The organism is Nostoc edaphicum CCNP1411 (assembly GCF_014023275.1).
Lineage (GTDB): Bacteria > Cyanobacteriota > Cyanobacteriia > Cyanobacteriales > Nostocaceae > Nostoc > Nostoc edaphicum_A.
Genome location: NZ_CP054698.1, coordinates 4,554,310 through 4,611,980, shown reverse-complemented (window position 1 = coordinate 4,611,980; position 57,671 = coordinate 4,554,310). Strand labels below are relative to the sequence as shown.

44 protein-coding genes, 3 tRNA genes and 4 pseudogenes (2 of these 51 only partly in view) are annotated in these 57,671 nt (G+C 41.8%); 27 read left to right on the top strand and 24 right to left on the bottom strand.

Going from position 1 to position 57,671, the window contains the following annotated elements:
* From HUN01_RS21925 to hmpF, 3 genes are all read right to left on the bottom strand, one after another.
* Positions 1-404, bottom strand: the start of a protein-coding gene (locus HUN01_RS21925) for a M16 family metallopeptidase (protein WP_181927972.1). 2,410 nt of this gene lie to the left of the window's left edge; 404 of the gene's 2,814 nt are visible here — the first part of the coding sequence; the start codon lies at positions 402-404; its stop codon lies off the left edge, out of view.
* A 291-nt stretch (positions 405-695) separates the two neighbouring features.
* A complete protein-coding gene (locus HUN01_RS36220; protein WP_257797995.1) occupies positions 696-830 on the bottom strand; it encodes a hypothetical protein in 135 nt (44 codons plus the stop codon).
* 97 nt (positions 831-927) lie between these two features.
* The gene (hmpF, locus tag HUN01_RS21920) at positions 928-2,688 is read right to left on the bottom strand and encodes a pilus motility taxis protein HmpF (protein ID WP_181927971.1); all 1,761 of its coding nucleotides are present in this window, start codon (positions 2,686-2,688) and stop codon (positions 928-930) included.
* Between the two features lie 384 nt (positions 2,689-3,072).
* On the opposite strand from hmpF, the gene HUN01_RS21915 reads away from it, so the two are divergent.
* The 5 genes from HUN01_RS21915 (at position 3,073) to HUN01_RS21895 (ending at position 14,384) form a co-directional block, all read left to right on the top strand.
* Positions 3,073-4,257 (top strand): response regulator, encoded by a 1,185-nt coding sequence (locus HUN01_RS21915; protein WP_181927970.1) that lies wholly within the window; start codon positions 3,073-3,075, stop codon positions 4,255-4,257.
* 244 nt (positions 4,258-4,501) lie between these two features.
* Positions 4,502-4,867, top strand: coding sequence for a response regulator transcription factor (locus tag HUN01_RS21910; RefSeq protein WP_069073698.1), 366 nt, complete (start codon positions 4,502-4,504; stop codon positions 4,865-4,867).
* A 13-nt stretch (positions 4,868-4,880) separates the two neighbouring features.
* Positions 4,881-5,411, top strand: coding sequence for a chemotaxis protein CheW (locus HUN01_RS21905; RefSeq protein WP_181927969.1), 531 nt, complete (start codon positions 4,881-4,883; stop codon positions 5,409-5,411).
* A 14-nt stretch (positions 5,412-5,425) separates the two neighbouring features.
* Positions 5,426-8,368, top strand: coding sequence for a methyl-accepting chemotaxis protein (locus HUN01_RS21900; protein WP_181927968.1), 2,943 nt, complete (start codon positions 5,426-5,428; stop codon positions 8,366-8,368).
* Positions 8,369-8,459: 91 nt separating this feature from the next.
* Positions 8,460-14,384: a hybrid sensor histidine kinase/response regulator gene (locus tag HUN01_RS21895; protein ID WP_181927967.1), complete on the top strand. Its 5,925-nt coding sequence runs from the start codon at positions 8,460-8,462 to the stop codon at positions 14,382-14,384.
* Between the two features lie 337 nt (positions 14,385-14,721).
* Here HUN01_RS21895 and HUN01_RS21890 read toward each other — a convergent pair whose 3' ends face one another.
* Positions 14,722-15,999: a vanadium-dependent haloperoxidase gene (locus HUN01_RS21890; RefSeq protein WP_181927966.1), complete on the bottom strand. Its 1,278-nt coding sequence runs from the start codon at positions 15,997-15,999 to the stop codon at positions 14,722-14,724.
* 313 nt (positions 16,000-16,312) lie between these two features.
* On the opposite strand from HUN01_RS21890, the gene HUN01_RS21885 reads away from it, so the two are divergent.
* A complete protein-coding gene (locus HUN01_RS21885; RefSeq protein WP_181927965.1) occupies positions 16,313-18,406 on the top strand; it encodes a prolyl oligopeptidase family serine peptidase in 2,094 nt (697 codons plus the stop codon).
* 140 nt (positions 18,407-18,546) lie between these two features.
* Here the strand turns inward: HUN01_RS21885 and tilS are convergent, their stop codons facing one another.
* Together tilS and HUN01_RS21875 are read right to left on the bottom strand one after the other, a co-directional pair.
* Positions 18,547-19,542: a tRNA lysidine(34) synthetase TilS gene (tilS, locus tag HUN01_RS21880; protein ID WP_181927964.1), complete on the bottom strand. Its 996-nt coding sequence runs from the start codon at positions 19,540-19,542 to the stop codon at positions 18,547-18,549.
* Between the two features lie 67 nt (positions 19,543-19,609).
* On the bottom strand, positions 19,610-19,945 hold the full coding sequence (locus HUN01_RS21875; RefSeq protein ID WP_181927963.1) for a KGK domain-containing protein: 336 nt from the start codon (positions 19,943-19,945) through the stop codon (positions 19,610-19,612).
* A 135-nt stretch (positions 19,946-20,080) separates the two neighbouring features.
* On the opposite strand from HUN01_RS21875, the gene HUN01_RS36215 reads away from it, so the two are divergent.
* The 8 genes and pseudogenes from HUN01_RS36215 (at position 20,081) to HUN01_RS21840 (ending at position 28,633) form a co-directional block, all read left to right on the top strand.
* Positions 20,081-20,206 (top strand): hypothetical protein, encoded by a 126-nt coding sequence (locus HUN01_RS36215; RefSeq protein ID WP_257797994.1) that lies wholly within the window; start codon positions 20,081-20,083, stop codon positions 20,204-20,206.
* A gap of 148 nt (positions 20,207-20,354) precedes the next feature.
* Positions 20,355-20,480 carry a hypothetical protein gene (locus HUN01_RS36210; RefSeq protein WP_257797993.1) on the top strand — a complete coding sequence of 42 codons (126 nt, stop codon included), beginning with the start codon at positions 20,355-20,357 and terminating at the stop codon, positions 20,478-20,480.
* Between the two features lie 182 nt (positions 20,481-20,662).
* Entirely contained in the window at positions 20,663-22,015 is a 1,353-nt protein-coding gene (locus HUN01_RS21870; RefSeq protein WP_181927962.1) for a P-loop NTPase fold protein, read from the top strand.
* Positions 21,972-23,654 (top strand): annotated as a pseudogene (locus HUN01_RS35565) (tetratricopeptide repeat protein). The gene HUN01_RS21870 and the pseudogene HUN01_RS35565 overlap by 44 nt, the downstream one beginning before the upstream one ends.
* A gap of 201 nt (positions 23,655-23,855) precedes the next feature.
* Positions 23,856-24,191 (top strand): hypothetical protein, encoded by a 336-nt coding sequence (locus HUN01_RS21855; protein WP_181932956.1) that lies wholly within the window; start codon positions 23,856-23,858, stop codon positions 24,189-24,191.
* 275 nt (positions 24,192-24,466) lie between these two features.
* A complete protein-coding gene (locus HUN01_RS21850; RefSeq protein WP_203219493.1) occupies positions 24,467-26,881 on the top strand; it encodes an LAGLIDADG family homing endonuclease in 2,415 nt (804 codons plus the stop codon).
* 282 nt (positions 26,882-27,163) lie between these two features.
* A pseudogene (nrdJ, locus tag HUN01_RS21845) lies at positions 27,164-28,237 on the top strand (ribonucleoside-triphosphate reductase, adenosylcobalamin-dependent); the annotation flags it as partial.
* Positions 28,238-28,414: 177 nt separating this feature from the next.
* Complete coding sequence (locus tag HUN01_RS21840) at positions 28,415-28,633, top strand: ssl0294 family protein (RefSeq protein WP_181927961.1); 219 nt, start codon at positions 28,415-28,417, stop codon at positions 28,631-28,633.
* 200 nt (positions 28,634-28,833) lie between these two features.
* Here HUN01_RS21840 and HUN01_RS21835 read toward each other — a convergent pair whose 3' ends face one another.
* Positions 28,834-29,349 carry a hypothetical protein gene (locus HUN01_RS21835; protein WP_181927960.1) on the bottom strand — a complete coding sequence of 172 codons (516 nt, stop codon included), beginning with the start codon at positions 29,347-29,349 and terminating at the stop codon, positions 28,834-28,836.
* A 552-nt stretch (positions 29,350-29,901) separates the two neighbouring features.
* Between HUN01_RS21835 and HUN01_RS21830 the strand changes: the two genes are divergently transcribed.
* The 5 genes and pseudogenes from HUN01_RS21830 to HUN01_RS21810 all read left to right on the top strand — a co-directional run bounded on the left by HUN01_RS21830 (position 29,902) and on the right by HUN01_RS21810 (position 34,754).
* Positions 29,902-30,207 carry an RNA recognition motif domain-containing protein gene (locus tag HUN01_RS21830; protein WP_181927959.1) on the top strand — a complete coding sequence of 102 codons (306 nt, stop codon included), beginning with the start codon at positions 29,902-29,904 and terminating at the stop codon, positions 30,205-30,207.
* A 51-nt stretch (positions 30,208-30,258) separates the two neighbouring features.
* Positions 30,259-31,287: pseudogene (locus tag HUN01_RS21825) on the top strand (IS701 family transposase).
* A 207-nt stretch (positions 31,288-31,494) separates the two neighbouring features.
* Positions 31,495-32,664 (top strand): pyridoxal phosphate-dependent aminotransferase, encoded by a 1,170-nt coding sequence (locus tag HUN01_RS21820; RefSeq protein WP_181927958.1) that lies wholly within the window; start codon positions 31,495-31,497, stop codon positions 32,662-32,664.
* A gap of 291 nt (positions 32,665-32,955) precedes the next feature.
* A complete protein-coding gene (locus HUN01_RS21815) occupies positions 32,956-33,393 on the top strand; it encodes a secondary thiamine-phosphate synthase enzyme YjbQ (protein ID WP_181927957.1) in 438 nt (145 codons plus the stop codon).
* A gap of 284 nt (positions 33,394-33,677) precedes the next feature.
* Positions 33,678-34,754, top strand: coding sequence for an aromatic ring-hydroxylating oxygenase subunit alpha (locus HUN01_RS21810; RefSeq protein ID WP_181927956.1), 1,077 nt, complete (start codon positions 33,678-33,680; stop codon positions 34,752-34,754).
* Between the two features lies 1 nt (position 34,755).
* Here HUN01_RS21810 and HUN01_RS21805 read toward each other — a convergent pair whose 3' ends face one another.
* The 4 genes from HUN01_RS21805 to HUN01_RS21790 all read right to left on the bottom strand — a co-directional run bounded on the left by HUN01_RS21805 (position 34,756) and on the right by HUN01_RS21790 (position 40,439).
* A complete protein-coding gene (locus tag HUN01_RS21805) occupies positions 34,756-35,433 on the bottom strand; it encodes an SDR family oxidoreductase (protein WP_181927955.1) in 678 nt (225 codons plus the stop codon).
* A 404-nt stretch (positions 35,434-35,837) separates the two neighbouring features.
* Positions 35,838-38,540 (bottom strand): type I secretion system permease/ATPase, encoded by a 2,703-nt coding sequence (locus HUN01_RS21800; protein WP_181927954.1) that lies wholly within the window; start codon positions 38,538-38,540, stop codon positions 35,838-35,840.
* Positions 38,489-39,271 carry a peptidylprolyl isomerase gene (locus HUN01_RS21795; RefSeq protein WP_069072102.1) on the bottom strand — a complete coding sequence of 261 codons (783 nt, stop codon included), beginning with the start codon at positions 39,269-39,271 and terminating at the stop codon, positions 38,489-38,491. The genes HUN01_RS21800 and HUN01_RS21795 overlap by 52 nt, the downstream gene beginning before the upstream one ends.
* 370 nt (positions 39,272-39,641) lie before the next feature.
* Positions 39,642-40,439 carry a TIGR00297 family protein gene (locus HUN01_RS21790; protein WP_181927953.1) on the bottom strand — a complete coding sequence of 266 codons (798 nt, stop codon included), beginning with the start codon at positions 40,437-40,439 and terminating at the stop codon, positions 39,642-39,644.
* Positions 40,440-41,033: 594 nt separating this feature from the next.
* Between HUN01_RS21790 and HUN01_RS21785 the strand changes: the two genes are divergently transcribed.
* Positions 41,034-41,465 (top strand): VOC family protein, encoded by a 432-nt coding sequence (locus HUN01_RS21785; RefSeq protein ID WP_181927952.1) that lies wholly within the window; start codon positions 41,034-41,036, stop codon positions 41,463-41,465.
* A gap of 49 nt (positions 41,466-41,514) precedes the next feature.
* Here HUN01_RS21785 and HUN01_RS21780 read toward each other — a convergent pair whose 3' ends face one another.
* Entirely contained in the window at positions 41,515-42,150 is a 636-nt protein-coding gene (locus tag HUN01_RS21780) for an esterase/lipase family protein (RefSeq protein ID WP_181927951.1), read from the bottom strand.
* 505 nt (positions 42,151-42,655) lie between these two features.
* On the opposite strand from HUN01_RS21780, the gene HUN01_RS21775 reads away from it, so the two are divergent.
* Positions 42,656-43,180, top strand: a complete 525-nt coding sequence (locus HUN01_RS21775; RefSeq protein ID WP_181927950.1) for a hypothetical protein — start codon at positions 42,656-42,658, stop codon at positions 43,178-43,180.
* A gap of 148 nt (positions 43,181-43,328) precedes the next feature.
* Here the strand turns inward: HUN01_RS21775 and HUN01_RS21770 are convergent, their stop codons facing one another.
* From HUN01_RS21770 to HUN01_RS21755, 4 genes are all read right to left on the bottom strand, one after another.
* Complete coding sequence (locus HUN01_RS21770) at positions 43,329-44,402, bottom strand: tetratricopeptide repeat protein (protein WP_181927949.1); 1,074 nt, start codon at positions 44,400-44,402, stop codon at positions 43,329-43,331.
* A gap of 64 nt (positions 44,403-44,466) precedes the next feature.
* Complete coding sequence (locus HUN01_RS21765; protein WP_181927948.1) at positions 44,467-45,216, bottom strand: 16S rRNA (uracil(1498)-N(3))-methyltransferase; 750 nt, start codon at positions 45,214-45,216, stop codon at positions 44,467-44,469.
* 88 nt (positions 45,217-45,304) lie between these two features.
* The gene (gene sir, locus HUN01_RS21760; protein ID WP_181927947.1) at positions 45,305-47,221 is read right to left on the bottom strand and encodes a sulfite reductase, ferredoxin dependent; all 1,917 of its coding nucleotides are present in this window, start codon (positions 47,219-47,221) and stop codon (positions 45,305-45,307) included.
* A gap of 239 nt (positions 47,222-47,460) precedes the next feature.
* A complete protein-coding gene (locus HUN01_RS21755) occupies positions 47,461-48,000 on the bottom strand; it encodes a porin family protein (RefSeq protein WP_181927946.1) in 540 nt (179 codons plus the stop codon).
* A 394-nt stretch (positions 48,001-48,394) separates the two neighbouring features.
* Here HUN01_RS21755 and HUN01_RS21750 point away from each other — a divergent pair, with 394 nt between their 5' ends.
* Positions 48,395-49,336 (top strand): ADP-ribosylglycohydrolase family protein, encoded by a 942-nt coding sequence (locus HUN01_RS21750; RefSeq protein ID WP_181927945.1) that lies wholly within the window; start codon positions 48,395-48,397, stop codon positions 49,334-49,336.
* 91 nt (positions 49,337-49,427) lie between these two features.
* On the opposite strand, the gene HUN01_RS21745 is transcribed toward HUN01_RS21750, so the two are convergent.
* From HUN01_RS21745 to HUN01_RS21735, 3 genes are all read right to left on the bottom strand, one after another.
* On the bottom strand, positions 49,428-50,429 hold the full coding sequence (locus HUN01_RS21745; protein WP_181927944.1) for a helix-turn-helix domain-containing protein: 1,002 nt from the start codon (positions 50,427-50,429) through the stop codon (positions 49,428-49,430).
* Between the two features lie 21 nt (positions 50,430-50,450).
* Positions 50,451-51,302: a hypothetical protein gene (locus HUN01_RS21740; protein WP_181927943.1), complete on the bottom strand. Its 852-nt coding sequence runs from the start codon at positions 51,300-51,302 to the stop codon at positions 50,451-50,453.
* Between the two features lie 141 nt (positions 51,303-51,443).
* Positions 51,444-52,103: an Npun_F0813 family protein gene (locus HUN01_RS21735; RefSeq protein WP_181927942.1), complete on the bottom strand. Its 660-nt coding sequence runs from the start codon at positions 52,101-52,103 to the stop codon at positions 51,444-51,446.
* Positions 52,104-52,461: 358 nt separating this feature from the next.
* On the opposite strand from HUN01_RS21735, the gene HUN01_RS21730 reads away from it, so the two are divergent.
* The 3 genes from HUN01_RS21730 (at position 52,462) to HUN01_RS21720 (ending at position 53,720) form a co-directional block, all read left to right on the top strand.
* Positions 52,462-52,534: transfer RNA gene (locus HUN01_RS21730), tRNA-Arg, on the top strand.
* Positions 52,535-52,600: 66 nt separating this feature from the next.
* Positions 52,601-53,299 (top strand): group I intron-associated PD-(D/E)XK endonuclease, encoded by a 699-nt coding sequence (locus tag HUN01_RS21725; protein WP_181927941.1) that lies wholly within the window; start codon positions 52,601-52,603, stop codon positions 53,297-53,299.
* A gap of 187 nt (positions 53,300-53,486) precedes the next feature.
* Positions 53,487-53,720, top strand: a complete 234-nt coding sequence (locus HUN01_RS21720) for a hypothetical protein (protein ID WP_181927940.1) — start codon at positions 53,487-53,489, stop codon at positions 53,718-53,720.
* On the opposite strand, the pseudogene HUN01_RS21715 reads toward HUN01_RS21720, so the two are convergent.
* Positions 53,680-54,706, bottom strand: a pseudogene (locus tag HUN01_RS21715) (IS4 family transposase). The gene HUN01_RS21720 and the pseudogene HUN01_RS21715 sit on opposite strands and share 41 nt — an antisense overlap.
* A 229-nt stretch (positions 54,707-54,935) precedes the next feature.
* Here HUN01_RS21715 and HUN01_RS21710 point away from each other — a divergent pair.
* The gene (locus tag HUN01_RS21710; protein ID WP_181927939.1) at positions 54,936-55,214 is read left to right on the top strand and encodes a phospholipase D-like domain-containing protein; all 279 of its coding nucleotides are present in this window, start codon (positions 54,936-54,938) and stop codon (positions 55,212-55,214) included.
* Between the two features lie 310 nt (positions 55,215-55,524).
* Here the strand turns inward: HUN01_RS21710 and HUN01_RS21705 are convergent.
* The 4 genes from HUN01_RS21705 to HUN01_RS21690 form a co-directional block, all read right to left on the bottom strand.
* Positions 55,525-55,596 (bottom strand) — tRNA-Thr (locus HUN01_RS21705).
* Between the two features lie 86 nt (positions 55,597-55,682).
* Positions 55,683-55,768 (bottom strand) — tRNA-Tyr (locus HUN01_RS21700).
* A 123-nt stretch (positions 55,769-55,891) separates the two neighbouring features.
* Positions 55,892-56,866 (bottom strand): quinolinate synthase NadA, encoded by a 975-nt coding sequence (gene nadA, locus HUN01_RS21695; RefSeq protein WP_181927938.1) that lies wholly within the window; start codon positions 56,864-56,866, stop codon positions 55,892-55,894.
* Between the two features lie 14 nt (positions 56,867-56,880).
* Positions 56,881-57,036 carry a hypothetical protein gene (locus tag HUN01_RS21690; protein WP_181927937.1) on the bottom strand — a complete coding sequence of 52 codons (156 nt, stop codon included), beginning with the start codon at positions 57,034-57,036 and terminating at the stop codon, positions 56,881-56,883.
* On the opposite strand from HUN01_RS21690, the gene HUN01_RS21685 reads away from it, so the two are divergent.
* On the top strand, positions 57,016-57,671 hold the 5' portion of the coding sequence (locus tag HUN01_RS21685) for a TIGR04168 family protein (protein ID WP_181927936.1). It continues 265 nt past the right edge of the window; the window shows 656 of its 921 coding nt (coding positions 1-656); it begins with the start codon at positions 57,016-57,018; the stop codon falls past the right edge of the window. The genes HUN01_RS21690 and HUN01_RS21685 overlap by 21 nt on opposite strands.

The following is a 57,671-nucleotide window of genomic DNA, read 5'->3' as shown; positions in this document are numbered from 1 at the left end:
TCTCGCTGCACAGTGCCAAAGTAAGCTGTTTCGTCATAACTAGTAAAAGCATTGAACTGGCTACCCAAGGCACTAAACAACCGTCCAAACTGTACTGGACGGTCATTTGTCCCTTTGAACATCAAATGTTCTAGCTGGTGAGAAATGCCACTCTCTCCCTTAACCTCGTTGCGTGAACCAACTTTATACCAAACTTGCACACTTACCACTGGAGCAGTATGGACTTCCTTAGTTAATACTGTTAAACCGTTGTCCAATACCGTTTTTTGTACCCCTTGGGTGAATGAGGATACAGGTGCAACTGCTGTTGGTGTTGCAGCATTGGTAAAATTGCCTGACAAAGGCACGATAGTTAGGAGAAGGCTGAGAAAAAATCCTATAAGCATGTATGGTCGCCGTTTCATAAGCAATGCAAAATTTCCAATTTTTAAATAAAACCCCAAAGGGTATTTCAAAATTTAAATCTAACTCAAGTTGCTAGTTATGGAGGGAAGAAGACAAAATTCCAAAGCAAGCTTGCAGCACAGATTAAAAGTGAATTTTGGTTTGGTGCGTCTTCATGTCAAATTGGTATCACTTTTGAGTAGTTGAATTAGCGATCGCCTTTGTAGACTTGTAATTCTTGCTAAATCATGTCTCCAGTTCCCATCAGACTGGAAACATCACAGTTAGTGCTATATACTTTGATGAAAATTTTAGATCACAAAGATTCGATAATTTATCACAAAGACGCGATAAATCGCCGTCTCTACAATAATCGGTCTTTTGTAGAGACGGCGATTCATCGCGTCTTTTGCCTTAATCGAACCGTATTGAGACTTGAAGGACACCAGACACCTGGTGAAAATAAATTAGGGACAATTCATGAATTGTCCCTAGCAAGGATTTCGAGCAACGCAGAATTAATTTTCACCAGATGTCTACTTCTTAAGAGGCTAACAATTCTGGCTGAGGCATTAAACCCTGGAGGATATGGCGCAACTGTGCGATCGCTTGGACTTGAGAATCACCAGTTTCCTGAAATTTATCCAAAGATTCTCCAATTCCTTGTAGCTTTTGCCGTAATCCATCTAGAGAATCCTGAATTGGTTGTAGTGCTTCTTGATAAAGATTTACTCGACCACAACATTCAGCAGTTGTTCTTCGTAGAGATAGCAAATTTTCCTCGATCGCTTTCAGTTCTTGGCGCTTTTCATTTAGATCGTGAGTTTGATTGTCAATCATTCCCTGATTTAGCTCAACACCAGAACGAATCTGGTCAATCTCACGTTCCAGCTTTTGAATTTCTTGTGAATATTGTTGTCGCTGGGTTTCAATTTGTAACAGAATTGGTTCTAAATTAATTTTGTCGTTACTTTCTTCTTCAGTAACAGTATGTCCTTGGCGTCGCAGCATTACAGCTTGGTGTTGCTTGAGAAACTTCTGATGCTGTAGCATATTGCGGCGTTGTCCCACCAAACTGGAGTTGAGCATCTGATAAAGGTCTTTTTCATCAGTTAGTTCTAGTTCCAAATTGATGTGATCATGGTCAGATGCGTTATTTAATTTAGTTTGGAGTTCTTCTATAGCTTCTTGTTTATATATCAGTTCTTGTTCTTGATCGTGAACAAAGCTAGCGTCTATTTCTAACTTATGCTGCAAGTCTTGTACTATCTTTTGTAGTTCTTCTAAAGGCATTTTCTCCAAAGATTCTACATCAGCTTGTTGTCCGAGAACTACATCACCAGATGTTGCAGCTAAAGAATGCATCTGTTGATATAACTCTTCGGCGCTTCGTAACTGCTCTTTGATTATTCGAGCATACTCTTGCTTGCTCGTAAGGTCTGCTGTATTTATTTGTAATTGGGCTGTTTGCTGAACTAGAGAATTTTGTGCCTCTTGCAATGCATTTTGGCGATCGCTAAAGGTTTGTGACAAGCGCTCAACTTCTTCTTGCTGTTGTGCGATCGCACTTTTTTGCTCCTCCAGTTTTTGCCAGTGGGGGGTAAGAGTAGCTTGCTGCTTTTCCACCAATTCAAAGGCCAGATGCAGGTGTTCTCTTACTGTTTCCGTGGGAGCAACACGACTAGACAAGCGATCGAGTAACTCACTCATTACCCGACTTTGCTCCTCATCCAAAACCGTCCCTGGTTGAAAATCCGCTTGACGTTCCTCTAAGCGACGCTGCTCACCGCGTAAATGCTCCCAAGCACCTTCCAACTCTTGGCGGTTGCGCTCAACTTCTGCTTGCAACCGTTCAATTTCCTGGCGCGAGGTGTCAACTTCCTGTTTTTGCTCCTCTAGTTGTTGTACCTCATCCTCCAATTGTTGCAACTGTTCCGAGCGCACCTCCATGTCCATTTCACGGCGATTCAACTCTTGCGCCTGAAACGTTAACGACTGTTTCCACTGATCAATCTCATCTTCCTTGAGCTTAAATTTCTCTAACTGGCGGGAAAAATTCTGCAAAATGTTGACTAGTGGCCGCCCTGCTTCTTGAATCCTCTGCACTTGACGATTCGGATTCAGTTCAGCCAGTACCAAAGCACCATCATTTAATTTGCTTGCGTCTTCAGCGGCAATCACTTCTTCCGACACAGTACTCCAATTCTGGTCAGTTCGCTGACAAGCTAGCAGTTTCAGTTCGGTTTTAGCACCGCCACTGAGTAAACCACCTTTCTGTTTTTGTACTTCTGCTAAATACAGCACACCGTTAGTCCTTTATTGATGCACTTCAAGTTCGTGTTTTGGGATATACCTTAAATAATTCTGTTAACTTGTCTCACTGAACCGGAGTTTAGGAGCACAAGACAGACAAAACTATAGACGCGAGATATTACGTCTTGATACTTATAGAAGCGACCTAGTCGCGCCTTTATATTTTGTACTGATGACAGTGATGATGACTTCCGTGTTAACACTAGCTTTGTCAAAGTGTATTACGAAAGATGAAGGTTCTTAGCTGAATGTATTCCCTAAAGACAATCAGAACAGAGTAAAAATCTTTTCAATACTCCATAATCAATACTGAAAGAAGAAGTCAGAATTCAGCATTCAGAATTCAGCAATACTTAAGGAGTAATTTTTAGATAAATGCAGGGAAATTTAAATGAAATTGATATTTGCAGTATCCTGCAATTGATTGAATTGGGACAGCGAACTGGGCAACTATGGGTGGAAGCTTATAGCTCTCACCATAACAACAAACTGGGTGGAGAGGGAGCAAGTATTTATCGCTCTAAACAACAGTCTTGGTTCGTCTTTTTCTTAAATGGTCAAATTATCTATTGCCAAGAAGGCGAGAGTAGTTTATCCAGAATTAGCGATTATTTACGTCATTATCGGGTTGAGACGCGACTCACCAACAAACAAATTGCCTCCCTACCACCAACTGACGCGCCAGAGTATGCCTATCTTTGGGCACTCTTGGAGCGGAATATTATCAACCCAAAGATCGCTGGTAGTATCATTCAGGGCTTGGTGCATGAAACTCTCTTTGACCTGCTGAGTTTACGCCAAGGTAACTTTATTTTCCATCAGGGTGTGGCACTTGCCCCGCAATTAAACACTTTTGAGATTGCCCCATTTGTTACAAAAATTACGAAGCAGGTGCAAGAGTGGAAGCAACTCTATCCACATATTCAGTCTCCAGAACAATTGCCAGTGCTATCTGACAAAGTTCAGCTACAATCTTCCCTACCAGAAGCAACCGTAAATAAGCTACAACATTGGGCTGATGGTAAAACATCCTTGCGACAACTGGCTCGCCATCTCAACCGAGACATTTTGACAGTCGCTAAGGCAATATATCCATACGTGCAACAGGGTTGGCTACAACTAGTATATTCAGCCACTGTTAAACCAGATATTCACACGGATAGCTGGGAATTGAAGGAAAAACAAAAGGGGCGGATAGTATGTATTGACGATGCGATCGCCATCGGTGAGACTATAAATTCCATCTTAGAACCACAAGGTTATGAAGCGATCGCGCTCACCAATCCTTTAGAGGCACTTAGTCTGGTGTTTCAACTCAAACCAGATTTAATTTTATGCGACATTGCCATGTCGGAATTGGAGGGGTACGAGGTTTGCGCCATGCTGCGACATTCAACAGTATTTCGGCTCACACCGATTATCATGCTTACTGGGAAAGATGGGTTTATCGATCGAGTCAAAGCTAGGATGGTCGGGGCTACAGATTATTTAACAAAACCATTTACAGACACAGAGTTACTCATGCTCGTGGATAAATATATCAACAAGCAAGGAAAATAGGGCATTGGGCATGGGGCATTGATTATTTATTCCTCATCTATGGGACATATAAATAGATCGAAGATTTGTTGATCTACTAAAAGATGAGTTAAAAGATGTTATCACAGAGTCAGCCAACTTCGTGAAACGTCAATCTCCGGGAAAATAGTGAAAACATAGAATTAATTTATACAGTTAATACTTGCGGAGGAATCAGGGAATGTTCCAAATAGGAACGTCTACATCAGGAGGTAAATAGACACTTATGAGCACAGTTCTGATTGTGGAAGATAGTATCGCGCAAAGGGAGATGATTACAGACCTCCTGAAAGCAACTGGCCTAACAGTTACTCATGCCAGTGACGGATTAGAAGCATTGGAGGCAATTCAAATAGCACCTCCAGATTTAGTGGTATTGGATATTGTCATGCCCCGGATGAACGGCTACGAAGTTTGTCGGCGGTTAAAATCCGATCCAAAAACCCAAAATGTCCCAGTGGTTATGTGTTCTTCCAAAGGCGAAGAATTTGATCGCTACTGGGGGATGAAACAGGGTGCAGATGCCTACATAGCCAAACCATTTCAACCAACCGAGTTGGTAGGAACAGTCAAACAACTGCTGCGAGGATAAGGATAAAAACAACATGGTCAGCAAACCGGACTTTTTAAGTGGCAGCGGTCAAGACCACTTCCGACCAGAATTACAAGTAGAAAGTCCTGAAGGTGAGTTACATTTGAGGTTTTACATTCCCTCGCATCAGGAGTTTGCACTACAAGCAACTGGCATCCGGGAGGTAATTGAACTAAGTCCTGATAGAATCACCCCGATTCCTAATGCTTCTCCTTTACTTTTGGGTACTCTAAATTTACGAGGTCGAGTTATTTGGGTAGCCGATTTGGGTCAATTTCTAGGGGAAGCAAGTGCATTAAACACGGATAGAGCTGAAATTTCGGTGATTGCCATTGAGGAGCAAGACACAATAGTGGGTTTAGCAGTAGAGGAAATTGGTGGTATGGATTGGCTGGATGTCCAAAATCTTATGCCACCAACTAATGTTCCAGATGCTATGGCTCCTTTTTTACGTGGAGAGTGGTCATTAAGCGCTAAAAAAAACCAGTGCCTACGACTGCTCGATCAAATGGCAATTGTACGGAGTGCTAGGTGGGCAGGATGAAATTGGAGGAGGAAATGGCAGCAAGTATTGATAATTACGAGCCAACATATCAACAGGCGATGACCGCCTATGTTCAAAGGAATTATGAGGTTGCAGCCACTTTAGTTGACCAAGTGGTGCAAAATTTACCAGATGACCCCAACTCCCATTTGTTGCGGGGTCACATCTACTACGTTTTACAGCAGTACGATGTAGCAAAAGAAGAATATCAACAGGTATTAGGCTTGACTAACGATCAAGAAATTATTGGTTTTGCCAAGAATGGAATTGAAAATATTAATCAATATTTACAGTCATTCGGTGGGCAGATTGATACATCCGGAAGTCAAGAGCAAATAAATTCCTCAGAGATATCTGATCCACTGGCATATAGGGAACCAGAATTAGAAGATTTGGACGCTAGTGAGGAATTTGACAGCAATAACCTTGATTTGAACTTTTTTGGAGAGCATCAAGAAACTGTGGATGGTGTTGAAGAACTATCTTCAAAAAGTCCATTTGACTTACCCACAGAAGATAGTATTGGAACGGTCAAAATATCAGATTCTTCTCCAGCTTTTGGTGACGACCCTTTTGCTTTAAGTGAAGAATCACAACAAGAACAAGAGTCAAATAGCAAGTGGGAGGAAAATACAGAATTAGAGTTGCCTGCTTTTTGGCAAGAGGATTTGTCAGAAAATATTCTGGAAGAATCATTAGTAAATAGTCAATTTTCAGATAACGGGATAAATTCTCCTCCAGAAAATGCGACTATTAACAATAACAATTCTTCATCTTATAAGTCAGAAATTGGTAATAGCGAGAATAACTTTCCTGATTTGTTGAGTGAATCAAAGTCTCCAGAGCTTAGTATTGAGAATTTAGAATATAAAAAATCTAGTTTTGGAGACGAAACTTTACTAATTGTTGAAGAAGAACTAAGAAATGGTTCGGCAACAAAAAATAAGTTGGAATACGGCAGTCAAGATAATTTGCTTGAAACCGAAGCACATAGTTGGTTGGAACCACAAGATTTTGCCGCAGAGGAAGCTTCTCAGCCAGATTTATCTGATGATTCTTCATCTTTTAGTAGCAATCTACCCCGAGAAGAAAAGCCGCTTAAGTCAGGTGAATTCATCAGTCAAAATAGCTTTGATGACGATGAAAACTTTGATATGGAAGCATTTGAGTCTGCTTTTGGATCAGAGGGTTTAAGTTCTTATGAAGACTCAAGTAATATACTGAATGGAGAAAATTCTAAGAGCAATATCGAGTTTTTAGATGATTTTGAGGAATTTGACGATTTAGGCAACATTCCAGGGTTTGACCTGATCGAAGGAGATGCTAACTTCGGTGATCTAGCAATGCATTCTGCTCCAGCAGAAAATAGTGACACTGGACGCGCTCAAGTCGCGGAGGCTTTTCCAAGTAACACAGCCGATCGCGAAGAAGAACTATTTTCGATGACTGGTTCCCATGAAGGAGTTCCAGTCTTTAGCCAAACAGATGTCTCGAAACTAGAACCCAACGTCAGCATCGAGCAAGGATGGTTAGCACCATTAGAAAATGCCTCCATCGAACAGAAACAATGGTTAATTGCTGGAAGTGTAGGCATTGTCTCGGCGCTGGTTGTAGCTACAGTTAGCTTTGTCGCCACCACATTTTCGCCACCCCAACAACGAGAAACAGTACGAAACACAGGTTGGGCAATGTCACTCGCATCTGGGATTGCAGGTTTTGCTACCGCAGGCTTTATGGGGAATTTGGCGCTTAAACAAATTCGGCGCACAACTAATGATCTCCAAGCTCAGTTTGAGGCTGTACGTCAAGGAAATCTGAATGCTCAAGCTACAGTATATTCCGAAGATGAATTGGGGCATTTATCCACTGGCTTTAATGAAATGGCACGGGTAATTTTCACAACCACAAGTGAAGCCCAACGGAAAGCCGATGAACAAGAGGAAGCCAAAGAAAATCTCCAACGCCAGGTGATTCGTCTCTTGGATGATGTGGAAGGAGCTGCTAGAGGTGATTTAACAGTCCAAGCTGAAGTGACAGCCGATGTACTGGGAGCTGTAGCTGATGCCTTTAACCTGACAATTCAAAACCTGCGGGATATTGTACAACAGGTAAAAGTAGCAGCGAAGGATGTAACAAAAGGTGCAACTAACTCTGAAACTTTTGCTAGAGCATTATCTAGTGATGCCTTGCGCCAAGCGGAAGAGTTGGCAGTAACGCTGAATTCTGTACAGGTAATGACTGACTCAATTCAGCGGGTAGCAGAAGCGGCGCGGGAAGCTGAAACCGTCGCTCGTGATGCTAGCACGATCGCTCTCAAAGGTGGCGAAGCAGTAGAAAATACCGTGGCGGGGATTTTAGAAATTCGAGAAACCGTTGCCGAAACTACTCGCAAAGTGAAGCGGTTGGCAGAATCTTCTCAAGAAATTTCTAAAATTGTGGCGTTGATTTCTCAGATTGCTTCGAGAACAAACTTGTTAGCACTCAATGCCAGTATTGAGGCGGCAAGGGCAGGAGAAGCGGGACGCGGGTTTGCGATCGTAGCAGATGAAGTGCGCCAGTTAGCAGATAAATCTGCTAAATCCCTGAAGGAAATTGAACAAATTGTGATGCAAATCCAAAGCGAAACAGGCTCAGTAATGACCGCGATGGAAGAAGGTACACAACAAGTAATTAAAGGGACAAAATTGGCAGAAGATGCCAAGCGATCGCTCGAAAACATTATTCAAGTGGCGAATCGCATTGATATTCTTGTACGATCCATTACCAGCGACACTGTGGAACAAACGGAAACCTCCCGCGCTGTTGCTCATGTAATGCAATCAGTAGAACTGACTGCCCAAGAAACTTCCCAGGAAGCACAGCGAGTTTCAGGTGCCCTACAACACTTAGTAGGTGTATCCCGTGACTTAATCGCCTCCGTTGAACGTTTCCGAGTGGAAACTATGGAAACCAGATAAATAGTCATTTGTCTTTTGTCCTTTTTTATTTGCTAATGACTAATGACTAATGACCAATGACCAATGACCAATGACTAATGACTAAAAAACTATGCTGCCGGAACAACAACAGCGGATTTTGGGTTACTTTATTGAAGAAGCCAGGGATCACCTGAATACCATTGAGCAGGGCTTGCTGAATTTAGAGGGTACTCTGAACGACCCGGAAATGATCAGTGAAGTCTTCCGGGCGGCTCACTCCATCAAAGGAGGAGCGGCGATGCTTGGATTGACTAGCATCCAGCATACCTCCCACCGTCTGGAAGATTGTTTCAAAGTTCTTAAAGATAATCCGGTTCAGATTGACCAAAAGTTAGAGTCTTTATTTCTTGGTGTATCTGATACCCTAAAATCGCTCTTAGAGCATTTGAGCGGGCCTTATGGTCTTTCCGAAGATGCAGCTAATACTTTGATGTCAGAAACGGAGCCAGTCTTTCAATGGCTGTATCAGCATTTGGAACTACTTGTAGAACAAGCAAAGAGTGGAGTAGCCAGCAATCCTGACGCAACAGAACTACACACAACCTCTGTAGAGAATGTCTCCACACTTACAGAACTTTTCCTGCGGCGAGATATTCCCGATTTGGCAGAAGACACCCATCATAAATCTCCAGACTCAGTAGCACCCCAGGAGGTATCTTCGCCAGTCATTGCTAAAGAAAATAATAATTGGGGCGAGTTTCAAGCCCAAGTGTTGCAAACACTGCGGGAAATGTTGCAACTATTTAAGCAAACCACAACACCCTCAACTCGGCAAAACCTCCAGCAATGCTGTCAGCAGTTAGTCAAACTTGGTAAAACTTGGAATTTGCCCAAGTGGTGTAGTTTGTGTCAAGCAGCAGCCAGTGCGATCGGCAATCCCGAAAATACTTATCTGACTTTAGCTAAAATTGTCATTACCGAAATTAAACAAGCTCAAGAATTAGTCTTGCAAGGTAGGGAAGCTGAAATTGCAATTAGTCAGCAACTAGAAGCGCTTTTGAGCTTTGCAGAAATTGAGTTATTAACAGTTACGCCTAATTTGTTTGATGAACAGTCTGCGGCTTTGACAGAATCAGAGCCAATTCTATCTGGTAACACCGACCAGACAACTGAAGAATTGAATCTAGACGAAGATACTAGCGATCGCGCAGCGTTAGCGAGTCCACGAGCGTCTGGCTACACCAACGTCTCCAACGAACGCCCCTATCTTGAGTTCCAAGGAACACAACAAAATGCTGCGACTCACACCAGTCTTACTTTCAACACACACGAAGAAGCACATCCAATCAGTAACAATCTAGACCCTAATGGCCCAGAGGTAGGAATAGCTGAGTTAAATACCCTTGCCGATTTATTTGAAGGTGAGACTCCCGAACTAGATGAAAGCTGGCATCAAGAAGAAACTTTAGATATCGTTTCCACCGATGACTTTGGAATTGATTTCAGTAGTACTGACGCTGAGGCTACTGATGGCGATTTATCCGATTTACTCTCCTTTGATGAAGACATAAGCAACACACAGCACCCAACAATCACAGCCACTACAGAAGATTTATCCCTATTATTTGGCGATAATTTCCTAGAAAAAGAAAATTCAGAACCGCAAAATCAACAAACAGCTGCTACGACTATAGAATTAAGTGATATTAACGTACTTGATATAAATTTAGATTCTTCTTCTAAAGATTTACAAGAATTTATTGATATTTCTAGTGATACAAACCAGTCTGCTGATGTCAACAAAAATAATGTAGTAGAAGATTTATTGACACTGGCACTAGATGATGATGATGATGATGATGAATTATTGCCAATAGGTGAAGTGACTCAACCAGAAACTGAGCCATTTCCCAGTGTGGAATTATCTACCAACCAACACAACAGTTTTGACAACTTATTTTTAGAACCTAGAAATGCAAATTGGGTAGAAGAGATTACCCCTAGTGACTACATAGAATTACCCCAGCCAACAGGCTTGTCTTTGGACAACCTGTTTGGTGAAATGGAAGAACAGATACTACTGCCTACAAGTGAACCAGAAATCGGTGATTTATTTGATACTTCTCCAGGAACAGCACCTGAATTTTCTCAATCAGAAAATGATCTGAGCAACTTTTGGAGTCAGGAAACCACAGAGGAACAGGACGAGTTCGATTCCTTAATTGATCAGAATGTGGAAAGGGCGTTAGATGAGAGTTTGTTTACTGGTTCGACTGATGATATTTTTGGCGATAGTCAGTCGCTTATACTTTCTCCTGTAGCTAGTTTTGACATAGAAGAAGATTTTGATCTCAATTTCCAGCAACAAGAGCAGCTAGATTTGATACTCTCATCAGATTCTGGAGATGATTTATTTGATGAATTAGTACCAAGTAGTTCAACTATTTCCCCTGCAATCAACGATATCTCTACGCCTGAAATGCCTTTGTTTGCGCCGCATCCAGAGGAAGAAATTCTCAGGATGCAACAACCAGAAGCTTTAGATTTTATTCCAGAATTTACTAATCAGTCCCCAGAGATATCTGCTGTTAATCTAGAACTTAATGAATTAATCTCTTTCGATGAAAATCCGCAACTGCTGTTTGAAGATGTCGCTGCAAATGACTCCACATATATTCAGATGGAAACCACAGAGAATACTGTGGATGAACTATCAGAAACTATTAGTTTTGGGGAAAATTCAGATTCAGCATTAACCGAAGCACAGCCAGATGATTTGTTCGCTTCTCTGGATGAAAATCCGCAACTGCTGTTTGAAGATGTCGCTGCAAATGACTCCACCTATATTCAGATGGAAACCACAGAGAATACTGTGGATGAACTATCAGAAACTATTAGTTTTGGGGAAACTTCAGATTCAGGATTAACACAAGCACAGCCAGGTGATTTGTTCGCTTCTCTGGATGAAAATCCGCAACTGCTGTTTGAAGATGTCGCTGCAAATGACTCCACCTATATTCAGATGGAAACCACAGAGAATACTGTGGATGAACTATCAGAAACTATTAGTTTTGGGGAAACTTCAGATTCAGGATTAACACAAGCACAGCCAGGTGATTTGTTCGGCTCTTACGATGAAAATCCGCAACTGCTGTTTGAAGATGTCGCTGTAAATGACTCCACCTATATTCAGATGGAAACCACAGAGAATACTGTGGATGAACTATCAGAAACTATTAGTTTTGGGGAAACTTCAGATTCAGGATTAACACAAGCACAGCCAGGTGATTTGTTCGGCTCTTACGATGAAAATCCGCAACTGCTGTTTGAAGATGTCGCTGTAAATGACTCCACCTATATTCAGATGGAAACCACAGAGAATACTGTGGATGAACTATCAGAAACTATTAGTTTTGGGGAAACTTCAGATTCAGCCCAGACAAGCCCAGAAATTTTAGATACTGAAGAAAATAATTTAGAAACTACCTTTGACTTCGCAGAAAACACAGCTTTTGAAGATACAGAACTGGGTTTTGATAATGATTCATTGTTTGCAGAAACTGCTCTGCCAGAAGCAGAAAAGCCGGAAGAATTAGAAGAGAATGCAGCAACAATAGACTCACAAACTGTCCATGACTTCACACAAACGGTTATTCAGCAAGATGTCGAAGCCGATTTGTGGGATTTAGGAGAGACATCTGAAACGGTACCAGTGTCAGAGGGAGAAAATACTATTGTTGCCCCGAATGAAGAATTGGCAACTACAGAAATCGTTGAAGAAATTGCTCCAGAAGATGAATTTGCAGACTTGGCAGCATTACTAGGAGAGGAAGTAGCACCCATCTCTAAAGCCAAGGAGATACCAGAAGTAGATTTTGCTGCCCTGGAAGAATTGCTAGGTACAGATAATGAAAGCGATGTTTACGACGGGCTACGCCAACGCCAGCCCTTAGACATTCAACCAGTCTTGGCTAAAAATCCCATTTCATCACCAGCGATCAAAGATGAATTCGGTGACTTGGAGAAGTTGCTGGCAGAAGCAGATCAAACAATATCCCATTCACCTTCAGTAAAATCGAACACCAGTAAAACTCCTCGCCCCTCTACTCGTCGGGCTGCCAGATTTGAAGAAACGATGAAAGTTCCAGTTAAACAACTGGACGATATGAGTAATTTAGTTGGGGAGTTGGTGGTAAATCGCAATACCTTAGAGCAGGATCATGAACGGCTGCGGCAGTCATTAGATAACTTGCTGATTCAGGTACAACAACTCTCAGATGTGGGTGCAAGGATGCAAGAGTTGTATGAGCGATCGCTACTAGAAGCTTCTCTGTTAGCTGGACGTAAAAAGAAAGACCCCGGCTTTCAAGCTCCAGATTCCAATGCCGACAGGGGTTTTAGCGAGTTAGAAATGGATCGTTTTACTCCCTTCCATACACTCTCACAGCAGATGATTGAGCGGATTGTACGAGTGCGTGAGTCAGCTAGTGACATTGATTTCGTTACCGAAGAAACCGAACGAGTCGCAAGGCAGTTCCGCCAAGTAACCACCCAGTTACAAGAGGGATTAACAAGAGCGCGAATGGTGCCTTTTGCCCAAACTATCGATCGCTGGCGGCGAGGAGTGCGCGACAACGCCATCAAGTGTGGCAAACAAGTCGAGTTGGTGATTGAAGGTGGTGATACCTTAATTGACAAGATGATTTTGGATCATCTCACCGATCCGCTGACTCACATGCTGAATAATGCGATCGCTCACGGTATTGAAACGCCAGAACAACGACAAGCCGCTGGTAAACCACCTGTGGGAATCATTACCATCCGTGCCTTCCACCAAGGCAACCAAACCATCATTTCTGTAGGCGATGATGGCGCAGGTATCGATTCAGCAAAGGTTAAGGCGAAGGCGGTGAAAATTGGCATGATTACAGAAGCGCAAGCAAAAGCCATGTCTCGTCTGGAAGTCTACGATCTGCTGTTCCAGTCTGGTTTTACGATTAAAGACCAAGCAGATGAAATTTCCGGTCGTGGTGTAGGTATGGACGTAGTGCGTTCCGAGATTAGCGAAATTCGTGGGACAGTTAACACCGATTCTGCGATCGGCAAGGGAACCACCTTCACCATTCGTTTGCCACTGACTCTGAGTATTTGTAAAGCTCTCTGCTGCGTCTCTGATCGGTCAAGAATTGCCTTCCCGATGGATGGTGTAGAAGATACGCTAGATATTCCAGTCAAAAATATTCAGCACGATGCCAATGGACAGTCATTTATTTCCTGGCGCGATACGGTACTGCCATTCCGACCTCTAAAGGAACTTTTAACTTTCAATCGCCAAATCAGTCGTGGTAATGTCTATGGCGGCACCAGAGATGACGATATGGTTTCTGTGGTTGTGGTGCGATCGGCAAATACCCTGATTGCTCTACAGATTGACCTGGTGTTGAGCGAACAAGAAATTGTAATTAAACAATTTGAAGGGCCAGCGCCTAAACCCATTGGTGTTGCTGGTGCTACAGTCTTGGGTGATGGTCGGATTATGCCCATTGCTGACGTGCTGGAAATAATTGACATCTTCCAGGGACGGATTTCTACACAAACTGGTGGCAATTCTTGGCAACAGAAAGCTACTCCTCCAGATACATCTCCTGCGAAGATTGACCCAACAGTGCTGATTGTCGATGATTCGATTACAGTCCGAGAGTTGCTATCCCTAACGTTTAACAAGGCAGGTTATCGCGTAGAACAGGCGCGTGATGGGCAGGAAGCTTGGGATAAACTCCGCTCCGGTCTGCCTTGCGATATCGTATTTTGCGACATCGAAATGCCCCGTTGCGATGGACTGGAATTACTCTCTCGCATCCAGAAAGACTCTAACCTCAACCACTTACCGATCGCCATGCTCACCTCACGAGGTGCAGATAAGCACAGACAAATTGCATCTCAACTCGGTGCCAGTGGCTACTTTACCAAGCCTTATCTCGAAGAAGCTCTCCTCGAAGCCGCAGCGCGAATGCTGAAAGGGGAGAAACTTATTAGTAGTCCAACTAATGCTTAGTTTCACGATTTTGAAAAACACCTTGCAGGGCTGCTGTCAAGGTAAATTAACCTGAGTTCGACAAACCTCTCCCTGCCTTGAACTAAAGTTCAAATCTGTCCCAATACTTGTCGGTTAAGGGGGAAAGGGGAAGGTGGGGCCCCCTCTGGGGATAAGGGGCGGGGGGAAAGGGAAATTAAAAACCTTTAACCCAAACCCAGTAACCCTTTCCCAAAACCAAACTTTGGGTTCAAAATGCTTAACCGAGTAGTATTGCAGTCTGTCCCTCTCCGAGTCGGAGAGGGACAGGTTTTGCGTAGTAAAACCAGGGAGAGGTCTTTTGGGCGTCGAACTTACGTTAAATTGGTGTCAGTAAGTTTTCAAACACAAAGTCAGCCAATTGGGTGCCAGACACATAAGCTGCATCTGCATCCCATTGATAATGGACACCGAGATAAACCCGGCTGCGTCCATTCTCTAAGGCTGCTGAAGAGAAACTGTTGAATGTCCGTGTGATTCTAATGCCATTATTGCCCCTGGCCGCTGGATCTTCAGATGTGGCTGTGAAAGTAACATTGTCAGTACCAAAGAAATTCCGCAAAATTCCAGAATGGGTCGCTCCGAAAGTTGCGTGACCAGAGATATACGCCGGGAATGCAGGCGAAAATCGGGTACCATCAGGATTGGGCGATAGAGGTCTCCAAGTGGGATCGGCGGTAGTTCCAGAGTTTCCGTCCGTATCTGCCAATTGAATTGCACTTTCCGGTCTCCACAAGTCCAAATTGGTGTCGTACTTCGCATCCCAAGCCAAGATTGCTGCATCACCCAAAGCTAACCCTACAAGGGCAAACAGTCGTGCATTCTCGGAAAAGCTTAATCCTCTCAATTTAGACAGAATCTGGGTTATGGTATAAAGTTGTCCGGGTGGCTTGTATGTTCCATCAAGATCATTCGCCCAGAACAGAGCAATATCAGTTTGTTCTTGAGTGCGATCGCTGGAGTTAGCAGAACCAAGCCGTTTTACTTCATTAACTTGAGCTGCATATTCAACGCTAGCGAGTAAATCTTGCTTGCTGTCGAAACCGGCTGGTCGAGTCGGACGGAATTTCTTGATTGGGGTTGGCGAAAAAGGTTTCACTTTGCCCCAATTGGGAGTGACTGCATCACCAGAACCGGTTGGACGCCAATCACCAGGCTGACTTCCTGGAGTGTAAGACGTGTTGTTGTTAAAACCGTCCCCTTGTCGATTTTGGATAATTGCCTGAGCTGCTGCTATGCCAAGTTCTTTACCATCATCAATGCTCTGTAGTGACAATCCACTGTTTTCAAGTTCTTTACGGGCTTTTTTGAGTTCTGTGTCGAAGAAGCTTTGGCTTTTCTCCTTGGAATTGGGATAAACACTGACGCTGCTCAATACAGTATAGGCAGCGTAAACAGCTGCCGCTTCTTTAGAAGCTCCGAACGCCGCAGGGATAATTCCTAAATATGGTTTGTAGGTCTTCTCAATAGAATTAACAGCATCAAAGATTGCAGCATGTAATATAGCACCAGTACGAGCGATTGGACCGGGAGCGCCACCGTTTACACGGATTGCTTGTAAATATACATTGTTCCAGTTTATAACTTGGTCTAACATAAAATATTTTGTCTTTATTGTGTATCAGATATTGCATATTGAATTTTTCAAATAGAAGTAGACCAGTTAAAGGGTTCAGCTTCCAAATGAGGCAAATTCAAAAATTAAATGTGCGACGCCCAATAGCCCCTGGGAGACATCGCTTATCCACATTTACTTGCTTATTGAAAGCCTAACGAGACTGCTTGTTGCTTACTAGTACCCTCTGGGGTACTCTTTCCAATAGGAATTTTCTCGTAGGTTTAGGGAGTGTATACTCCAAGTCTTGGGTCTATCTTTGTAGTATGTAAAGAAGCACTTTTGACCTAAAACTATGCCTTTTTCTGAAAAATCTTTCACCTACCCATCAAGCTACAAGAGCAATCAAGTCGATAACTACCACGGTACTTCAGTCGCAGATCCTTATCGTTGGTTAGAAGATCCTGACTCTGAACAAACAAGAACTTGGATTGAGGCACAAAATCAAGTTACTTTTGGCTACCTGAGTGAAATTCCTAGCAGAGAAAAAATTAAACAGCGTCTCACCAAACTTTGGGATTATGAAAAATATGGTATCCCTTTTAAAGAAGGCGAATCTCTGCGAGACGGTTCCACCGAACGCTACTTTTATTTTAAAAATGACGGGCTGCAAAACCAAAGTGTCTTTTACACCTTGAAAACCCTCGACGACCAACCCAAAGTTTTACTCGACCCTAATAAGCTCTCAGAAGATGGTACTATTGCTCTTTCGGGATTGTCCATTAGCGAGGATGGCAAACTTTTAGCTTATGGTCTATCCACCTCTGGTTCTGATTGGCAAGAGTGGAAAGTACGCGATGTTGAAACTGGTGAAGATATTCAAGACCACCTGAAGTGGATTAAATTTTCTGGTGCATCTTGGACGCATGATAATCAAGGTTTTTTCTATAGTCGCTACGATGAACCAAATGAAAAAACTCAATTAGAAGATGTTAACTATTATCAAAAGCTCTACTATCATCAACTGGGTAAATCCCAATCAGAAGACATACTAATTTATCATCGTCCTGACCAAAAAGAATGGGGCTTTAGTGGTGGCGTTACTGAAGATGGACGCTATCTAATAATTTCAATTTGGCTGGGTACTGACTCCAAAAACTTGGTTTTTTTCAAAGATTTAACTAACTCTAATGCTGAAGTTGTAGAACTAATTAACCAGTTTGAGGCAGATTATAGCTTTATCGACAATGATGATAGCGTCTTTTATTTCCGTACAAATTTAAATGCCCCACGGGGAAAAGTTATTGCGATTGACACGAAAAACCCTTCGCCAGAGAATTGGCGAGAAATCATTCCTCAATCTGCGGAAACTTTGGAAAGTGTTGGTATACTCAATAACCAATTTGTTGCTGATTACCTCAAAGATGCTCACAGTCAAATCAAGATTTTTGACCTCAATGGTGCATTTGTACGCGAAGTTGAATTACCGGGACTCGGTTCAGCCGGAGGTTTTGGTGGTAAGCGTCATGATACCGAAACTTTTTATAGTTACACCAGTTTCACCACACCAGGAACTATCTATCGCTACGATATGATAACTGGTAAAAGTACGGTTTTTCGTCAGCCACAGGTAGATTTTAATCCTGATGATTACGATACAAAACAAGTATTTTACCAGAGCAAAGATGGTACTAGAGTGCCAATGTTTATCACCCATAAAAAGGGCATAAAATTAGATGGAAATAACCCAACTTATCTTTATGCTTATGGTGGTTTTAATGCTTCAATGACACCTGGTTTTTCTGTGAGTCTTTTGGTGTGGATGGAGATGGGTGGTATCTATGCTATGCCAAATATACGCGGTGGTGGAGAATACGGCGAAGAATGGCATCAAGCAGGAATGAAGGATAAAAAGCAAAATGTCTTTGATGACTTTATTGGTGCTGCTGAGTGGTTGATTGCGAATAAGTATACTAAGACTGATAAGCTGGCGATCGCAGGTGGAAGTAATGGCGGTTTATTAGTCGGTGCTTGCATAACGCAACGTCCCGATTTGTTTGGTGCAGCTTTACCAGCAGTCGGTGTCATGGATATGTTGCGGTTTCACAAATTTACCATTGGTTGGGCTTGGACTTCCGAATATGGTTCAGCAGATAATCCAGAAGAGTTTCCAGGGATTTATGCATATTCGCCATTGCACAATCTCAAACCCGATACAGCTTACCCAGCAACCTTAATTACCACAGCCGATCATGACGATCGCGTTGTCCCTGCTCATAGTTTCAAATTTGCCGCAGCTTTGCAAGAGGCTCACGCTGGGGATGCACCAGTTCTAATTAGAATTGAGACTAAGGCAGGACATGGTGCGGGTAAACCCACGGCTAAAATTATCGAAGAAGCCGCAGATAAATGGGCTTTTTTGGTACGTGCTTTGGATATTGAAGTTTAGATTAATATGATTGTCTCACGCAAATGTCCTCGCCTTTGCGTGAGATTTTGTCAGCAATGAGACAAGAAGACTCAGCATTAAGATAAGACTTCTATTTTATTAAAAAAACACCGTACAAAGTCTTAACTCATCACTCCTAACTATTTCAAACAGATCCAGTCGCCTTCTACTTGAGCGATCGCACCACCAGGAAATGGATCAGTTTGCGATCGGTTGGGCGCTATAATTAAAGCCGTTAATTTTTCGATGTGTTCAAAACTGGGTGCATCAGTTAGTATTTGCTGCAATACCTGACGCATCACACGACGTTGCAACGCCAATGGTGCGTTCTGCAATACCCGACGATTTAACCTCAAAGGAAGAAGATGAGTCAGAAAATCTTCTTCATCCCCAATGCCCAATGCTCCATCCCGCAACTCCTGGGCAGCTTTTTCTAAATATTCCACTTCTGCTTGGAGAAGTTCTGCTGTTTGAGCTAAGGCTGATTCTACTTGTGGATTAAAATTATTTCGCAAATATGGTAATAACTCTTGGCGAATGCGGTTGCGAGCGTATTGCAAATCTTGATTGGTAGAATCTTCCCAAATTGGTAATTTAAATTCTTGACAAAATTGCTCTGTTTGTGAGCGAGTAATTTCTAAAAGTGGACGCACTAGCATAATGCCTGTAGTTAGAGGGCGTTGCCAAGTTAGGGCTTGTAAGCCATCAGCACCAGTACCGCGAATTAAATTGTAGAGGAGAGTTTCGGCGCGATCGCTGGCGGTGTGTCCTGTAACTATATATTGATAATTATTTGCCTGTGCGATCGCACTTAAAGCTTGATAGCGCCAATCGCGTGCAGCAGCTTCACTATTTATCGGTTTGTTCGCTGTTTCTAAATAAAAGGGTATACCCCAACTTTTAGCTAAATTTTCGACGTGATGAGCATTAGCTTCAGAGTCAGAACGCCAGCGATGATCGCAATGAGCGATACCTAAATCCCATCCCCATTTGGATTGTAAATCTAAAAGTAATTTTATTAAACACAAAGAATCTTGTCCGCCGGAGACAGCAATGAATAGCCGTTGGTTGCGCTCAAATAAGTGGCGCGATCGGATGGTGCGATGAATTTTTGCATGTAGGGGAGTCCATACCATTTTATTTTTTTCAGCGCACACAAACACAGATAATTTTCTATTATATCTGTGTATATCAACTTGGTTATTAGTTTTTACCTTCCTTTAGTTGCTGCCGAAGATCGTCAAGGGGAGAGTTTTCCTGTTTAATGTCTAATCGATGATCTTCGATTTCATCAGGGCAAAATTCTAGGCTCACTCTAATTTTACCTGTTCGCCATTGTTGACCAGGTATTAAAACACAACATTCAAATCCTTCTCCAAATATTCTTGATCCTGACGATGTAGAGTGTTTTTCCCAAATTTTCTTGATTTCCTTTAATAACTGAAAGACTATTTGAGTGCGGGGTAAATTTTCAAATGCTTCTTGGTGAAAATGTACAACATCATCATCAGGATTTAGAGGCTCCCATTGATCATTCATAGTCAATCTCCTATAACTAAATTTATAGTTCCCAAAAGATAGAAATTAATTGGAACTTCTCATAATTTTTGGATTTGACTTGCAGCCACAACTTCTTTAACAGCCACCACTAGTTATGGGAAGGTAGTAGAGAGAATGCGGTCATTTTTTGGACTTGATACTGACCGTCAACCAACTCATAAACAAAAACTGTGTGGAGTTTGGGATTACCGAGATCAGCGCGAGAAGCGATCGCTAGATAATCCTTTGATTTTCTCTTAGTCCACGTTCGCGTAGCGTTCCGCAGGAAAGGTGGACTTCATTTGTATAGCCGCGATTTCTAAGAGACTGTTGGCGAATTCATGTAAACCGCAATTTCTGGGGTGAGAAGCTACGACATCTCAAGCTTTTGAGGATAGCGATACCTACGGTGGGCTGCGCCTACGCAATTCGCCAACAGGCTGAGGCTTTGCTAGAAATTCCTGGAATATCGGGAAGCTATGAAGTTCCGACGCAAAGGGAGGGAACTTTGGCGGCGATCGCGCCTCGCCAGTAAGGAGCAAGAGACATTATACAATTTTGTTGGTAATCTAACGCCAGGTGTTCCTGAACATACTACCACTTCAAGAATCTTGGTTGAGCGCCAGTGATTCCTAAAAGTTCTCTAACGCCAAGAAGCTTTAAGATTACGGTGCTGTAAAATATGTATATATAAATTCTTCATATAAATAACACCTGATGAGTTCTTTACCCGCTAATCGTGCTAATACCCTCAAAGCTGCTTTTCGTGTTTGTGATGTAGCTCCTTTAGTGAGTAGTAGAGATATTGAACGTTATTATGTTAATTTATCAAAAGTTCGCAAGACAGAAGCAATTAATACTATTAAAAAACGCTTAGATTTTCTGGAACCCGCAGAGTTTTGCAGTCTTCTATTTACTGGACATCGGGGATGCGGTAAAAGTACAGAATTAAGAAAGATTCAGCAAGAATGGGAATCTCAATATAAAGTGATTTATATAGAAGCCGACGCTGAACTAGATATATTAGACGCAGAATACACAGATTTATATTTGGTAATTATTAAAAAAGTTGCTGATGTCCTATACACATCAGAATTAAATTTTGATACAAAACTTTTAACTAATTTTGAGTCTTGGTTTAAAGAAATTACTCAAGAAACTGAACAAACAGTTGAAAGGTCAGCAAGTATTGGTGCGGAGGCGGAAGCAGGAATAAAAATTCCCTTTATTTCAAAGTTATTGGGTAAAATACAGGCTCAAATTAAAGGCGCTGACATACAAAGAAGAACGGTTCGCCAGAATTTGCAAAAAGATATTGGTCGTTTACAAGCAGATATAAATTTGTTGTTAGGTGATGCTTTTGTCAAGCTTAAATCAAAATATCCTGAATATGAAAAAGGATTTTTAATTATTTTCGATAACTTAGACAGAGTGCCTCCAAATGTAGCTAAACATTTATTTTGTGATTACGCATTTCAATTACAAAGTCTATATTGTACGATTATCTATACAGCACCAATTTCTATTGTCTATTCTGAAAATAACTTGAGTAACACTTTCGACACACCCAATATTGTGCCGATGGTCAACATATATGAGTTTGAACAAGACAAAACCGATCTAGATCATAATGATGATGGTATAACAGCAATTACGAGTTTAATTGAACAAAGAGTTGAAGTAGACGCAGTGTTTGAATCGCGTCAACTATTGGTAGACTTAGCCAAAGCAAGCGGTGGTCACATCCGTCAATTGATGCAAATAGCATCAAAAGCATTTCTTACAGCCGCAACTCGTGAGCATGAGAAAGTTACTGCGGATGATATCATTTATGCAATTAAGCAAGAACAGTTTAATTTTGAGCGGAGTATATCAACAGAATACTATTCGGCGTTGGCTGCGGTATGTGTAAATAAGGATGTTTCTAAAGATGAAATTGGCAGGTCAATGCTGTTCAGTCTTTGGGTTTTTGAGTACAACGGCAAAAATCGCTGGAATTATGTTAATCCAGTTGTGAGGCAAATCCATGCTTTCCAAGAAGCACTCAAATCAGCTACAAGGAACCCATGATTTTAATTTAGAAAAAGAAACTTTTTTGCAAATAAATCAGCAGTCATTAGCGGAACTGTTAACCTTTATTGACTTTGCTGATACTCAGTTAACGATTGGGTTCGTTGCTGTTAACTTTGCTGAAGATAGAAATACTTTAATTGAAATCCTTGACAACCATCCTCAATGTCATGATATTCAGTTTGAAATTCTTAATTTTGCTGCTCCTAATTTGCGTTTTTTAAGGGATGAGATTATTCGTGATTTACAAGAAGTTCATTTAGAACCAGATAAAAAATTAGTCTTAGTTATTATCGGTTTGGAAAAGTCCATTGGTTTGTCTGGAAAATATCCGCCTGTACTGCAAGACTTAAACTTTGTCCGAGACGCTTTTACTAATAGTGTTCCTCACCCTATACTGATATTTCTGCCAGATCATGCACTAACACGTTTGGCAAAATATGCCCCAGATTTTTGGGCATGGAGAAAAGGAGTATTTTATTTTCAAACAGTCCAGTCTACTCAAGAATCGGCTATTGAAAAAACTATTCAGTCTGAGAGAATATTAGGAAGTTTAGATTTACCAGAAAGGCAAGAGCGGATTGATTTACTTGAACGCTTGCTAATGGAAGAATCAACTGATGTACGCACTCGCATTACTATTTCAAAAGAGTTAGGGGTTGCTTACAGGAGTATTGGTGAGACGAAAAAAGCAGAAGATTTTTTACTAAAAGCTTTGAAGTTGATTGAAGAAGATGAAAATCTAGCAGGAATCAAAGCCAGCGTTCTCCACGAACTGGGTTACATATATCATGGTTTAGGAGAATGGGACAAAGCGATCGCACTTTACAATCAGTCTTTGGAAATAAAAGAACGTATTGTTAATGTCCAAGGCAAAGCGGCGACGTTGCACCAACTGGGAATTATCTACGCCAACAAAGGGGAAATGCATGAAGCGATCAAACTCTACAATCAGTCCTTGGAAATAACTGAACGCATTGGAGATGTCCAAGGTAAAGCGGCGACGTTGCACCAACTGGGAATTATCTACGCCAACAAAGGGGAAATGGATGAAGCGATCAAACTCTACAATCAGTCTTTGGAAATTGATGAACGCATTGGTAATGTCCAAGGCAAAGCATCAACTTTGCACTGTCTAGGAAATCTTTACGCCAACAAAGGGGAAGTGGACGAAGCGATCGCACTCTATAATCAGTCTTTGGAAATAAGAGAACGCATAGGTGATGTCCAAGGCAAAGCAGCAACGTTGTACAATCTGGGATATATCTACGCCAACAAAGGGGAAGTCGATCAAGCGATCACACTTTTCAATCAGTCTTTGGAAATATTTGAACGCATAGGTGATGTCCAAGGCAAAGCAGCGACGTTGCACAATCTGGCAATTCTCTACGCTAATAAAGAGGAAGTGGATTAAGCGATCGCACTCTACAATCAAGTTCTTGAAATTGATGAACGCATTGGTAATGTCCAAGGCAAAGCAATTACTCTGTGGCGGTTAGGACATTTGGCAGAACAGCAGGGTGAATACACTAAAGCGATATCCTATTTGCAACCAGCTTTAGAGATTTTGCAGCGATTGAAGTCACCGGATGCTGAAAGTGTGAGTGCAAGTCTTGATAGGGTAATGGGTAATTCGTAATTCGTAATTCGTAATTACAGGACTGAAAGATTTTTTGTCTCACGCAAAGGCGCAAAGAAGAACGCGAGAGTGTTTTCTAAATAAATGAAAGATTGCTGTAATGAGTCTTTTATACTCGCGGACGAGTCTTTAATACTCGTGGACGAGTCTTTGATACTCGTGGACGAGTCTTTGATACTCGTGAACGAGTCTTTGATACTCGTGAATGAGTCTTGGATGCTCGTGGACGAGTCTTTGATACTCGTGAATGAGTCTTTGAACTCCGTTAATGAACCTCGGAGCTTCGTTCGTGAACCTTTGAGCTTCGTTGATGAACCTCGGAGCTTCCTCGCAATGTTGTTCGGTAAGGCAAAAGACGCGATAAATCGCCGTCTCTACAAAGGAATGATTATTGTAGAGACGGCGATTTATCGCGTCTTCGTGATTATGAGATTTATTTCATTAATAGATTTTGATAGCAATTCAGGTGAGAGAATCAGGATTTATGCCAAGCGATCGCAGATCATAACAATACAACCACTCGCGGGGAATCCCTAGATAAGTTCCCCGTTCCATACCAATTCCTAAACCAATCTCTGGCAACCAAACAGGATTACCATCATGTAATTCATAAGTATTCTGACGTAATAATTACAACTTAATGTAGATATCCTACTTAAGAAGCAAATCATTATACATCATAAAAATTTGTTGCAATTTCTCTAACTGATAGCTAGCGTAAAGTGGACAATTTGACAATCTTTAATACTCAAACTACTTGGCGTATAGTCATAATCTGTCCGCACGCAAGAAGAACGCAAGACACTTAATATATGGTTCAGAATCTCGAAAGAACACGCCAGAGTGCAAGGTTTCCAGAAACAGCACCGGCTGCAAATCCCGTATTTTTTAGAACCTACAGCCGCCGTACAAAGGCCGGACTAAGGGAAACATGGGATGAGGTATGCGATCGCACTCTACAAGGCTTAGTGGAGTTGGGAAAGCTAACTCAAGAAGAAGCTGCCACACTGGATAAGATGCAGCGCAACTTGAAAGCTATGCCCAGTGGGCGCTGGTTATGGGTTGGTGGCACAGACTGGATAACCAAGCCCAAGAACTTTTCCGGGGCATATAATTGCACCTCTACCAATCTCCAAGACTGGAGTGCCTTCGGCTTAATGATGGATCTGGCAATGATGGGCTGTGGTACTGGAGCCGTCCTAGAACCGCAATTTATTAACCAGTTGCCCCCCATCCGTAATCAACTGAATGTCACTGTAAAAGGTGAAATTGGCAGCACTCCTGTGCAACAACGACGTGAATATACTGAAACTCATATAGAAGGTAACAGCGTCACTATTCACGTTGGAGATAGCCGTGAAGGTTGGGTTGAATCATATCAAGCCTTATTAAAACTCTCTACTGATGAACAATTTTCAGCAGAAGTTGAAGTATTAGTTGATATCAGCGATGTCCGCAAAGCAGGAGAAACTCTCAACGGCTTTGGAGGAGTTGCGAATCCAGTGAAATTGCCCGGACTTTATCAGCGTTGTGCATCTATTCTGAATAAAGCTTTAGGACGACAATTAAATTCAGTTGAATGCTGTCTGTTAATTGATCAAGCTGCTGTAACAATTGTTGCCGGAAATATTCGTCGCTGTCTACCTGAAGATGCTTTGGTTCATACAGAAGCGGGTTTAGTTCCTATTGCCAAAGTACGTGTAGGCGATCGCGTCCTAACCAGTAAAGGTTTCTATCCAGTTACTAACTTCTTTGTTCAAGGTGAGCAATCCCTTTGCCGTATTCAAACTCAAGATGGCTTTTTTGAATGTACAGCCGATCACAAAGTTGCCGTTTTTACAGATGTGTACGGCAATTACAAAATGGTTAAGGCTCAAGATTTAAGAGCTGGCGATCGCCTAATATTTGTACCACAAGCTATACCTGGTACGCCCACTGAATTACCTGAGTTTCGCGGTAAAATTCAACGTAAAATCAAGCCGATTACCGTTCCTGCTCTTACTCCTGATGTAGCTTACTTCATTGGCTACTTGCAAGGTGATGGCTCAGTTGGCTCTGACGGCTCAAGAGTTAGATTTCGAGTTCATGAAGAGAGTAAGAAGGTTTTAGAACGTTTAATTGCTGTTGGATCCGAATTTGGTTTAGAAACTTACACACTGCGAACACCTGAACAGTGCAAAACCAAAGCCTACGATCTACAGTTCAACTCAGTAGCTTTGAATCAATACCTCAAATTATTTAAGCAAGCATTCCAACCTCTAGTTATACCTGATTGCATATTGTTGGGTACAGGCGATATTCGCAAAGCTTACTTAGCTGGTCTTGCTGATGCTGATGGGTGTCATTCTCAAGGGGTGTTAGTAGCTTCAATTCACCAGCGATTTTTGCAGCAGGTTCAAGCACTTTACGCATCTCTAGGAATCACAGTCCGGTTGTGTAGTTCAATTCGCAAGCGTACTGGCAAGTGGGAAGGTGAATTAGTAACTATTGGGGAAGCAGCATTCAAGTTTGTTGAAAACTTCTTTGACAGCTATTCCATTCAGTTTTCAACCCGCAAACGCCAGACTCCTAAATCGTTCAAAGACCACGGCTTTCCGAAAGCTATGGTTCGCCCCATTATTAACTCCACTCAATATCATTGGGGTGCTATTCATCAACAGATGCCTCTCCCTACCTTGAAAAAATATCTCCCTGAAGCAACTGATTTGGTTCCAGTTAAAGTTTTAGGGGTTGAACTAAATGTACGCTCTGCACCTACTTATGATATTGAAGTTGCCACCATTCACGAATTTGTTTGTGAAGGCATTTTAGTTTCTAACAGTGCGGGGATGCGTCAGTTTGATTCTGGCGATCACCTAGCAGCCACCGCCAAGGATAACTTATGGCAACAAGATGAAAATGGCAACTGGCGAATCGATCCAGAGCGCGATGCACTCAGGATGGCAAATCATACCAGAGTTTTTCACCGCAAGCCGACCTTAGAAGAATGTGTTGGTGCTGTCCGCAAACAATATTACAGCGGAGAGGGAGCGATTCAATGGGCTGGTGAAGCCGTAGCGCGATCGAATATTGATTTGCTACCAACACAAGCTCTGAAAGTTAGTTTTTTGCAAGCTTATGAACAAGGAACAGCAAAAGAGTGGTTAAAAGAACGTGATCCAAATCTTGATGCTAATGAGCTAGAACATCGTTTAGCTCGTTACGGTTTAAATCCGTGTGGTAAGTGATTTTGCCTCACGTTAAAAACCTCGCAAAAACGGGGAAAGCTGAGATGCTAATCCCGTGGTAATCAAAGGAATTAAAAAGTCTTTGACACCGTACAGCGTAGAGAGTGAAACTAGATAACATCAGAAATTTGTGTCTAGAATATAATCTCTCCAAGAGTGCGGGGGTGGATGTGAAAAACACTTTTATTATCTGATATCACATCTGCAAAAGGTACGCGGAGCTACTGCGAATAATTAAGCAGTAGAACTAGGGGATAAAAAGCCTCTAGGGTAACAAATCTGGAAATCATCGGTAGTAACTTCCACTGCAATTTGTCAGAGGTTCACCTCAATCAAATCGACCCACGTAACTACAAAGAACAAGAGGAGGCTTTCACCGCTGGGGCGTTATCTGTAGCAGCACTTTTAAATCACAAATTCCTGGAACCACGCTATCAATACAGCCGTGAATTAGACCCGATTGTGGGAGTTTCTTTTACAGGTTTATTTGATTTCTTTGTCCATGCTTTTGGTGTTGATTGGCTGCGCTGGTGGGAAGCAGGAAGACCTGCAACTCCACAAGGATTAGCTTTCAAGCGTGAGGAAGAGAAATACCTCAGTTCTTGGAGAGATATTGTACATCGTGTAGTTTGGGATTATTGCGATCGCCACAATCTCAAGCGTCCAAATCGCTGCACCACAGTGCAACCCAGTGGTACTAAGGCTTTATTAACTAATGCTAGTTCAGGATGGCATCCCCCGAAAGCCCAAAGATTCATTCGCCGGATTACTTTCGGAAAAAATGACCCAGTAGCCTTGGCTTGTATTGACTATGGTTACAACGTCATTCCTTCTCAATCAGACAAAGATGAGCAGGGCAATTTGCTCAATGATCCCTTTGATCCACGGGTGAGTGAATGGCTAGTGGAAATCCCTGTTTCTGTAACTTGGGCGGATTTACCAGGGGCTGATGAAATTGATGTTTCTAAGTTTTCAGTCTTAGCCCAGTTTGATTTTGTCCTTCAGGTTCAACGTTGGTACGTGACTCACAACACATCAGCAACTTTGGAACTCCGCTCTGATGAAATCGAACCTTTGGGACAGCGCATTTACGACACTATCCAGAATGATGAGGGATATATTTCGGCGGCTCTTTTGGCCCGTTTTGACGATTTGCAATCATTCCCCCGTTTGCCGTTTGAACCAATAGACAAATCCACCTACGAACGCTTAACTCAAGAGGTGAAAGCACGGCGTAAAACAGATGACTTCTGTGCAGTCCTAAGCCGCTATGATTTAGGCGAAATGTCAGAGGCCGGCCCTAGTGGTTGTGATTCTGACAAGTGTATGTTTCCCGATCAGCAACCAAGCTCATAAGGTGAAATGACTGGGGACTGGGGAAGAAGCAAGGGGGCAGGGAGCAGGGGGAGACAAGAAGAATAACCGATGCCCAATGCCCAATGCCCCATGCCCAATCCCCAATCCTCAATCCCTTAACACGTTACGATCAATTAAGAAGTAATAATTTTTTACGGCAGTGCCAGGAGTCTCTTGATGTTCATTAATGAATTGTCACCTATATTCAAAGAATTTACTCAGCATCCAGTATCATTTGTGGGTGGGTTCTTCTCTGGTGTGCTTCGCCTCAACCTTGCAGATGATCCTGTTAAAAGCTGGCTGGATAAACAGATTCGCTCAAATAGTTACACCAGCAACACAACGGACGCGCATAATGGCAAAGCCACTGGCCCTCAGCAGATTTCGATTGACTAAAAACTCCCAGAATACATAGTTGAATTTACTACAATACAGGAAGTCAGTGCTGCCGACGGCAGCGCTGACTCCTACTTTCTATAGCCTTAGTCACACAGGTTAAGACAGTGTTGATTGCTCAAAGCTTTGAAAAAACTGGGTTTTTACTCAGCACTAGCTCAACACTTTGCTATACAATAATTTTATTGTTTGGAAGTCCTTTACTCCTTGATTGGCACTCTGAGCATGAGTGCGCCCACAAAGTTAGACGTAGGGCCAGCAGGATAATTTATATGGCAAAGCGCACACTCCGCTCTAAAGTTGCTAAGGGGGACTGAGCGTCGATAGTACCATTTTCTATCCACGCGCTGGACGGACGTGTATGCCTGTCCCGCCAGTGCCAGCGCGTTTGCCTGACGCTCGAAGTTGTCGCTAGGGCGATCGCTTTGCCGAAGCGGGCCAACGGTGCCAACTAACCGCATATCCTTATTCTGATCATTAAATATCAGCGAGATGGAATGCTTACCCTGCTCCACGTTATCCACCGTGGTTTCGTCGAACTCCTGCGTCAGCGCCGCGAACAACGTGTTGAGCATGAGATCGCTTGTCTCTTGGGCAAACTCAATCTTCGGAGTTGGGGGTGGATAGTCAAAACCACGAGCAATTGATGTGAAACCGAATCCAATGACGAAGATCAGCACCAAAATTCCATAGCTGACTAGCTTTTTCAGACCCATTCTCTTATTCCTTTGGTTTTATATGGTTCCTGACTCATACCAATCCTGTGTGAAGATACATATAATTAAGACCCCGATGTAGTCTTCCCTTGATCAGGGAAAACGGCGTAGCCGGGGGACAAATATATACAACTTCACAAAGAAACGATATCAGCAACTCCGCATGACGGATTGAACCTTTACCGAAGAAAAGTAAAGAGCAGAAGGCAGAATAGAAGAATTTATTTTCTACCTGCCAAAGAAGTATGTTTACGTAGTATTTTGTAGAATCTTATCATATTGATCAGGGAAAATACTAGTACAGGACTACGTAAATCTAAGTTAGAGAGACGTGGTAATAAGAGTTTGTCAAATCTCGTACTTAGAAAAATGTCACAATCAGTTATTATATGAGCGTATATGCAAGTTCAGCCAATGCTATTTGATTGACTGCCCCTAAAACATTCACTACAACATTGGTGAATCATAGAGGATGATGCAATATTTGCCATTTTGTTAAATCTGTTTTTTAGCTGAACTAATTGCTCTTTGTTGAAAATTACGTGATCGCACATGACTATTTACGTTGGAAATCTCTCCTACCACGCTACTGAAGCAGACTTAAAAACAGTGTTTGCAGACTACGGCGAGGTCAAAAGAGTTGTATTGCCTACCGACCGCGAAACAGGACGACTACGGGGCTTTGCATTTGTTGAGATGAGTGAAGATGCTCAAGAAGACGCAGCCATTACAGAATTAGATGGTGCAGAGTGGATGGGTCGTAAACTCAGAGTTAATAAAGCCCAGCCGCGAGAGGATAATCCCCGTGGTAGTTGGTCGAAGAAACAAGATTATAGGACTTACGCATTGACAGAATAACAAAATAGTGAATTCATAAATAAGGGTCGTCTACTTTACAGGTATCGGACAATTAGAGAAATTACTAAACCATCGACAGGACAATGCAATCTAGACCTCTACACCTTATTTCTGCTGTCAGAGCCAAAGTTTGGGGGGTGCAGTAGGTTGGCAGAGATATTGGGAGACGTTTCACATGATAGTGTGAATCGGTTTTTGTTGAGAGAGAGATACGAACCGAAAGATTTATTCAACATAGTAGAGAAAATCATTAACTTGGTAGGAGGGATACTAAGTGTAGACGATACAGTTATAGAAAAAATTTACAGTGACCCAAAAAATGCCGAATTAATCAGTTATTTTTTGGTCAGGAAAAAGCCCATAAAGCTATTATTGGCTTAAATTTAATAACTTTATATTACAGCGATACTAACGGTAATTCAGTCCCAATAAATTACAGAATATATGACAAAAAGGAGGAGAAAACAAAAAACGATTATTTTCGAGAAATGGTGAGTGAAATAATAAGCTGGGGAGTCAAGCCAAGAATAGTAACAGGAGATAGTTGGTATTCAGGGAGTAGAAAATTTAAAATTTCTAAAAAACCAGAAATTGGGTTTTCTATTCGGGATTGAAAAAAATAGAACTGTCTCAAATGAGCCGCATAAGTATTGCCAGGTAAGTACTTTAGTGATTCCAGAGTCAGGATTAAGAACTCATCTGAAAGAATTTGGATTTATAAAGTTGTTTAGGAAAGACTTCAAGAAAGAAGACTCTAGACACTATATTTTGTATGTTCCAGATGAGGAAAGAATCAAGGATATAACCAGAAATGAATTTATCACAATTCATGATACCCATTGGGGAATCGAAACCTTTCATCGAGCCATCAAACAAGTATGTGGAATTTGTCGGTTCATGGTTAGGGATACCTATGCAATCAAGACTCACATATTTTGTTCACTTCAAGCTTTTATTAGATTGGAGTTTATGCGGTCTGAAAAAATAATTAGCAATTGGTACGAAGTACAACGGAATATGTTCACATTAGTTGTACGTGAGCATATTTTTGCAAACCTTAACAGTGATGGCATTATCTAGACTCCATAGATGATTCTTTTTGTCAATGCGTAAGTCCTAGATTATTAAATATCGTAAATTGTTTTCTAGTTAAGCAAAACTAAGTAGGTAGGCATAATTAAACATCGTTCGTAGTGAGCGATTCATCGCTCAAAATAAGGATTATCAAGACTAGTCAGCTTTTATCCTATAAAAAGATACTAAAACGAGGTCTATAGGCATCAAAACATGAAATCCCTAACCTCTCGTATGCAAGCGGTACAGTCACCGATTATTCCTGTGGTTGGGGAACTGATTAAAAATTCTCCTGGAACAATCTCTCTGGGACAAGGTGTAGTTTCTTACAACCCACCACCTGAAGCCAGAGAATTTTTGCCCAAATTTCTGGACGAGCCAACTAATAATCTATACAAATCAGTTGAGGGAATTCCCCAATTACTGACAGCACTTGCAGAAAAATTGCAAGCCTTCAACGGCATTGAAATCAATGAGGAAAACTCCATCGTCGTGACAGCAGGGAGCAATATGGGATTTATGAATGCCATTCTTGCTATTACTAACCCAGGCGATGAAATTATTCTGAATACGCCCTACTATTTCAATCACGAAATGGCGATCGCAATGGCTGGTTGTCGTCCGGTGTTAGTGGCGACGGATGAAAATTACCAACTGCGTCCAGATGCGATCGCTCAAGCAATTACTCCCAAAACACGGGCTGTGGTAACAATTTCACCGAATAATCCGACTGGAGTTGTCTATTCTGAAGCAGCATTGCACCAAGTAAATCAAATTTGTGGCGATCGTAGTATCTACCACATCAGCGATGAAGCCTATGAATACTTTACCTATAACGGGGTAAAACACATTTCACCTGGTGCATTTGATAATAGTAGCGAGTACACCATTTCTCTCTATAGCCTTTCCAAAGCATACGGTTTTGCCAGTTGGCGTATTGGCTACATGGTGATTCCCAAACACTTACTTGTAGCCATCAAAAAAGTCCAGGATACAATTTTGATTTGTCCACCAGTCATTTCTCAATATGCAGCTTTAGGAGCATTGCAGGCAAAAGAGGAGTATTTGCAGAGTAATATAGGAGCGCTTGCTCAAGTACGCCAACTAGTATTAGACTCCCTTAACCCGCTACAAGGCTTATGTAGTATTACCCCCGCCAATGGCGCTTTCTATTTTTTCCTCAAAGTTCATACCCAGATGGATGCTTTTGAATTAGTTAAAAGACTGATCCAAGAACATAAAGTAGCAGTCATTCCAGGTACAACCTTTGGCATGGATGATGGATGCTATCTACGCGTTGCTTATGGGGCGCTGCAAAAAGAGACGGCAAAAGAAGGTATAAAAAGATTAGTGCAAGGTTTGGAAACTATAGTTAGGAATTAAAAGTCATTCAATTTTGGGTTTTATACCAATTTGAAAAAAGAATGCGACAAATAGACCATTTGTAGAGACGCGATTTATCGCGTCTTTACCCAAAGATGTGTTGCAATCATTAATTGAATGGCATTAGATATTTTCTTCCAAAATCCAAGTTGCGCTGGAAGCGCACCAAAGGCGCGACCCAAAATCTAAAATTGGCAGAGTTAGAAGTTGATATTGTTGATATTAAATTGATGAGTGCGTTAGGCTGTGTTAGCATACATCGTCTGCAATCTAAAATATAAAATTCAACAGATGCCAATTATTAATAAGTTAATTGAAATTGAAACTGAGCCACAAATAAATATTCATAATATCACGCCACAAATTCAAGATTTTATTGCCTCAACATCAATTAAAAATGGACAAGCTTTAGTATTTTCTCGACACACAACAACAGCATTAGCTATCAACGAAAATGAAGTCAGATTGTTAGAAGATATAAAAGTGTTCTTGCAAAAACTAGCACCTGAATCAGACAGCTATTTGCATAATGATTTGCATTTAAGAGATGTTCCGGAAGATGAACCGATTAATGCCCACTCTCATTTAATGGCAATGATGCTGACTACTAGTGAGATAATTCCCATTGTGGATGGTAAATTAGCTTTGGGAACCTGGCAATCTGTGTTGTTTTTTGAGTTGGATGGCCCGCGCAAAAGAACAGTATTTGTCCAAATTTCTGGTGAATAATGCAACTTCACCATTAAAATCCTCCCAGAACAACCCAAATCTGAGAGAATTACGAACATGACCAACAGTTGTATCAGTTGAATTTACTTACAGTAATTAAAAACCTGAAATAATGTTTTCAAGCATAACCTTCCTTTCCATAAACCAGGACTTTCATTGTGTCAAAGGCAGACGCAGTTATACCAATTTGGGATTTTAGATTTGGGATTTTAGATTAAATATCTTTACCAAAAGTCTGTTCCAGTAATGTCCAATATACTATCTATTTCAATTTGGTATTAGTTATGAAAAATAACGATAATTTTTTCTTGCGTAATACTTGGTACTATGCTTTGCCTAGCGATCAAATCAAACCAGGTATGATGATCAGCCGCATTTTCTTGGGAGAACCAGTGCTGCTAGTCCGCAGCCAGGATGGGAAAGTCTCTGCGATGCGGGACATTTGCCCCCATCGTGGTGTGCCCTTGAGTTGTGGTAGATTCGATGGGCAGGAAGTGGAATGCTGTTATCACGGTTGGCGCTTTAACCCGGTTGGAAGTTGCACTGCAATTCCATCTCTTGTAGAAGAACAGCAGATGGATTTGAGTCGCTTCGATGTACAGTCTTATGAAATTCGCGAAGTCCAAGGAAATATTTGGATATATATACCTGATCCAGATAACCCTCAACCTCCTGCTTCTGAGATGGAAATTCCGGTAATTCCAGGGTTTGATGAGCGATCCCTACGGGGGGCTGCGCCAACGCCCCAATTCGTAGAGGTTGTGAAATTCCCCTGTTTTGTGGATCATGCAGTGGTAGGTCTGATGGACCCTGCTCATTCACCTTATGTTCATCGTGCTTGGTGGTGGCGAAATGAGCAACTGCACGAGGAAGTGAAGCAATTTGATGCTTCGCCCTACGGCTTCACGATGCGACGACACCGATTACCAGAGAATGGGGGTCGATTATACTGGCTGATTGGCGGTGGTGTCCCGGAAACGGAGATTTCTTTTCGTTTACCCGGAGTCAGAATAGAAGAAACCACCATTGGTAAGCATCGAGTCGTTAATTTAACAGCAGTTACACCCATTTCAGATACGGAAACTGAGGTAACTTTTGCTCTTTACTGGACACTTCCTTGGGTGGGATTTTTCAAACCACTGATGCATATACTAGCGCGGACTTTCCTTGACCAAGACCGAACGGTTGTGGAAAAACAGCAGATTGGTCTGAAATATAATCCTGTACTACGGCTGATTAAGGACTCAGATATGCAAGCGCAGTGGTACTACCAGTTGAAGCGAGAGTATGCTCGGTCTGTCGCTGAAAAACGAGAATTTGTGAATCCTGTTAAGGGTCAGATACTCCGCTGGCGTGCTTAAATTACTCCAAACTAAATTCTGCAAATTCTCTTTGTCCGAATAGCATATTTCGGTCTACGGCTGACAATATTTTATTATTGGTGCGATCGCTATTTAAACAGCGACCAACTAACTGTGCCACATCTGCACGATTGATGCTACCAATAATCTGCGGATCTTCAGTCAAAACGCCATTACCCGTTGCTGGTTCTGACTTGAGTCCACCTGGGCGGATGATTGTATAGGTAAGTCCACTGGCAATTAAGTGTTGTTCAGCTTTGTCTTTCTCAACTAAAACTGTTCCCAGTGCTGCCAAAACTTGGGGTGACAGAGCAACAACACTATTGCCAGCGCCAATAGAAGATATGAGAATAAACTTTTGTACTCCAGCTTTAACTGCCGCATCGATCAGATTTCTATTACCAGGGTAATCTGGCTTTTCTACGTCTGTCGGTAAACCGCCAATTGTACTGATAACGGTGTGAATAGGTTCATCTGTCAGGATTGCGCGTTCTACATCGTCAACATTCAAAGCATCTCCCACAACTACTTGAATACCTGTTTTCTCTAATTCAGCCGCAACTGCTGCTGTTCTTAGGAGTGCTTTGACTTTTAGCTGTTGCGCTGTCAGATATTGAGCAATTTCTCGACCAACACCGCGACTTGCTCCAGCCAGAAAAATATAAGATGCACTTGTCATAATGAATTTACTTACTTACGCTCCAAGGATTTTATCAGAGGATTGGCAGTACTTAATAATTCCTCAAGCAACTGAGTTCTTCTGGTTGGTGGCGAACATAAGCTTAACCGACAAGTATTGCCATTCGCCTAAGAGCATCCTTACGCTACTTTCCAGGCGTTTATCTTTTATCTAGTAGACTGTTGACGGAAGTTTCCCTACTTTTAACACAATACGGTTCAGTTAAGGCTAATAGTACAAAATTGTGGGTTTTCAAGACGCGATAAATCGCCGTCTCTACAAGTGTTTTGGTCTTATCTGAACTGTATTGACTTTTAACAAGTTGCTCAAGTAGGAGCAATTCATGAATTGCCCCTACTTGTCTGTGCTGTACTAACCACAAGCTTTGAGCTAGTATCAATTTACTATATATTTGCTTGCTGGCGTTGATATAGTGACCAGTACAAACCCTTTTGTTGCAACAACTGTGCGTGAGTACCACGTTCAGCAATCACGCCTTGCTCTAACACCAAAATCAAATCAGCACGTTTGAGGGGAGCAAAGCGGTGAGCAATTAGAAACACGGTACGATTAGCGGAAATTTTTTGCAGGTTTTGCAGTACTTGTTGTTCAGTTTCACTATCCAAAGCGCTGGTAGCTTCATCCAAAACTAAAATCGGTGCTTGGGAAAGAAATAACCTTGCTAGGGCAATACGTTGTCTCTGTCCACCAGATAAAGCTGTACCGCGTTCACCAACATTGGTTTCGTAACCGTATGGTAATTGACTGATGAAGTCGTGTGCTACTGCTAGTCTTGCCGCCTCTACTACTTGCTCTGCGGTAATATCGGGACTACCGAGAGTGATATTTTCCAAAATGGAACCGTTAAATAAAAAGTCTTCTTGAAGAACTACACTAACTTGTTGCCGCAGTGAAGCTAAATCGGCACTTTTTATATCAAAACCATCAATAAGAATGCGTCCTGATTCAATTTGATAGAGACGTTGCAATAGTTTAGACAGGGTACTTTTCCCAGAACCGCTACGTCCGACAATGCCGACAAATTGCCCTGGTTCGGCATTGAAAGAGATTCCCCGCAGAATGGCTTCAAAGTTTGGCCGATAGCGGAAAAATACTTGCTCAAAGGTGACTTGTCCTTTCAGGGGTGGTAAAACTAGACCAGTTCCCAGTTCTGCTTCCGGGGAGACGTTGAGAATATCACCAATGCGATCTACAGAAAGTAGCACTTGTTGAAGGTTTTGCCACAACTGTACTAAGCGCAAAAGTGGGCCTGTGACTCTACCAGACAGCATTTGAAATGCAACTAGCTGTCCGATTGTGAGCTTTTGTTCAATGACTAATTTGGCTCCAAACCAGAGAATCAGCATGGTGGACAAATTAGTGAGAAAGTCACCAATATTGCTGCTGATATTGGAGGTGGTAGAGGCTTTAAAACCTGTGCGAATGAAGCGAGCAAATAAGCCTTCCCAGCGATCGCGGGCTACTGGTTCTGCTGCATGGGCTTTAACGGAGTGAATTCCGGTAATTGTCTCTACTAGAAACGATTGACTATCGGCAGAACGGTTGAAAGTTTCGTTTAGCCAGTTACGCAGAATTGGTGTTGCAACTATCGTTAATGTGGCAAATAGCGGTAGTACTGCTAAAGCTACAAAGGTGAGTGGGACGTTATAGTAAAACATCAATGCCAGGTACACCACAGCAAAGATGCTATCTAGAATTACAGTTAATGCTGTACCTGTGAGAAACTGACGAATTTGTTCGAGTTCCTGGACTCGTGCTACTGTATCTCCGACGCGCCGCGACTCAAAATAAGCCAAAGGCAGACGCATCAGATGGCGAAATAGCTGTGCTGATAAACTCAAATCCAGACGACGAGCTGTATGGGTAAAGATGAATAGACGGAGAATGCCAAGTATGGACTCAAATATGGCTACGCATAAAAGTGCGATCGCCATAACATCGAGAGTCGGCAAACTCCCTTGCACCATCACTTTATCAATGACAACTTGTGTAATTAGTGGTGTTGTTAACCCCAAAAGCTGCAAGGTAAAAGATGCTAACAATACTTCTGTTAGCAATCCCTTATACTTCCAAACTGCTGGGGTGAACCAACTCAGGTTAAATGTTTCTTGCTTAGATATGAGTTCTACTTGCCACAATTGTCCATCCCAAGATGCCTCAACTATGGACTGCGGCAAAGTTTCACAAGTTCGTTCGGGATTTAAAGGATTAGCGATAATTAAGCGATCGCCTTTCACTCCATAAGCTACCACCCAGGATGGACTTTGGGGTGAGTCAGAATTCCACAGTAATAAAGCTGGAAATGACAGCTGTCGCAACTCACCCCAACTCACTTGTAAGCGCCGCAACACTAACCCTAATTTTTCTCCTGCTTCCACAACCTGTTTTGGGCGTTGTCCTCTGAGTTGACGCTGCACCCATTCCAGTTGCACAGAATTTTCTAACTGTTGCGCCACCATTGTTAAACAAGCAGCAGCGGTGTTCCAACTGGCAACAAATGGATAATTCGAGACGATTAAATTAGCGGCTGGGAGTCCTCTTTGGGGTTGGAGGCTGTGGGGACTGGAAGTCCCTTCTGAGGCTGGTGCGAGTGAAGGAGTGGAAGAGAAAGAAAATGTCTCTCTCTCTCCCTCCATGTCCACTGGTAACACTTGCCAAAATTCCTGAATTTGTGGGTGAGAAAATCCTGCCCACAGGGCTGTATCCCAACACACTACTACTACTTCTTTACTGGCAGCTACAGCTTTAAAATCCGCAGACAGCTTTTGTAAGTCACCAAACCAATCCCCCACATCTAGGGCGGCTATTGGTTTGCCAACGCCCTCTTCTCGTAAGCGAACTTTTCCAGCCACAATTAAGAATTGATAACCACCGACATCGTTTGACCAGATTTTTTCTCCAAGACGATATTGACGGGTTTGGCACTCATTTTCTAATTGGGACTGTTGTTCGGGAGTCAGCCAACATAGCGGTGGCTGATTCCAAGGCAAAGAAGCTAGCACTTTTAATCGTAAAGATTCATTATCCAGAATTTTTAACTCACTTGTAACTTGACTGTCAGTTTTTGAATTTTCTCTGCTAGCCATTTTTCAAATAACTCATTTTGTAGTGCTTGCTTTAGTTGAGTATCTTCTAAAGACGCTGGCAGAAATTGTTCTACTCGAAACAAACCATAAGGTCCTTCTCCTTGGGGAGAGTCTTTGCCAACGATTTCTATTGGTCCTACTAATTGTCCAGGACTCGCCACATCAATAGCTGCGCGTAATATATCTGGCATACTTCCTCGGCTGACTATTCCCATCATGCCGTTCACAATTCGGTCATCTGAAAGTGAATACTCTTTAGCTAGTTGCTCAAAACTACCTCCTTCTTCAATTTGCGTGTGTAGTTCGTCTGCCAATTCTCGATTATCAACAACAATTCTAGAGAGTACTACCCGATCCAAAAAAATCTTGCGCTCAATAAAATATTCTTGGAGTTTTGTTTCCGTCACTACAGCTTTCAGCTTTTCTAGCTTGTAACCAAAAGTAACCGATGTGTGAAAGGTAGCGTAATCTGTGTTGTTGGTCTGTAACCATTCTTGAAAACTTTGGGGATCAGTCAGTTGATTTTTCAGCCTAAAGTCAATAATTGACTGTTCAGTTATTGCAGTGCCAATTTCAATATCGTCTCGTGTTCGGATTTCTGACTCAATTACGTACTGACGGAGAATATCCCCAATGAACTGTCCCAATTTTCCAGAGGCTTGCAGGTACTTTACTGCTTCCTCAATAGAAATTATTTGGTCATTAATTGTCAAAAATGATAAAGATTCCATGAACTAATTATGTGAAAATGGTTAAACACTTATAGGACTTTTAAATCATATAGAAATCATCTGGTTGTTGATTGATAAATATGATAAAGATTCCATGAACTAATTACATCTGGATGGTAAAAAAATTATATAGCTAGTAAATAATATAATTTCCCCCAATCACTTTTACAGTCTAGCGGGGACAAAACAGGATTGAAAATGTCAACGGTAGGACAGAGTATTCAGGAGTACTGATTGCTGTACATGGATAGCGGGGCGTTGAGCCAGTGCTAAGTTGGGAATCTAACTTCTATGACTCGAAACTGGCAACTCAGAACTGTTTTCCCCAATGCCCCACCACCTAAACGAGTAATTGTTTATTCTTGCTGGTCTACTTAATGAAACTTATCCATGTCCAAGCAAGTAGCATAGCTGCGATCGCACCGATTAATGTATTAAAAATATTTACTACTTCATTGGTCAGCCAAGTATACTTAGATTGCAGTGTTGCCCCAATTACACTTTCTAAGTTGGTGGCAATAAATGCTGCTAGTACACACCAAGTGACTCCTAATAGATCAATTAAACCAACTCCCCAACCAATAAATGCGATCGCCACAGAAGCGACAATCCCAGCTAGAGTTCCTTCCAAGCTTATCGCTCCTTCTGTACCTCGTGGCACTGGCTGGAGCGTGGTAATCAAAAAAGTACTTTTACCATAAGCTTTACCAACTTCGCTGGCGGTGGTGTCAGCCAGCTTGGTACTGAAACTCGCTACATAGCCTAACAATAATAGGGACTGGGGATTAGGGATTAGGGACTGGGAAGTAGGTACGAGAAACCCCGAATTTATCAACCCTACTCCCAAGGCACACAGTGCCCCAGTCAAAGCCGAACCCCAAACATTTTCTGGGCCTCTTGCCCCAGAACGCTTTTCGGCAATTCCTTCTGCCTCCTTCTGCGCCATACCGATGCGGGTAACGCCAGAACCAACCAAAAAATAGAACATTACTACTGCATATCCTTGCCAGCCTAGAGTTACCCAAATTAAGATAGCCAGGAACCAGGCATGAAATAATCCAGCGGGCGTAAGTAGCTTTTTCGGAGTAATCCAAGCTACACCCAATAAAATTGTGTTTAATACAACTGCTACTAACCAGGGATTAACAGAATCAATTAAGGATGACATCAGCAATTAATCATGAGTAATTTTGTCTGAATATCAACAGAATAACGAATTTGTGATGCTTCGTGCTTAATTTCTGAAACCTCTCTAGCTAAAGTAATATGTTTGTATTATTAACTAAATTGCGTAAGCATCGTGCTGAAAGCTGAGTTTAAAACTACAAACAATATCTTAGATATACACTGCAATATTGAATCAAGAACGTGGATTAAACAAAATGCAAAACTTCTGTTTCATTGGGTGGACTATTCGGGTGCGTTACCCACCTAAAGTACTTTCATCGGGTGCGTAAAATTCCCAACACACCTTATGAAAGTGGTAAGTTATTAAATAGACTGTTCCTAAGCATCTGCCTATGCAAACCTCAATTATTATCGCTGCACGAGACAAAGCTGTTACCTAAAAAATTAAGTGTAAATTATCTAAATTATGTAGGTAGAGTGCGAAGTCAGTAGCCGCAGAGTGCAGCATTTGAAAGTTATAAGGATAAAGAATATAAGTTAATGTCAATTAAAACTGTGTTCAAGTTGACCACAATCAAGATTTAACAGCATAAATTGTAGATAGTATCAACTACAAATCTTTTCCACACAAGCTATGAGCCAAACTTTATTCCATCTGGCTTTCCCTGTAACTAACATTGCCCAGACAAAAGCATATTATGTAGATGGCTTGGGCTGCATTCCTGGTCGTGAAAACCACCATGCCCTGATTCTCAATCTCTACGGTCATCAACTAGTGGCTCACGTCACCAAAGAACCCTTGACACCGCAACATACCATATATCCCAGACACTTTGGGCTAATTTTTACCCAAGAACGTGACTGGCAAGACTTACTAGAAAGGGCGCAACAACAGCAGTTACTTTTTCGCGAAGAAACCAAAAATCGCTTTGTTGGTTCTCCTCTTGAGCATCGCACTTTCTTTTTAGAAGATCCCTTTTATAACCTCATGGAGTTCAAGTATTATCGTCACCCAGAGGCGATTTTTGGGAGTTACGAACATACACAAATTGGAGATAGGACTTAAGTAATTCGTAATTTAAAGATGAATAAATCCAGCGTGGCGATTATTCTAGCTACTGACTGGATTTTTTCTTCAGCAAGGGCAGCTTAATACCTTCTGTTAAAGCTGCTTGCACTACTGCTAAACTTCTCGTGTCTGTCAGCATCCAAGGGTGTAGAGCAACTGGTACTATTACTTCACTTCCTATGGACATTTGTGAACTATTAGCTGGGACAATCATCAAATCATAAGGTGTCCAGATAGATGTAAAATCTAGCTGCCCTAATATTACAGCATCAGAATTTAAATCCTTGAGAAAAATGCTGTCGGGGCGCATTTGTAGGCAACCAGGACGCCTGGAACCATAAGCAACGACAGTTCCATGATGGGGTGAAGAGATGGTGATAAACCGCTGCACGCGGTTTATTCCTCCTAGTCGCTGTACATAGTAACGGCTGACAATTCCTCCCATACTGAAGCCTACTAAATCTAGGTGTTGTTCTGATGCAAAGGTAGCTGTAATATAATCGGCTACCTGCTTTGCCAATTCATCAAGACCCACATCACCATTATTAGGAAGCAGATTCAGGCTATATACAGACCAACCCCGTTGTATGAGGTATGCCCTCATTTTATGGAAAACTGCCTCTGTATCTTCAATTCCGTGTATTAACAAAACGGGATTGCGCTGCTGATTTTCGGTGTTCATTTACAAAATCTGGTTGAAGTAAGGGGTGTATTTCACTTTTGTAGGTACATACTGCTCTACAAACTGAAGTTATTGTTTTTCGGATTCTTTAAAAGATATTTTTGCAAAACTGAAATGCACTCAAAAACTATTTGTATAAAATTTAACTAATTAAGCTCACCATTTGCCAATAGGCTATGACACTCCTCCCACTGGTTGAGAGTAAACTGTTTGTTTCAATTGAATAAGTATTTACTAAACAAATAAATGTTAATTTTTGTAAAGCTTGCTTTCAGAATCTTGCTCTTCGTTACAGTAAAATTTAATAATTAGTTCTCGATGTATACAGGTTGCAAATGCTTGCGATAGAACATTTGCTCTGTAGTTTTACTACAATGTTAATTAAGCACAAACCTATAAGGGTTGTCACCAGAACGGGGTGACGCAAAGTAGAAAATGTAACATTTTGTCGTAATTTTTAACAATTACGGTCGAGTTCCAACTATAACAGGCAGGAGTAATTGTAGTGGATTTTATCAAAAAGTTAATTTCGGGTATTTTGGGTTTCATTACCGGACTTTTACCAGGGAAGAAGAAAAGCAACGGCTACTTCTTAGAATTGGACGAAGCCAAAGATGCTGCCAAAGATGCTGCTAAAGAGGTAGCATCGAACGCGAAAAAAGTAGCAGAGACAGTTGCATCAAACGCTAAGAAAGTAACGGCAACAATTGCATCAGAAGCACCAACTCCATCCAAGCCAGATTCATTGAACGGAACAAAAACCGCTGCAAGTAAGGGTAAGGCAAAATCAGCTAAAAATCCCAAACCAGCTGATGTTCAATTAGTCCAGACTGCTGAGGGTCTTAAAGTTGAACCGGGCAAAAATGCAAAAGCCGCAGCAGCCAAAGTAATCAAAGAGCAGCCAACTGAAACAACCTTTGCGCCAAAATATCTTGCTCCTTCGACTACAAGCTCTAATGGTCGTCGGCGTCCAGGGGCGAATATGAGTGCTTATTTAGAGATGGCACGTCAGGTTAAAACACCTAAATAATTGATAGAGACCGTAAATTTACGGTCTCTATAGATTATACGGTTAAGATAACTTTGTCAGTTGTAGATGGAGAACTCTCCAAATTAGGAGCGATCGCTTAATTTTCTCTACTATAACTGCATCTTTTATAGTAGGTTTCTTTGCATAACTAATTTGCATCTTTAAGCAACACCAGTCCACTATATAGCTGAAACGCTGAGTCCCAATTAGTCTTTTCTCTACGCAACAAATGAATATGAGACTTGATATGACTCAGCATTTCTGTTTGATCTAATGTTGTATCTGCAAAGGATGTGAAATCTGACCAAATTATGGCGTCAGGTAGTTGCTGGTCAATCCAACTCGATAAACTATTCCAATTAATTCTGATTGTATTTTGGCTAGCTTGGGGAATGATTTCTAAACCTTGCTGAAATTCATAGCCGTGATCATAAAGTCGGAGAATGCAACGTCTACCAGGTATGTGTAAATCACAAAACTGGGTATAGTCTTGTGTTTGAGTTTTCCGTTCCAGTTTACCGCGCACATCTCGATCTACCACTTCCTCGAAAATGGGCAACAGTCCTACTACTCTTGCTGTGACTTCTGACCAATCAAAAGTGAGAGAACCGAGTTGATTTACCTCGTTGCGGCAAACAACAGTAGCTTGTGGGGTACATTCTTGAAAATATTTGACTTGATAAACTTGAATTTGTTGAATTTGAGCTATCGTTGCCCAAAAGCAAGGAATACCAGCTTGCTGTAACTGTTTGCCGTAAAATTTTAGTTCTCCTACTTGTCCAGTGCGGTACAACCTCCAGCCACGACTTGGTAGTAATAGCCGTGCAGTGTAGGGGTCTAGTTGCATAATCTGAGCGAATTTCCGAGATGCTTCTGCTTTCATCTCGTTATTGAGTGGCTCTAAGACTAGTACGCCAAGTTCAGTATCATTCGGTTCAGATTTTGCTTGGGAAATGGCTCTTTGTCTTTCTTCAAGCTCCATTTCTTGTAGTCGTCGCAAAGCTTCGCGTGCGAGCGTTACTATTTTGGCATTCCTTGTATCTCGCAGCAGTTGCCGATAAATTTTTTCTGCATCTTGGTATTTTTCAGATACTTCATGCAGTCGACCGAGATAATATTGTACCCAAGGATGTTCTGGCGATTCTACTAGCAGCTGTTTGAGTAATTTAGCAGCTGTTTGATAATCTTTATGCTCAAAGGCGATCGCAACTTGCTCAATCATCACTTTAAATAAACAGTGGAGTGATGTCTCATGCAAAACTACTTTTGCGTGAGCTATAGATCATTTATACTTCACAAGCTGCGGTAATCAAGGATAATGCTACTACTGGGGCCGTAACTGCTCTGAGGATGCGGCGACCAAGAGAAACAGGTTGAAATCCGGATGCGATCGCATTTTCAATTTCTGGTGTTGTCCATCCTCCCTCTGGGCCGGTAGCAATGACAATTTTTTCTTGTCCAATGTCATTTGTCATTTGTCCTTTGTGCTGTAAGCAATCTTTTAAGTGGGGAAACTCGCCACGCGCTACACAGATATATTGTTGGCTATTTGCAAATGATGAATGACCAATGACTAATGACAAACCCGTGTTAAAAGCAACAGGTTCTAAAATTATCGGCACAAAAGAACGCTCTGATTGTTCAGCGGCTTCCGCAGCGATGCGCCGCCAACGTTCGAGCTTTTGAGGACTAGGATTAAGCAAAGTGCGATCGCTCAATACTGGTGCAATACAAGTTACTCCCAACTCTGTACAACACCGCACCACTTCATCAAATCCATTACCTTTGGGCAACGCCACCATCAGCGTAATTGATACAGGTAATTCTGTTTCCACTAAAAGCGGTTCTAAAACCTGTGCTTGTTCCCCTGCTAACTGCGCTAACCACGATTTTCCTTTACCATCCATTGCAATAAAGCGATCGCCTTCACGCAAACGCAGCACACGGGCCAAATAATGTTGTTGTTCTTTTGTGAGCAAAATTTGCCCTTGTTGGAGTTGAGAAGGTGCGATCGCAATTCTTTGCAGTTGAGACATGGAATTTTGGAATTTCAGGAATATCAAATCAAAGATGGACACAGATAAGTCCATCTGTGTCCATTTATCGTTTAATTACTTATTCGGCTTACGAAAGATTTTGGAAGTAAGCCTCTAGCGCTTCAGTAACCAACTGAGTCATCGGCTTACCTTGGCTTTCTGCTACTTCCTTCAACTTGCCATAAACCTCTTCTTTCAAATTTACGCGGTGGCGCGATTTGTTTGCACCATTGGCTGTTTGGGGATCGTAGCTAGCAGCAAATTCGCGGATGGCATCAAAACCAACGCGATCGCAAAAATCACCGAAGCTTTCCTTCGATTTCCGAGATTTCTTAAAGTAAACAAAAATCGGTTCTAGGAAGCTGTCTAAATCATTATGGTGCAGCTTTTCTATATAAGGTTGTGCCAGTCGAGTTTGATTTGGCGAACCCCCTAGCCATACTTGGTAAGATTCTGGAGCGCTACCCACAAAGCCCAATTCAGCCAAGTATGGACGAGCGCACCCATTGGGGCATCCTGTCATCCTCACCACAAAATGTTCTTTTTGTAAACCTAATTTATCTAACAGAGCGCGAATCCGCTCTAAAATACCTGGTATTGCTCGTTCTGATTCCGTGATTGCCAAGCCGCAAGTAGGCAAAGCCGGACAAGCCATTGCATACCGCACTAAAGGTTCGATTTTATTGGGTTCGTCTCCGACACCGTAACGGCTAAGAATGTCTTGAATAGCTTCCTTGCTGTCTGGTTCAATATCGTAAAAAATTAGGTTGTGGTTGGATGTGAGGCGGATGGGTAAGTTGAACTGTTCGACAATTTCCCGCAAGGCGGTTTTCAGTTGAAACGAACCTTCATCCTTGATTCGACCATTGTCAATGGAAATTCCTAAGAATAGCTTGCCATCACCTTGTTCATTCCAGCCGAGGAAGTCGTAAAATTTGAACTCTGGCAGTGGTTTGAAGGCTTCAATTGATTTACCAAAATATTCTTCAACTTGGGTACGGAATTTTTCTACGCCCCAATCGTTGATTAGATATTTTAGTCTGGCATGACGACGGTCAGTGCGATCGCCATAATCTCTCTGGGTAGCAACAATCGCTTTCACGATGTCGTAAACGTCATCCTTCGCCACATAACCGATGGGGTCTGCTAACCTAGCGAAAGTTTCTTCTTTACCGTGGGTTCTACCTAAACCACCACCAGCAAAAATATTAAATCCTTCCAGTTGTTTCTTTTTATTGGTAATTACTACCAACGTCAGGTCTTGGGAATACAAATCTACTGAATTATCCCCTGGCACAGTCACGCAAATTTTGAACTTGCGCGGCATATAGTGCGTGCCATAAATCGGTTCTTCGTTGTCATGGATAATTGTGCCATTCCCATTGCGCTGTCGAGCTGCTTTTACCTCTGGGTTCTCTTCAGCACTAATTGCTTTTTCCCCATCTAGCCAAATCTCGTAATAAGCGCCCGTTTGCGCTGACAGCAAGTCAGCAATATTCTGGGCATACTCCCAAGCATATTGATAGTCTGGGCGATTCTTAAAGGGGGCTGGTGGTGCCATCACATTGCGGTTGATGTCGCCGCAAGCTCCTAAAGTCGAACCCAGATTGTTGACAATGGTGGCAATTGCTGACTTTAGATTCTTCTTTAAAATTCCGTGCAGTTGGAAACCTTGACGAGTAGTTGCTCGTAACGTGTGGTTACCATACTCATCAGCGATTTTATCTAAAGCCAGATACAGCTGCGGCGGTACTAAACCACCCGGATTTTTTGTCCGCAGCATAAACTGGTAATCTTTTTCCTGTCCCTTGGTGCGGTTGTCGCGGTTATCCTGCTGGTAAGAACCATGAAACTTCAAAAGCTGCACCGCATTTTCGGTAAAATGGGTAGTATCTTGAAGGATCTCAGTTGCTACAGGTTCACGCAAAAAATTACTATTTTCCTTGATTCCTTCTACTTTGGAAGGCTTACGGCTAGCGATGGGGGAAGGAGCAGATTTAACCATTAGACTTGTATAGTATTCTCAATAAAGCATTAAGTAGACGCCGAATCAGCACCCTTTGGCTACTTGATCCCCGGTAATCCGGCCGGAATAATGAGGAATGTTTTAATTTTACCACGGCAAAAGCTGGCTTTGTCAGTGATGTAATACTTAGCAAAACCAGCTTTTGGGAGTAGTGATTTTTTAGTGCTGAGTCCTGAGTACTAAGTAAAGTATAAACTGACTGAGGACTCAATAATCTTTTATTTGAAGCGATAGCCAATACCACCATTAATGCTAACAGCAGAAGCATCGCTATTTTGGTAAGCACCAATTCCGACTTTGGCATTAGTGTAGACGAGGAAATTGTTAGCAACTTCCGATTCAACACCAGCACCTACCACTACTGAATCTTTGTTACCTATAGGAGTTGGTGAGCCATCTTTTTCTACAAAAGAATAACCACCAGTTAAATAGGCGTTAGTTCTATTCGCAATGGGTACATCCACAGAAAGTTCTGGAATAATGGCACTTGTCTGATCACTCCAGAGGACATTACCGCGTGCAGAAAACGGGGTAGTTCCTAATTTCAAGCGACCTGTGACATTACCGCCAAATGTGGCATCATCGTTGATACCTTGTCCGCCACTGGTAACGCCAGCTGCAACACCGGCACCAACATAACTAGCATCAGTACCCTTTTTGATTTGAGCAGAAGCTTGACCAGCTGATAGAACAAGAGGAGCAACTATTAAGGAAGACAATGCAGAAATTGTCAAGAAAGACTTGAGTAAGTGTTTCATAATTTTCACCAAATTTTGTATTTTTTACTTGTATATTAAAGGTCGAAAATCATGTGGGAATGTTCCAAATGATTCTCAATTTTTCTTAAATGACTGTTGTTATTGATGCATAACGCTTACAGGGTAACTAATCCTGAAATTTATAAATAAGTTGTTATAATTACATTTAAATGTATTTTCATCCTGCTTCTTTATCTCCAGATAGACGCTTTTCAAACTGTCACAATATTTGGAACTAAAACTAAGTTGGGACATGGCAAATAAAATATCCAATTAACATTTTTTTGCCGAGCTTTTCACAGAGGATGAAAAAGTAGGCTGTAACATCTGTTGCAACAAGCTATAGAGGGAATCTATAAAGTTAATTTTGAGCAATTCTTGTGGAGATTGAATAATGCTAACCGCTGCAAAAACGTTATCTGGTTTGATGGGTTTATGTGTCGGTGATGCGTTGGGTGTGCCGGTGGAGTTTACTAGCCGTGCTGAACGAGTAAAATCTCCAGTGACAACAATGCTTGGTTATGGCACATGGAATCAACCACCAGGAACTTGGTCAGATGACAGTTCCTTAAGCTTTTGCTTGGCGGAATGCCTTTGTAGGGGGTATTCGTTGGATGCCATAGCCAATTCCTTCTGGCGCTGGTACAAGGAGGCTTACTGGACTCCCCGTGGCGATGTCTTTGATATTGGTCAAACTACCCACACAGCAATTATGCGCCTGAAGCAGGGAGTGGTTCCCCATCAGGCGGGTGGTAAGGTGGAAAATAGTAATGGCAATGGTTCTTTAATGAGAATCTTGCCGATGGCTTATTGTCACAGAAGCTTCACTTTAGCTGAATTGCTGGCGCGGGTGCATGATGTTTCGGCAATTACTCATGCTCATGCGCGATCGCAAATGGCCTGTGGCATTTATATTAGTATTGCAGTGGCACTCTTAGAAGGGGCTGACTCGCAAACAGCTTATTTACAAGGATTGCAAGACATCCAAACAATTTATTCTGTGCGGGAATTTTTATTAGAGAAGCCCCATTTTGGCAGAGTTTTCAGTGGTGAGATTGCCAAAGTACCAGTAGAAGAGATTAATTCTGGTGGCTATGTGATTGACACCTTAGAGTCATCCCTATGGTGTTTATTAAATAGCTCGTCTTATTCTGAGGCGGTACTGAAAGCTGTCAACTTAGGCGGAGATACAGATACTACCGCCGCCGTCACCGGTGGGTTAGCGGGAATTTACTACGGAGTAGAAAATATTCCCAAACAATGGATGAACCAAATTGCTCGTAGACAAGACATTATTTACTTGGCAGAGCGTTTTGCAAGGGCTGTCTACAGTTGAGGGGAGTGGGGAGTGGGGGAAATTAGGGAGACAAGGGAAATAAACAATGCCCCATGCCCCATGCCCCATGCCCCATGCCCCATTCCCAATCTTAAAGCATAGACAAGGAATAGACCTGACCATCAATCAACAGTCGCGTAATGCCCTTGGCTTCCAAATGAGTACGAGCCTTATGGAGCATTTTACTATCGGGAACTTTAATCACGCGATCGCGCTTCGTAGAAAAGCGCTTGGCGACGCGATGATTATCAAACACTGGTAGAGTTCTTTGCTGGGTTTCCAGGCTGGGAATTTGCCCCAAATCACCAAAGTCCTTGAGAGGTCTGGTAATTAATTCTGAGGAACGGTCAATTACTAAATAGCAAGTTTTCGGCAAATTGGCTATCGACAAAGGTAAAACTTGAACTGATGCTTCACCTGGTCTTCTTTTTGTGACTAAAGGTCTGTCATCATCCAGGTCATCGTCATCAAAGTCTTCTTCCTCAAAGTCATCATCTTCTAAATCATCATCTTCTAAATCATCCAAATCCTCTGATTCGTCGAGTAAATCATCGCCCAGCATGTGCGCGATGACGGCCGCTCCTGGATGTTCATTCTTGAGGGGTGGGATGGGGATGCTGACTATTTCCGGCGGCTTTGGCTCTGGAGTTTCTAATTTCTCTGTGACTCGGAGCTTGGGTTTTTCTGACGCCGAGGGGCGTCGCCGTACTCGTCTGCTAGCGGCAATTGACTCTGCCGTTTCCTCTGAGTAAAGTTCCTGCTCTACACGAATTATCTTACGTGGTAGTGGCTCAACTTTTGGTGGTAATTCCAATGGTTGACTTTCACTGGGTGGAACTTCTATCTCTGGCTCTGGTTGACTTAGCAGTGGTAACTGCTCGTAGCTTACCTGTGCCCTTCCCTCAGGAGTTCTCGCAGCCCGTTTCAAAGAGACTAAGTATTCATACTCATCTTCTGGCAAAGTGCTTTTGAGTAGGCGACTAATTGTCGAGTTACTCACACCATAGCGGTCTGCCAAAGTTGAGGTTGTTTCGGCAGTCTCTCGATATAATTTAAGAATTTCTTGCTTGTCAGAGTCTGTTAGTTTTCTCACGGTAGATACCAAAAATCTTTACTAAGCTCGTTTACGTCCGCTGGTACGCCGCGTTCGTCTTAGTGATGCGTCATATTCTAAGACAGCGCCCAGTCCAAATAACACTCCACTAAACACCCAAAACACTTCTAAGATTTCCCCACTTTGATAATTGGGGTCTTGGGCGTATTTAAACCACATATCTGCAATGTAAAGCGAAAATGCCGCCGCTGCAATCATTCGCCAAGACTGGGAAACTCTTCCCCCCCAAAAGGCTAGCAACAGAGTGGTAGCAATAATTAACAAAACCACATCGCTAACTACGTAAAACCAATTCAAAATAGCGACTAGCAGTTCTGAGGGTGTTCCCTGTTGCATAGAAATCCACCATGCCAACAAACTACCGAACATTGCAATTGCTAACACAATTAGCCACTGCCATTTTTCCAGATTGATTCGCCTGGAAGCCACAGCTAAAATCATGCCTGCGCCAAGTAATAGATAACTAAGTACAAAAAATATATCGCCTAAAGACACATCCGGTTCATCTTTTAAAATTATTTCGGTATATCCGAAAAATATTCCCCCAACGAAATAGGAAAGCATACCTAAGCCAATTAAGAGCCAAACATTCCGGCCACTGACGATTTGCGGACTCAGCCAGTTCCTCAAGCATAAGATACTGGCACCCAAATAAGCGAAAGCTTCAAAAATATTTGTGCCAATCACATACCACTCGGCTCGGCTTTCTATGCCATCCGCTCCGGGAACTTTGGCACTAAACAATAAAAAGTATAGCAGCGCCAGTACGGCCCAGCCAATATTAGCCAAGACAATGTTCTGAGTGGTGAAAATTGATTTAGCAAGGAACGAATTCTCGTAAGAGTTATTCATAGGACAAGACTTATGTATATGCACTCTGGCAGTATTTTGAGTTAAATGACTGTATATCTAGCAGTGTGTCTATTAGGTAATACACAATCTGACACCAAAAGCAAGTACCAGCGGCAGGAATTTTGTTAAATAATTTCCATGCTACTGCCATAGTTTACCCAGAGGCGATTGATTTAGCCAGTTCAGAAACAGCGATCGCTCGGCTTCTGGCATATCTTCTAATTTATAAATCACTTGTTTGGTAAAATTAGCATTGCCAAAATAGGCCTTTCCTAATCTATGCAGTTCTTGTAACAAGATAACTACATGATTTTCTTGCCAATCAGGTATTTTGGCTGCCGGCAAAGGATTAGTAGATACCAAATATTTAACCGCTTCTAGGGAAGATGCTTGAGGAAATTGCTTCTGCTGTAATACTTCCGCAATATCTTTTTCAAATAAGGCAGCTTGCCTAGCACCTAAAAACTCTTCAATGTCGATAGAAACACCCTGCAATAGCAAGATACTGGCTTCGACTAAAATCGCCGTTTTGCCATGACCCCCGGTGTCACTATCCAGCTGCTCTAAACGGATTTTACCCCAAACACTAAAGCGTTCCGGTTCCTCCAGCAAAACACAGGCTTTACCTCGGTTATCCGTTAATTCTCTCCATAAGGCTCTAGCTTCTTCCTCTTGACTAGCTTTGAAGACACTAATCAAGCGAAAAGTCTGCCCTTGATAACTGAGGATCGGCACCTGCTGATCCCGTTTTGGGTGCTGAATGCTTGATATTTCAACATCCTGCCGTTTGAGAATAAACATGGCACTAGCAAATAACTCCTCACAGGGGCACTCTTAATATGGAATATATAATGGGATTTGGCAGCATCGCCAAGGCTGAAATTACCTAGCATACTGTGGAAATGAGCCTAGCGATCGCCAGATCCTTCCCGAAGGTAGCCGCCCAGAGGACGTTAGCGCTAACGGGCAAATAACCCCTTGACAACACAATATATCTAAACCAATACCCCATCTGTTTCGTTTTCGGTGTAGATTGCACTAACTAGCGACTAGCATCTTAGCCTTGCTAGTGGTAAATCTGCAATTTTTGATTGCTTCTTGGTAGGTGAAGACGATATAATAGTGTAGGTGACTCCTTCGGGAGCCATTATTTTGTTTTGGGCGCGTAGCTCAGTGGATAGAGCAATTGCCTTCTAAGCAATCGGTCGCAGGTTCGAACCCTGCCGCGCTCGTTTTAACTTAATACGAACCCTCAAGCACTGTGAAGTGATATGATTACATAGGTTGAGGGTTCATTATTGCTGCATCATACCAAGAACAAAGGCGATATTGCTGCTACGAAAGCAATTGCTGATCTAACGCTTAAAGGATACTTGATTCTCACGCCACTTGTTTGTGAGCATTTACCTTTCGATTTTGTTGCTTACAAAGACGATAAATTTTATAAAATCCAAGCTAAATATGCGGGAGATAATAGAGTAGTCAATAAAACTATTTGGGTAGATAAAAATGGGACTCATCAGAAGAAGTACAAAGTAAATGACTTTGACTTTTATGCAGTTTATCTACCTGACATAGATAAAGTTGTCTATCCATCAATTAACTTTAAGGGTTGCTACATAACTACCCAGATACCTAATTCAGCTACACCCTTTTACTGGTGGGAGGATTTTACAGACTTTACTGAAGCAGCATCTAAGCGAACCTACAAGGAGTTTGGCGTTGATTTAACGACTAGAAAGGTTAACCCAGACTCTAGAATTCACACTAGAAAAGTAGAAAGACCATCAAAAGAAGAACTAGAAAAACTAGTTTGGGAAAAGCCAACCGCACAAATTGGCAGAGATTTTGGCGTATCTGATAAAGCTGTAGAAAAGTGGTGTAAAGCTTATGGCTTAGAAAAGCCACCCAGAGGATATTGGGTGAAAAAGGCTTATGGAAAAGTGGAAGGACAGTTAACAACTCATAACGAAACGTTCTCTAGGATAGAGTTTTAGCTTTTTTATAAAAATTCTAGCCTTGGCGATATCACCTGTGGAGGGAGAAAACTTTTAAATATATTGACGTAGACTAAAAAAATATTTATTAAATTAAACCCTCTGGCTTCCAGATAAAGGGGTAATGAAAGATTATTTTTCAATAAAACTGGGAATACTGAGTTAAGACATTCCAGTGAACATAATCATGTCAACAAATAAGCTAATTTATGGGCGTGACGGTAGCAGAAATATTTTAATGGAAGCTTTAACTACAGTTCAGTCACGTTTAATTATAGTTTGTCCTTGGATAACTAATGAAGGTATTGAAGCAGAAATGTTGAATGCTGATACAAAACTTTACATAGATAGTTACACTAACTCTAAAAAGGCTAAATTAGTCAACATAACATCATCTCCTCAAACCAATGAACATAGCTGATTTTCTGACACATACAAGATTGCAAATAGCGGAATTTATCTAATAGTGTATGTCCCCATTGTGCGGGAATAGATAAAAGCTGTAAAATCAGATAAGCTATTAAACTAACGTAAATTTGTATGGTGATACCGTTGACGTTTTTGGTAATTAATTTGTCAAGTTTTAAGTGCATCTTTAAAAACTTCCACAAGAGTTCAACTCCCCCAACGTAATCGATAAATATCCCTAATTTCATCATCATTAACAGCTGCATCTCCCGACTTTGGTAAATTAGTCACTAAGCGGAACTCAGTTTTCGTTTCTAAATCACAAAAATTAATGACTCTATAGGCAATAGCCTCATCAGATGCACCTACTTTGACTAATCCAGTTGCATCCTCAAATTCTAGTAACGAAATTGTTTTTAATCCGCAAAACAAAATATTTGTTTTCTTGTACCAATTCTTGAATGAATTTTAATCCCGCAAAGCCTCTATCCATTACCCCTACAGCATTAGTTGGGAGACTAGACATCATCTTGGAACCAAATTTATAATCATGATCATGTCCAAAATTGATCAAGTTATCTTCTGGGCTACCTGTAGCTAAATTCAAAGAACTAAAAAGTTTGACTTGATGATGACCCAAAACCCATAACAATTTACTTGTCAGGGTAATAATTGTTGAATCAATAGGACAAATAGCATATTTATCGTGTAATTTTTTTGTGAATTTTCTTCTGTACTAATTCATTTAATTTTTTGGTAAATTCCTTGAAATTGTTTTTGGCTTCGATGTAAATTTGCTTTAGAAAAAGTAGAAATATCTACCTCAAATCCTGTATTGTTTAATCTCTTAAATAAATCTCGCATACTTGTTAAGCTATTATCCAGAGCATAGGATAGCCAGCACTCAAAGAATAGACGACTATTCAATACTGGATAATCATTTTTTGGCAGGCTTTTCAAGATATCTTTGACAATTTTGGGAAATGAATTTATAATCACAATCAAACTAATATAGTTTAAGCCTTCGCCCAAAAATACCATATTTTGGGCTATTTTTATCGGATTTTTCTTACCGTTCAACACTTCTGGTATTGAAGATGTTACACATATATTTGAAAAGCTTTTAAAGGATAAAGTTCAGATTAGCATAGGTTGGGGCAATCAAAAAGATATTTCTAAAGTTGATTATGGTGATTATCCTGAAACAGAAACTTTAAGAGTTAGACTAATGAAATATTTAGGTTGGAAATATTTGGGAATTTATCAATTACAACGATTGGAAAAACTTTTCCCGGATTTATTTGAATTAAAGTTAATTGGCACACATGAAAAATATTTAGTTTGTGATAACTTATTCGCGTTTACAGGAAGTCATAATATATTGACCTCAAAAGGTTTATATGGAGACCATGAGATAGGTTTACGTATTACAGAGTCTTCAATTATTAATGAGTTAATAGATCATTTTGATGAGTGCTTTTCTTGGGAGAATCATAAATGGATTTAATATAAGTTAATTGATAACTATAAGAGGCGGTACTAGCATACTTGTATGCTGGTTCTGTAACAATAATTGTGCTGCTTTTTAAGGTTTTGGCTGACTGACGCACCCTACATACAAAAACTACCAAATCATAGCCAAATCATAGCCAAAAAACAAGCTGATACCCAAAATTCTCTCCTGATAGCCAAATCATAGTCAAAATCATAGTCAGAATAGCCACGAATGCAAGTAAGAGACTTAGCTTTTGAACATCTAAATCTCTTGATAAGACTAAAACCCTTGACTTTACGTTAGTTATTTTATCAATTTAAAAAGCCCGTGACGAGGATTGAACTCGTGACCTCACCCTTACCAAGGGTGTGCTCTACCACTGAGCCACACGGGCGAAACATAATTACGATTTTTCAGCTAGAAGTTAAATGCTGGGAGTTTTGATGCTTACCCAGACATTATAACTTATAACTTCGTAAGTGGTGGGCCGGGCTGGATTTGAACCAGCGTAGGCGCAAGCCAACGGATTTACAGTCCGTCTCCATTAACCACTCGGACACCGACCCGATTTGTCTCACGATTTAAAATCTTAGCACCATGTTTTAGAAATTGCAAGTGATTAGAAAAAATAACTTTTGGGTAGAGATCGCAACAAAACTGTATCTCTACCTTATGGATAAAAATACTGGTTACACGCTCATTTCCAGCATTCTTTGCATTGGTCGCAGTGCAGCCAGCCGAATATCCTCTGACATGGTAATTTCAGGAGTACGATTTTTCATTGCCCAGTAAAGCTTTTCTAGGGTGTTTAACCGCATAAACGGACATTCGTTACAAGCACAGTTATTTATCGGCGGTGCAGGGATGAAGTGCTTTTCAGGAGCTAGTTTTTGCATTTGGTGAATTATTCCCGGCTCCGTAGCAACGATAAATTCCTTGGTGGGGCTGTTTTGACAATACTTGAGTAAGGCAGCTGTGGAGCCAATAAAGCTGGCGTGGCGCAATACACTACTTTCACATTCTGGGTGTGCGATCGCTTCTGCTTCAGGGTGGGCAATTTTTAACTGGACAATTTTCTTTTCCGAGAAGGTTTCATGGACAACACAGCTACCTTGCCATAGCACCAAATCTCGTCCAGTTTGTTCCATCACATACCGCCCCAAATTCCGATCTGGGGCAAAAATAATCGGCTGTTCTTTCGGTATCTGCTGCACAATTTTCACAGCGTTGGAGCTAGTACAAATAATGTCGCTCATCGCCTTGATATCAGCAGAACAGTTGATGTAAGACACCACCAAATGATCTGGATGCGCTGCTTTAAAAGCTGCAAACGCCTCTGGTGGACAACTGTCTGCTAAAGAACAACCAGCATTCAAATCTGGTAAAAGTACTAATTTATCGGGATTAAGTATCTTTGCTGTTTCTGCCATGAAGTGAACACCAGCAAAGACGATCACATCCGCATTGGTTTTTTCGGCGGCTCTTGCTAGTTGTAATGAATCCCCAATAAAGTCGGCAATATCCTGAATATCTGGCTCTTGATAATAATGCGCCAGGATAACTGCGTTGAGTTCTTTTTTGAGACTCTCAATGGCGGCAAATAAATCTAGTGGTAGTTCACCCGGTTGGGTTTTTTCTTGTTGAGCTAGTGCAGTAGTAAACACAGTTTAGGGGTGCTTTAAATTGCAAATTTATGTCCTGTGGAATCAATTATAGTAGTTTTTACCAAAAATAGTGGACGGTTGATATTTTGGGGTTGTGTCCAAATCCGGCTGAGTTTCATATCCTGGAGATAGACGGCAAGGAAAGTGGCATGACCAGTCAGAAAACTCAATCGATAACCCTCAAAATTGCTGTAATTGGAGATGTTCACGACCAATGGGAAGTGGAAGATGGTATTGCACTCAAGCATCTGGGTGTTGACTTAGCGCTGTTTGTCGGGGATTTTGGCAACGAGTCGGTGGAAGTGGTCAGAGCGATCGCATCTCTCGATATTCCCAAAGCAGCCGTAATGGGCAACCACGATGCCTGGTATACCGCCACCGAATGGGGACGCAAAAAGGCTCCTTATGACCGCTCTAAGGAAGACTGGGTACAGGAACAACTCGATTTATTAGGCCCGTCCCATGTTGGTTACGGTAAGCTAGATTTTCCCGCTTGGAATTTAACTGTAGTGGGGGGTCGTCCCTTTACCTGGGGTGGCCCAGAGTGGAAATTCGCGGAAATCTGTCAAGAACGTTACGGTGTGACGAGTTTGGAAGAATCCGCCGATCGCATTGTGAAAGCGATCAAAAGCGCCGCTTACGAGACGATTATATTTTTGGGTCACAATGGGCCTAGTGGGTTAGGCGATCGCCCCGAAGACCCTTGCGGCAAAGACTGGCACCCAATTGGCGGCGACTTTGGCGATCCAGACTTTGGCGAGGCGATTTCTCATGCCTTGACTGCTGGTAAAACCATTCCTCTGGT

Coding starts and splice junctions, on each gene's coding strand:
- HUN01_RS21915 (WP_181927970.1), top strand. CDS start 3,073: ATGCAGGGAAATTTAAATGAAATTGATATTTGCAGTATCCTGCAATTG.
- HUN01_RS21910 (WP_069073698.1), top strand. CDS start 4,502: ATGAGCACAGTTCTGATTGTGGAAGATAGTATCGCGCAAAGGGAGATG.
- HUN01_RS21905 (WP_181927969.1), top strand. CDS start 4,881: ATGGTCAGCAAACCGGACTTTTTAAGTGGCAGCGGTCAAGACCACTTC.
- HUN01_RS21900 (WP_181927968.1), top strand. CDS start 5,426: ATGGCAGCAAGTATTGATAATTACGAGCCAACATATCAACAGGCGATG.
- HUN01_RS21895 (WP_181927967.1), top strand. CDS start 8,460: ATGCTGCCGGAACAACAACAGCGGATTTTGGGTTACTTTATTGAAGAA.
- HUN01_RS21890 (WP_181927966.1), bottom strand. CDS start 15,999: ATGTTAGACCAAGTTATAAACTGGAACAATGTATATTTACAAGCAATC.
- HUN01_RS21885 (WP_181927965.1), top strand. CDS start 16,313: ATGCCTTTTTCTGAAAAATCTTTCACCTACCCATCAAGCTACAAGAGC.
- tilS (WP_181927964.1), bottom strand. CDS start 19,542: ATGGTATGGACTCCCCTACATGCAAAAATTCATCGCACCATCCGATCG.
- HUN01_RS21875 (WP_181927963.1), bottom strand. CDS start 19,945: ATGAATGATCAATGGGAGCCTCTAAATCCTGATGATGATGTTGTACAT.
- HUN01_RS36215 (WP_257797994.1), top strand. CDS start 20,081: ATGCGGTCATTTTTTGGACTTGATACTGACCGTCAACCAACTCATAAA.
- HUN01_RS21870 (WP_181927962.1), top strand. CDS start 20,663: ATGAGTTCTTTACCCGCTAATCGTGCTAATACCCTCAAAGCTGCTTTT.
- HUN01_RS21850 (WP_203219493.1), top strand. CDS start 24,467: ATGGTTCAGAATCTCGAAAGAACACGCCAGAGTGCAAGGTTTCCAGAA.
- HUN01_RS21840 (WP_181927961.1), top strand. CDS start 28,415: ATGTTCATTAATGAATTGTCACCTATATTCAAAGAATTTACTCAGCAT.
- HUN01_RS21835 (WP_181927960.1), bottom strand. CDS start 29,349: ATGGGTCTGAAAAAGCTAGTCAGCTATGGAATTTTGGTGCTGATCTTC.
- HUN01_RS21830 (WP_181927959.1), top strand. CDS start 29,902: ATGACTATTTACGTTGGAAATCTCTCCTACCACGCTACTGAAGCAGAC.
- HUN01_RS21820 (WP_181927958.1), top strand. CDS start 31,495: ATGAAATCCCTAACCTCTCGTATGCAAGCGGTACAGTCACCGATTATT.
- HUN01_RS21815 (WP_181927957.1), top strand. CDS start 32,956: ATGCCAATTATTAATAAGTTAATTGAAATTGAAACTGAGCCACAAATA.
- HUN01_RS21810 (WP_181927956.1), top strand. CDS start 33,678: ATGAAAAATAACGATAATTTTTTCTTGCGTAATACTTGGTACTATGCT.
- HUN01_RS21805 (WP_181927955.1), bottom strand. CDS start 35,433: ATGACAAGTGCATCTTATATTTTTCTGGCTGGAGCAAGTCGCGGTGTT.
- HUN01_RS21800 (WP_181927954.1), bottom strand. CDS start 38,540: ATGGCTAGCAGAGAAAATTCAAAAACTGACAGTCAAGTTACAAGTGAG.
- HUN01_RS21795 (WP_069072102.1), bottom strand. CDS start 39,271: ATGGAATCTTTATCATTTTTGACAATTAATGACCAAATAATTTCTATT.
- HUN01_RS21790 (WP_181927953.1), bottom strand. CDS start 40,439: ATGTCATCCTTAATTGATTCTGTTAATCCCTGGTTAGTAGCAGTTGTA.
- HUN01_RS21785 (WP_181927952.1), top strand. CDS start 41,034: ATGAGCCAAACTTTATTCCATCTGGCTTTCCCTGTAACTAACATTGCC.
- HUN01_RS21780 (WP_181927951.1), bottom strand. CDS start 42,150: ATGAACACCGAAAATCAGCAGCGCAATCCCGTTTTGTTAATACACGGA.
- HUN01_RS21770 (WP_181927949.1), bottom strand. CDS start 44,402: ATGATTGAGCAAGTTGCGATCGCCTTTGAGCATAAAGATTATCAAACA.
- HUN01_RS21765 (WP_181927948.1), bottom strand. CDS start 45,216: ATGTCTCAACTGCAAAGAATTGCGATCGCACCTTCTCAACTCCAACAA.
- sir (WP_181927947.1), bottom strand. CDS start 47,221: ATGGTTAAATCTGCTCCTTCCCCCATCGCTAGCCGTAAGCCTTCCAAA.
- HUN01_RS21755 (WP_181927946.1), bottom strand. CDS start 48,000: ATGAAACACTTACTCAAGTCTTTCTTGACAATTTCTGCATTGTCTTCC.
- HUN01_RS21750 (WP_181927945.1), top strand. CDS start 48,395: ATGCTAACCGCTGCAAAAACGTTATCTGGTTTGATGGGTTTATGTGTC.
- HUN01_RS21740 (WP_181927943.1), bottom strand. CDS start 51,302: ATGAATAACTCTTACGAGAATTCGTTCCTTGCTAAATCAATTTTCACC.
- HUN01_RS21735 (WP_181927942.1), bottom strand. CDS start 52,103: ATGTTTATTCTCAAACGGCAGGATGTTGAAATATCAAGCATTCAGCAC.
- HUN01_RS21720 (WP_181927940.1), top strand. CDS start 53,487: ATGTCAACAAATAAGCTAATTTATGGGCGTGACGGTAGCAGAAATATT.
- HUN01_RS21710 (WP_181927939.1), top strand. CDS start 54,936: ATGAAATATTTAGGTTGGAAATATTTGGGAATTTATCAATTACAACGA.